This is a genomic window from Paenibacillus zeirhizosphaerae, from assembly GCF_030705605.1.
Classification (GTDB): Bacteria; Bacillota; Bacilli; order Paenibacillales; family Paenibacillaceae; genus Paenibacillus; species Paenibacillus zeirhizosphaerae.
The window spans coordinates 57,672-115,342 of the sequence record NZ_JAPCKK010000011.1; the positions used below are offsets into that span (position 1 = coordinate 57,672).

At 54.6% G+C, this 57,671-nt stretch carries 56 protein-coding genes and 1 riboswitch (2 of these 57 cut by a window edge); of the genes, 9 read left to right on the forward strand and 47 right to left on the reverse strand.

Features of this window, described 5'->3' with window-relative positions:
* From ychF to fni, 3 genes are all read right to left on the reverse strand, one after another.
* On the reverse strand, positions 1-570 hold the 5' portion of the coding sequence (ychF, locus tag OIN60_RS04930) for a redox-regulated ATPase YchF (RefSeq protein ID WP_305753742.1). 531 nt of this gene lie to the left of the window's left edge; the window shows 570 of its 1,101 coding nt (coding positions 1-570); the start codon lies at positions 568-570; its stop codon lies beyond the left edge, outside the window.
* A 122-nt stretch (positions 571-692) separates the two neighbouring features.
* Positions 693-1,169: a GNAT family N-acetyltransferase gene (locus OIN60_RS04935; RefSeq protein WP_305753743.1), complete on the reverse strand. Its 477-nt coding sequence runs from the start codon at positions 1,167-1,169 to the stop codon at positions 693-695.
* 1 nt (position 1,170) lies between these two features.
* On the reverse strand, positions 1,171-2,280 hold the full coding sequence (fni, locus tag OIN60_RS04940; RefSeq protein WP_305753744.1) for a type 2 isopentenyl-diphosphate Delta-isomerase: 1,110 nt from the start codon (positions 2,278-2,280) through the stop codon (positions 1,171-1,173).
* 213 nt (positions 2,281-2,493) lie between these two features.
* On the opposite strand from fni, the gene OIN60_RS04945 reads away from it, so the two are divergent.
* From OIN60_RS04945 to OIN60_RS04960, 4 genes are read left to right on the forward strand one after another with little or no spacing between them, the layout of a single operon-like run.
* Complete coding sequence (locus OIN60_RS04945; RefSeq protein ID WP_305753745.1) at positions 2,494-3,081, forward strand: TetR/AcrR family transcriptional regulator; 588 nt, start codon at positions 2,494-2,496, stop codon at positions 3,079-3,081.
* Positions 3,082-3,097: 16 nt separating this feature from the next.
* A complete protein-coding gene (locus OIN60_RS04950) occupies positions 3,098-3,439 on the forward strand; it encodes a DMT family transporter (RefSeq protein WP_305753746.1) in 342 nt (113 codons plus the stop codon).
* On the forward strand, positions 3,439-3,753 hold the full coding sequence (locus OIN60_RS04955) for a DMT family transporter (protein ID WP_305753747.1): 315 nt from the start codon (positions 3,439-3,441) through the stop codon (positions 3,751-3,753). Before OIN60_RS04950 ends, OIN60_RS04955 begins: the two co-directional genes overlap by 1 nt.
* Positions 3,754-3,788: 35 nt before the next feature.
* Positions 3,789-4,724 (forward strand): 1-phosphofructokinase family hexose kinase, encoded by a 936-nt coding sequence (locus OIN60_RS04960; protein WP_305753748.1) that lies wholly within the window; start codon positions 3,789-3,791, stop codon positions 4,722-4,724.
* Between the two features lie 73 nt (positions 4,725-4,797).
* Here OIN60_RS04960 and OIN60_RS04965 read toward each other — a convergent pair whose 3' ends face one another.
* Positions 4,798-5,406, reverse strand: coding sequence for a LysE/ArgO family amino acid transporter (locus tag OIN60_RS04965; RefSeq protein ID WP_305753749.1), 609 nt, complete (start codon positions 5,404-5,406; stop codon positions 4,798-4,800).
* 186 nt (positions 5,407-5,592) lie between these two features.
* Positions 5,593-6,048, reverse strand: coding sequence for an SRPBCC family protein (locus tag OIN60_RS04970; RefSeq protein WP_305754085.1), 456 nt, complete (start codon positions 6,046-6,048; stop codon positions 5,593-5,595).
* A 175-nt stretch (positions 6,049-6,223) separates the two neighbouring features.
* Between OIN60_RS04970 and OIN60_RS04975 the strand changes: the two genes are divergently transcribed.
* The gene (locus tag OIN60_RS04975) at positions 6,224-7,690 is read left to right on the forward strand and encodes an aminotransferase-like domain-containing protein (RefSeq protein ID WP_305753750.1); all 1,467 of its coding nucleotides are present in this window, start codon (positions 6,224-6,226) and stop codon (positions 7,688-7,690) included.
* On the opposite strand, the gene mobA is transcribed toward OIN60_RS04975, so the two are convergent.
* Positions 7,678-8,298 carry a molybdenum cofactor guanylyltransferase gene (gene mobA / locus OIN60_RS04980; protein WP_305753751.1) on the reverse strand — a complete coding sequence of 207 codons (621 nt, stop codon included), beginning with the start codon at positions 8,296-8,298 and terminating at the stop codon, positions 7,678-7,680. The two genes, OIN60_RS04975 and mobA, sit on opposite strands and share 13 nt — an antisense overlap.
* A 104-nt stretch (positions 8,299-8,402) precedes the next feature.
* Here mobA and OIN60_RS04985 point away from each other — a divergent pair, with 104 nt between their 5' ends.
* Positions 8,403-9,626 carry an MFS transporter gene (locus OIN60_RS04985; protein WP_305753752.1) on the forward strand — a complete coding sequence of 408 codons (1,224 nt, stop codon included), beginning with the start codon at positions 8,403-8,405 and terminating at the stop codon, positions 9,624-9,626.
* 51 nt (positions 9,627-9,677) lie between these two features.
* On the opposite strand, the gene OIN60_RS04990 is transcribed toward OIN60_RS04985, so the two are convergent.
* From OIN60_RS04990 to OIN60_RS05010, 5 genes are all read right to left on the reverse strand, one after another.
* Entirely contained in the window at positions 9,678-10,133 is a 456-nt protein-coding gene (locus OIN60_RS04990; protein WP_305753753.1) for a PTS sugar transporter subunit IIA, read from the reverse strand.
* Between the two features lie 22 nt (positions 10,134-10,155).
* Positions 10,156-11,589, reverse strand: coding sequence for a PTS fructose transporter subunit IIC (locus OIN60_RS04995; protein WP_305753754.1), 1,434 nt, complete (start codon positions 11,587-11,589; stop codon positions 10,156-10,158).
* 170 nt (positions 11,590-11,759) lie between these two features.
* Positions 11,760-13,040, reverse strand: coding sequence for an ArsB/NhaD family transporter (locus OIN60_RS05000; RefSeq protein WP_305753755.1), 1,281 nt, complete (start codon positions 13,038-13,040; stop codon positions 11,760-11,762).
* A gap of 20 nt (positions 13,041-13,060) precedes the next feature.
* Positions 13,061-14,995: a BglG family transcription antiterminator gene (locus tag OIN60_RS05005; RefSeq protein WP_305753756.1), complete on the reverse strand. Its 1,935-nt coding sequence runs from the start codon at positions 14,993-14,995 to the stop codon at positions 13,061-13,063.
* A 128-nt stretch (positions 14,996-15,123) separates the two neighbouring features.
* Complete coding sequence (locus tag OIN60_RS05010; RefSeq protein WP_305753757.1) at positions 15,124-16,806, reverse strand: glutamine--tRNA ligase/YqeY domain fusion protein; 1,683 nt, start codon at positions 16,804-16,806, stop codon at positions 15,124-15,126.
* A gap of 284 nt (positions 16,807-17,090) precedes the next feature.
* Here OIN60_RS05010 and OIN60_RS05015 point away from each other — a divergent pair, with 284 nt between their 5' ends.
* Together OIN60_RS05015 and OIN60_RS05020 are read left to right on the forward strand one after the other, a co-directional pair.
* The gene (locus OIN60_RS05015; protein WP_305753758.1) at positions 17,091-17,798 is read left to right on the forward strand and encodes a copper amine oxidase; all 708 of its coding nucleotides are present in this window, start codon (positions 17,091-17,093) and stop codon (positions 17,796-17,798) included.
* Positions 17,799-17,905: 107 nt separating this feature from the next.
* Positions 17,906-18,454 (forward strand): GNAT family N-acetyltransferase, encoded by a 549-nt coding sequence (locus OIN60_RS05020; RefSeq protein ID WP_305753759.1) that lies wholly within the window; start codon positions 17,906-17,908, stop codon positions 18,452-18,454.
* A gap of 102 nt (positions 18,455-18,556) precedes the next feature.
* On the opposite strand, the gene OIN60_RS05025 is transcribed toward OIN60_RS05020, so the two are convergent.
* The 16 genes from OIN60_RS05025 to OIN60_RS05100 form a co-directional block, all read right to left on the reverse strand.
* Positions 18,557-19,528: an iron-hydroxamate ABC transporter substrate-binding protein gene (locus OIN60_RS05025; protein ID WP_305753760.1), complete on the reverse strand. Its 972-nt coding sequence runs from the start codon at positions 19,526-19,528 to the stop codon at positions 18,557-18,559.
* An 87-nt stretch (positions 19,529-19,615) separates the two neighbouring features.
* The gene (locus OIN60_RS05030; protein WP_305753761.1) at positions 19,616-20,122 is read right to left on the reverse strand and encodes a GNAT family N-acetyltransferase; all 507 of its coding nucleotides are present in this window, start codon (positions 20,120-20,122) and stop codon (positions 19,616-19,618) included.
* Positions 20,123-20,275: 153 nt separating this feature from the next.
* Positions 20,276-21,508 (reverse strand): MFS transporter, encoded by a 1,233-nt coding sequence (locus OIN60_RS05035; protein ID WP_305753762.1) that lies wholly within the window; start codon positions 21,506-21,508, stop codon positions 20,276-20,278.
* A 77-nt stretch (positions 21,509-21,585) separates the two neighbouring features.
* A complete protein-coding gene (locus OIN60_RS05040; protein WP_305754086.1) occupies positions 21,586-23,652 on the reverse strand; it encodes a molybdopterin-containing oxidoreductase family protein in 2,067 nt (688 codons plus the stop codon).
* A gap of 311 nt (positions 23,653-23,963) precedes the next feature.
* Positions 23,964-24,815, reverse strand: coding sequence for a formate/nitrite transporter family protein (locus tag OIN60_RS05045; protein WP_305753763.1), 852 nt, complete (start codon positions 24,813-24,815; stop codon positions 23,964-23,966).
* A 398-nt stretch (positions 24,816-25,213) separates the two neighbouring features.
* The gene (locus OIN60_RS05050; RefSeq protein WP_305753764.1) at positions 25,214-26,575 is read right to left on the reverse strand and encodes an FAD-dependent oxidoreductase; all 1,362 of its coding nucleotides are present in this window, start codon (positions 26,573-26,575) and stop codon (positions 25,214-25,216) included.
* Between the two features lie 350 nt (positions 26,576-26,925).
* Entirely contained in the window at positions 26,926-27,402 is a 477-nt protein-coding gene (locus OIN60_RS05055; RefSeq protein ID WP_305753765.1) for a glutathione peroxidase, read from the reverse strand.
* A 169-nt stretch (positions 27,403-27,571) separates the two neighbouring features.
* The gene (locus tag OIN60_RS05060; RefSeq protein WP_305753766.1) at positions 27,572-28,450 is read right to left on the reverse strand and encodes an ABC transporter ATP-binding protein; all 879 of its coding nucleotides are present in this window, start codon (positions 28,448-28,450) and stop codon (positions 27,572-27,574) included.
* Positions 28,451-28,497: 47 nt separating this feature from the next.
* Entirely contained in the window at positions 28,498-29,526 is a 1,029-nt protein-coding gene (locus OIN60_RS05065; RefSeq protein ID WP_305753767.1) for a FecCD family ABC transporter permease, read from the reverse strand.
* On the reverse strand, positions 29,526-30,569 hold the full coding sequence (locus tag OIN60_RS05070; protein WP_305753768.1) for a FecCD family ABC transporter permease: 1,044 nt from the start codon (positions 30,567-30,569) through the stop codon (positions 29,526-29,528). Before OIN60_RS05070 ends, OIN60_RS05065 begins: the two co-directional genes overlap by 1 nt.
* A gap of 154 nt (positions 30,570-30,723) precedes the next feature.
* The gene (locus OIN60_RS05075; RefSeq protein ID WP_305753769.1) at positions 30,724-31,872 is read right to left on the reverse strand and encodes an AI-2E family transporter; all 1,149 of its coding nucleotides are present in this window, start codon (positions 31,870-31,872) and stop codon (positions 30,724-30,726) included.
* A gap of 151 nt (positions 31,873-32,023) precedes the next feature.
* Complete coding sequence (locus tag OIN60_RS05080; RefSeq protein WP_442417846.1) at positions 32,024-33,370, reverse strand: DEAD/DEAH box helicase; 1,347 nt, start codon at positions 33,368-33,370, stop codon at positions 32,024-32,026.
* Positions 33,371-33,538: 168 nt separating this feature from the next.
* Positions 33,539-34,981, reverse strand: a complete 1,443-nt coding sequence (locus tag OIN60_RS05085) for a SulP family inorganic anion transporter (RefSeq protein WP_305753771.1) — start codon at positions 34,979-34,981, stop codon at positions 33,539-33,541.
* Positions 34,982-35,574: 593 nt separating this feature from the next.
* On the reverse strand, positions 35,575-37,233 hold the full coding sequence (locus OIN60_RS05090) for an ABC1 kinase family protein (RefSeq protein ID WP_305753772.1): 1,659 nt from the start codon (positions 37,231-37,233) through the stop codon (positions 35,575-35,577).
* The gene (locus OIN60_RS05095) at positions 37,234-37,593 is read right to left on the reverse strand and encodes a phasin family protein (protein ID WP_305753773.1); all 360 of its coding nucleotides are present in this window, start codon (positions 37,591-37,593) and stop codon (positions 37,234-37,236) included.
* A gap of 111 nt (positions 37,594-37,704) precedes the next feature.
* The gene (locus OIN60_RS05100) at positions 37,705-38,343 is read right to left on the reverse strand and encodes a ThuA domain-containing protein (protein WP_305753774.1); all 639 of its coding nucleotides are present in this window, start codon (positions 38,341-38,343) and stop codon (positions 37,705-37,707) included.
* Positions 38,344-38,683: 340 nt separating this feature from the next.
* Here OIN60_RS05100 and OIN60_RS05105 point away from each other — a divergent pair, with 340 nt between their 5' ends.
* Positions 38,684-39,133 carry an AbrB/MazE/SpoVT family DNA-binding domain-containing protein gene (locus OIN60_RS05105; protein WP_305753775.1) on the forward strand — a complete coding sequence of 150 codons (450 nt, stop codon included), beginning with the start codon at positions 38,684-38,686 and terminating at the stop codon, positions 39,131-39,133.
* A 160-nt stretch (positions 39,134-39,293) separates the two neighbouring features.
* On the opposite strand, the gene OIN60_RS05110 is transcribed toward OIN60_RS05105, so the two are convergent.
* From OIN60_RS05110 to OIN60_RS05205, 20 genes are all read right to left on the reverse strand, one after another.
* A complete protein-coding gene (locus tag OIN60_RS05110; protein WP_305753776.1) occupies positions 39,294-40,766 on the reverse strand; it encodes a cobyrinic acid a,c-diamide synthase CobB in 1,473 nt (490 codons plus the stop codon).
* Positions 40,756-41,877, reverse strand: coding sequence for a cobalt-precorrin 5A hydrolase (locus OIN60_RS05115; RefSeq protein WP_305753777.1), 1,122 nt, complete (start codon positions 41,875-41,877; stop codon positions 40,756-40,758). Before OIN60_RS05115 ends, OIN60_RS05110 begins: the two co-directional genes overlap by 11 nt.
* Positions 41,870-42,694: a precorrin-4 C(11)-methyltransferase gene (cobM, locus tag OIN60_RS05120; protein WP_305753778.1), complete on the reverse strand. Its 825-nt coding sequence runs from the start codon at positions 42,692-42,694 to the stop codon at positions 41,870-41,872. The genes OIN60_RS05115 and cobM overlap by 8 nt, the downstream gene beginning before the upstream one ends.
* Positions 42,691-43,401, reverse strand: a complete 711-nt coding sequence (cobI, locus tag OIN60_RS05125; RefSeq protein WP_305753779.1) for a precorrin-2 C(20)-methyltransferase — start codon at positions 43,399-43,401, stop codon at positions 42,691-42,693. The genes cobM and cobI overlap by 4 nt, the downstream gene beginning before the upstream one ends.
* Positions 43,398-44,660 carry a precorrin-6y C5,15-methyltransferase (decarboxylating) subunit CbiE gene (cbiE, locus tag OIN60_RS05130; protein ID WP_305753780.1) on the reverse strand — a complete coding sequence of 421 codons (1,263 nt, stop codon included), beginning with the start codon at positions 44,658-44,660 and terminating at the stop codon, positions 43,398-43,400. The genes cobI and cbiE overlap by 4 nt, the downstream gene beginning before the upstream one ends.
* Positions 44,653-45,759 carry a cobalt-precorrin-5B (C(1))-methyltransferase gene (locus OIN60_RS05135; RefSeq protein ID WP_305754087.1) on the reverse strand — a complete coding sequence of 369 codons (1,107 nt, stop codon included), beginning with the start codon at positions 45,757-45,759 and terminating at the stop codon, positions 44,653-44,655. The genes cbiE and OIN60_RS05135 overlap by 8 nt, the downstream gene beginning before the upstream one ends.
* 84 nt (positions 45,760-45,843) lie before the next feature.
* The gene (locus OIN60_RS05140; RefSeq protein WP_305753781.1) at positions 45,844-46,494 is read right to left on the reverse strand and encodes a precorrin-8X methylmutase; all 651 of its coding nucleotides are present in this window, start codon (positions 46,492-46,494) and stop codon (positions 45,844-45,846) included.
* Between the two features lie 26 nt (positions 46,495-46,520).
* Positions 46,521-47,321: a precorrin-6A reductase gene (cobK, locus tag OIN60_RS05145; RefSeq protein WP_305753782.1), complete on the reverse strand. Its 801-nt coding sequence runs from the start codon at positions 47,319-47,321 to the stop codon at positions 46,521-46,523.
* On the reverse strand, positions 47,318-48,322 hold the full coding sequence (locus OIN60_RS05150; protein WP_305753783.1) for a sirohydrochlorin chelatase: 1,005 nt from the start codon (positions 48,320-48,322) through the stop codon (positions 47,318-47,320). The genes cobK and OIN60_RS05150 overlap by 4 nt, the downstream gene beginning before the upstream one ends.
* Positions 48,323-48,368: 46 nt before the next feature.
* Positions 48,369-50,096 carry a precorrin-3B C(17)-methyltransferase gene (gene cobJ, locus OIN60_RS05155; RefSeq protein ID WP_305753784.1) on the reverse strand — a complete coding sequence of 576 codons (1,728 nt, stop codon included), beginning with the start codon at positions 50,094-50,096 and terminating at the stop codon, positions 48,369-48,371.
* 15 nt (positions 50,097-50,111) lie between these two features.
* On the reverse strand, positions 50,112-50,948 hold the full coding sequence (locus OIN60_RS05160; protein WP_305753785.1) for an energy-coupling factor ABC transporter ATP-binding protein: 837 nt from the start codon (positions 50,946-50,948) through the stop codon (positions 50,112-50,114).
* Positions 50,949-50,973: 25 nt separating this feature from the next.
* Positions 50,974-51,756: a cobalt ECF transporter T component CbiQ gene (cbiQ, locus tag OIN60_RS05165; protein WP_305753786.1), complete on the reverse strand. Its 783-nt coding sequence runs from the start codon at positions 51,754-51,756 to the stop codon at positions 50,974-50,976.
* A complete protein-coding gene (locus OIN60_RS05170; RefSeq protein ID WP_305753787.1) occupies positions 51,740-52,036 on the reverse strand; it encodes an energy-coupling factor ABC transporter substrate-binding protein in 297 nt (98 codons plus the stop codon). The genes cbiQ and OIN60_RS05170 overlap by 17 nt, the downstream gene beginning before the upstream one ends.
* Complete coding sequence (locus OIN60_RS05175; RefSeq protein ID WP_370872378.1) at positions 52,033-52,860, reverse strand: energy-coupling factor ABC transporter permease; 828 nt, start codon at positions 52,858-52,860, stop codon at positions 52,033-52,035. Before OIN60_RS05175 ends, OIN60_RS05170 begins: the two co-directional genes overlap by 4 nt.
* Before the next feature lie 217 nt (positions 52,861-53,077).
* Positions 53,078-53,267: riboswitch (cobalamin riboswitch) on the reverse strand.
* 80 nt (positions 53,268-53,347) lie between these two features.
* Positions 53,348-53,929: an LOG family protein gene (locus OIN60_RS05180; protein ID WP_305753789.1), complete on the reverse strand. Its 582-nt coding sequence runs from the start codon at positions 53,927-53,929 to the stop codon at positions 53,348-53,350.
* A 144-nt stretch (positions 53,930-54,073) separates the two neighbouring features.
* The gene (locus OIN60_RS05185; protein WP_305753790.1) at positions 54,074-54,913 is read right to left on the reverse strand and encodes a uroporphyrinogen-III synthase; all 840 of its coding nucleotides are present in this window, start codon (positions 54,911-54,913) and stop codon (positions 54,074-54,076) included.
* Between the two features lie 74 nt (positions 54,914-54,987).
* A complete protein-coding gene (locus tag OIN60_RS05190; RefSeq protein ID WP_305753791.1) occupies positions 54,988-56,046 on the reverse strand; it encodes a GerAB/ArcD/ProY family transporter in 1,059 nt (352 codons plus the stop codon).
* Positions 56,047-56,091: 45 nt separating this feature from the next.
* Positions 56,092-56,316 (reverse strand): hypothetical protein, encoded by a 225-nt coding sequence (locus tag OIN60_RS05195; RefSeq protein WP_305753792.1) that lies wholly within the window; start codon positions 56,314-56,316, stop codon positions 56,092-56,094.
* Positions 56,309-57,493, reverse strand: coding sequence for a Ger(x)C family spore germination protein (locus OIN60_RS05200; protein WP_305753793.1), 1,185 nt, complete (start codon positions 57,491-57,493; stop codon positions 56,309-56,311). Before OIN60_RS05200 ends, OIN60_RS05195 begins: the two co-directional genes overlap by 8 nt.
* A gap of 3 nt (positions 57,494-57,496) precedes the next feature.
* A protein-coding gene (locus tag OIN60_RS05205; protein WP_370872379.1) for a spore germination protein crosses the window boundary here: on the reverse strand, positions 57,497-57,671 show its final stretch. Its footprint extends 1,424 nt past the window's final position; only the last 175 of its 1,599 coding nucleotides appear in the window; its start codon lies off the right edge, out of view; it ends in the stop codon at positions 57,497-57,499.

The window sequence follows — 57,671 nt, forward strand, 5'->3', positions numbered from 1 at the left end:
GAGCAGCTTCTCGTCATCGGTCAGCTCCAGACTGCGCGCCGGCTTGTCATTGTACAACGTTTCCTTAAGACGCTCCAGCACTTCCACTTCCTGCGCACCTGTCTTGTTACCGCCCTTCATGTTCTTACGGGCACGGTCAATTCGTTTGTCCACGCTCTCCAAGTCAGCCAAAATCAGCTCCAGATTAATGGTCTGGATATCGCTTACCGGGTCTACCTTGCCATCGACGTGCGTGATATTCTCATCCTCGAAGCAGCGAACGACGTGCACGATCGCATCCACCTCGCGGATATGAGCCAGAAACTTGTTGCCCAAGCCTTCGCCTTTGCTGGCACCACGCACAAGACCGGCAATATCTACGAATTCGAAGGCGGTTGGCACGGTTTTGTTCGGCACAACCATCTCCGTTAATTTATCCAGACGCTCATCCGGCACCTCAACCACGCCGACATTCGGATCTATCGTGCAGAAAGGATAGTTGGCGGATTCAGCGCCAGCCTGCGTAATCGCGTTGAACAACGTCGATTTGCCGACGTTCGGCAGCCCGACAATACCTGCTTTTAAAGCCATAGTAAGAACAACTCCCATTTATATGAAATAAAATAATGTAAACACTGCCCTTGATACACCATCCCACATTATATATGACAACCATCGCAGGGGGCAACCGGAGAAGCGGGCTCGTGCAAGCGTCAGAGCTCTTTCCTCATTTGTATATCCGTGATGGTGTACCCCATAGCCTTGTACAAATGCAGCGCCCTGTCATTGTGTCCGAACACATGCAGGCCGATTCGGGAGACGCCAACCCGGCGTGCTTCTTCATCCAGCGCAGCCATCGTTTGCCTGCCATAGCCCTTCCCCCGGTGCTCCTCAAAGATGACAATTTCCAGCAGAAAGGCTTCTGTTCCCCAGGTGTGCCTTGTGATATTAAACCAGATGTTCCCAATCTGCAGCTCTGTCCCGTCTTCATTGAGGACGATGGCGTACAAATAAGCATCCTTCGTTTCCAGGCCCGCAGGCAGATGTTGACGTATGCTTTCTTGGGAGCGCTGCAGCGCTTCCTCCGCCGTCCAGGCTCCTGCTTTTATTTTATCCTCGGCATAATCCTTGATCAGCCATTGTTCAAAGCTTACGTACTGCACAGCATTCATCGGTTTGAGTGAAATCATTTTACTGCTCCTTCCATGATTGAATTGCGGGAGGCCGCAACCGCGGAGTGTCCCGCAGCGCCTCCACAGTGGCGGCGCCGATCCCGAACATCACGGTCCGCAGCTCCAGCTCTACCTGTGCCAGCCTGTCGTGAAGCGCCTGCTCCGACGCAACGGCAGGGCCGAGCAAAGAACGGCCGAAACCGGCCAAATCCGCGCCAAGCGCAATCGCTTTGGCAGCATCCACACCGCTGTTAAGTCCGCCGCTGCCGATAATAGCGCCCTTGCTTGCAAGCGCACGCACCTCCACAATGCATTCTGCCGTCGGGTTGCCCCAATCCGCGAACGCCTCGGCTGCGGCTCGTTTCACCGGGTCCGGGTTCCGGTATTTCTCCACCTGGCTCCAGCTTGTACCGCCTGAGCCGGCCACGTCGATGAACGCCGCTCCGACCGCGAACAGCCTGGAAGCCGCTTCACCGTCAATGCCCCAACCCACCTCCTTGATGCCTACTGGAACCTCTAGCACACGGCACACCCGCTCAATCTGCTTCAGCAGCCCGGCAAAATTGGTATCCCCCTCAGGCTGGAATACCTCCTGGATTCCGTTCAGATGGAGAACCAGCATATCCGCTCCCGCAATGTCTACGGCACGGCGGCATAGCTCCTCATTGAATCCGTAATTAAGCTGAACCGCGCCAAGATTGGCAATCACCGTTATATTAGGGGCATGGCGCCTTACATTAAAGGTGGTGGCCAGCTCCTCTTTCTCCACGGCCGCCCGCACGGATCCGACACCGAGCGTCCAGCCCCTGGCTTCCGCCGTCGCAGCCAGCCGTTCGTTGATTTTTCCCGTTTCCACGCTGCCTCCGGTCATCGAGCTGATCAGCAACGGTGTCCGCACAGCCTTGCCAAGGAAGGTGCTGTCCAGGCGAATGGACGCGAAATCAAGCTCAGGCAGCGGATTATGCCTGAATGCGTAACGCTCCAGCCCGCTTGTGATGCCCCGCCCCGCCACGTCTTCTTCCAGGCATAAACGGACATGCTCAATCTTGCGTTCCCCGGTCCGTCCTGCGGGCAGCAGCGATTCATCTCCCTTTATTTCTTGCCGGTTTTCATTGGTTTGATCACTCATGTAAAGCTCCCTTGTCTGATTTATCGATACCATCATTATTTAGCTTATAGGCCTGTATCCATAGTATAACATCGTACCCGCTCTACAAATCAAAACTTGCACCCAACGGCTTTCACGAGGAACCCGGGTTCCTTAGGTCTTGACCGACGCAGCCGTGTTTTGACATATCACATGAAATGTGAGAATATTAACTAACGACCGTTAGGATGGTGAATGAATATTGTGCGTTTGGAACATATAAAGAACGTTGCTCTGTCCCATTTTGCCAAGCATGGTTATGAAGGAGCCTCGCTCAGCAGCATCGCCGGGGAGGTAGGCATCAGGAAACCTTCGCTGTATGCGCATTTCAAGAGCAAGGAGGATCTGTTTCTGCAGGTGGTAGCCCATGCCTTCCGCCTGGAGTCACGCAGAATCTTTGCTTACTTTGCCGCTCGCCGGGACACAGACATCGAGGCGCTGTTACGAGATTTTTTTGTATGGCTCGAACAAGAGTACGAGAGCAGCAGCACGGCGAAGCTGGTGCTGCGGATGTGTTTTTTTCCGCCGGCGGTGCTGTGCGATGAGGTGATGGATATCGTATATCCGTTTCTGGAGCGCATGGAGCGCATGCTGACACGATTGCTTCTGCGCCGTGCGGCATCCTGGGACAGGCCTGGCGGTGTAGAAGTGAAAAGCGCTGCACTGGCTTACATTACGCTCGTTGACGGCACGGCCGTGGAGCTGCTGTTCGTAGGACCGGACAAATACCGCAGGCGCGTCCAAGCCGCTTGGCCGATATTCTGGCGTGGTATGAATACTTAACGAAGAAGGAGATTAGATGAATCGCAGCTGGTTGTACGTTATTTTGGGAGGTATCATAGAAGTCATATGGGTGTCCGGTCTGAAGCATGCCGCCACACCATGGGAATGGATTGTCACACTGCTGGCCATCGGGGTCAGCTTTTATCTGATTATTCAGGCGGCAAACCGCCTACCGGTAGGCACGGTATATGCCGTCTTTACAGGGCTCGGCACAGCCGGAACCGTTGCGGCCGAAATGCTGCTGTTCGGCGAGCCTTTTAACTGGGCGAAGGTGCTGCTGACCGCGCTGCTGCTTGCCGGGGTAATCGGTCTGAAACTCGTGACCGATTCCGCAGCGCGTGAAAGGGGGAACGCCTGATGGCCTGGCTCGCATTGATTCTTGCCGGCAGCTCCGAGGTGCTCGGCGTCATTGGTATGAAGGGCATTACGATGAGGAAGGGATGGCGGTCTTACGCTCTGATGGGCGTCTCTTTTCTGCTCAGCTTTTCGCTGCTCAGCTATTCGATGCAGTACCTTCCCATGGGCACGGCTTATGCCGTATGGACCGGAATCGGGACCGTCGGCAGCACCGTGGCTGGCATGCTGCTGTTCGGTGAGGACAAGGATTGGAAAAGAATGCTGTTTATCGCGATGATTTTGGCGGCCGCCGCCGGCCTCAAGCTGATATCCTAGCATACAGCGTCCATAAGGAACAGGGGGGAAGAACGATGATCACAACCGTTACACTAAATGCCGCCGTCGATAAAATCTACAACATACCCGGCTTCCAGCCGGATCGGGTGCACCGGATAACAGAAAACGTGACCGTACCCGGAGGCAAAGGAGTTAATGCCGCCCGGGTCATCCATACGCTGGGCGTGCCTGTTCGGGCTACCGGCTTTGCGGCAGGGCATACTGGCCACATGCTCTTGGAGAGCCTGCAGCAAGAAGGGATAACGGCCGATTTCGTGACCGCCGCCCGTGGCGAAACCCGACTGGCCATCACAGTGCTGGACCCGGCAGCCGGCACGCAGACCGAGCTCATTGAGGGCGGCCCCTCTGTTGGGCCGGGCGAGCTGGCCGCGCTCCGGGACAAGCTCCGGCTCCTGGCGGCAGATTCCGCCTGGGTCTTGCTGTCCGGCAGCCTGCCTGCCGGCTGCCCGCAAGGGCTGTACGCCGAGCTCTGCGAGCTGGCGAAGGCGCAGGGTGCCCGGGTGGCACTCGACGCAAGCGGCGAGGCGCTCCGGGAAGGGCTGCGCGGGCGGCCCGACCTGGTGAAGCCGAACGAGGAGGAAGCCGCCCGCTTCGCCGGCATCGCGCCCGGTGGCGGACTGGCCGCGATGCGCGAGGCTGCCGCCAAGCTTGTGCAGGCCGGGGCTGGCTTGGCCGTCGTCTCGCTTGGCGCAGACGGCGTGCTGGCGGCCACCGCCGCCGCCAGCTACCGCGTGACGCTGCCCCACGCTGACATCGTCAGCCCGCTCGGCAGCGGAGACGCCATGGTCGCCGGGCTGGTCACAGGCGACCTGGCTGGCCTTGGCCTCCCCGCCATGCTGCGGCGCGGAGCGGCCTGCGGCACGGCAGCCGCGCTGCATGCGATGGCTGGCCGTATCACTCCTGCGGATGTCCTGCGCCTGGAGAAGGACATCCGAGTGGAGCGGCTGTAGCCTGCTTTACGGGTTCACAGCTCATGACAGCAAAAGCCGCCCCCCATATGTATAACGGAGGACGGCTTCTTTTTTACCTAAGCAAAGTGACTGCCATGTATATGGCCAATCCGAAAATCACAAGCGCTGACACCCTGTTCAGGTTCCTGCTGATTCCGCCTGCCGGATCAATTCGCCCCACTCCCCTGCCAGCCGCGGCCAGCCCTGCAAACCAGCACCAGGACACCAGAGCTGCGGTCAGCGTGAATACCCACCTGTCCCCTCCTTCATACTGCAGGGAGCTGGTTCCGATGACGCCAACCGTATCCAGAATGGCATGCGGGTTCAACAGCGACACCGAGGCCGCGAAAGCAACCTGGCGCGAAGCCCGAAGGGGGGAAGGCGCCCCCGCCTGAGACTGACCCGAACGCCAGATGCTCCAGGCCATATACAACAGGAACAGGCAGCCGGCCCCGTACAAAATATCCGTCAGCCAGCTCCATCGCAGCATGAGCAGTGACACGCCCCCTACAGCGAGGAAAATGAGCAGCGTATCACAAACGCCAGCCGTGATTACAGCAGGGAGCGCCTTCCTCAGACTAGGCTGGCTGGCCCCCTGATTGAATATGAATACGTTCTGTACGCCCAAGGGTAAAATGAGCCCCAGCGCGAGCAAGAACGCATGTACAGCAGCTTCCATCATCCGGGTACAAATCCTCTCTTCTGTCAGCTTGATTCATGTAAATCACTCTAATGCGTTGACAGAGACTTGTCGCCAGCCAAATTCTCATGATCCCACCAGCCAAATAATTCGGCAGACATAGTTCCTGTTTTCCGATGTTTCGGCGTATCTATGCGGGCTTGTCGGTTTGAAAAATGGAAAAGCAGTTTATGAAATCTCTTCCGCAAGTTTCTTCAATTCATTGGCCCGATCTATAATAAATCTCTGCATATATTTTTCAAGGAACAATCGATCAACTACTTTTCCAATAACTCCAAAAGGCGATCTATATTCAAATGTATCCTTCATAATAGTTCCTTGGCCATGCTCCAGAAATGCATGTGTGTGAGTGAAGGAACGAAAGGCTCCCTTGACCATCACATCCGTAAGCTTGTGGGGGATTTCCATTTCTACTACCTTAGCCGTTAACCTTTGTTTAATCCCAAAATGAATGGCTTCCCAGGTAACGGTGTCCCCTTCTTTGAGCAACCCCTTTGTCACCCCGCCAACTGCCTTTTCTTTCGTTTTTGACGTTGTTTTTGTGTGTATTTCTACATCTCTTACAAGGTCAAAACAGACATTTATCGGAGCTTCTATATAAGTATCATGTCTGATTAGTGGCACCATGCTCACACCCTCTCCTAAAAAGCATAAACTGGCTGTTAGGATACATTATTTTCTGTTCTGGATAATATGAAAAGGCTCCATTCGCATTCTTGCTCAGGAGGGAGTAATATTGAATCTGGTCAACCGTTATGACTAACTGGTCAGAATGCTCTCGGTGAAAGGAAGTCTCGTCATGCTGATTCCCGACTGGAGGCCAGATACCTCTTCCCCGCTTCCGGTATACAAACAGATCGAACACTATATTCGCTTGAAAATCCTTCATGGCGAATGGCCGTCCGGCACCCGTCTTCCTTCCCAGCGGACCTTGTCCACACTGTTCGGGGTCAACCGCAGCACAGTAACAACTGCTCTCGGCCTGTTGTCCGCATCCGGGCTGCTGGAAGGCAACCGCGGCGGCGGAACCGTGGTACGCTCAGGGCCTCAAGAGCCGTTCAATACCACAGCGGAGCCCATCTGGGTGGATGCGGCTGATGAAGGCATTCATTACCCCAACCTGCCTGTCATCCAAACGATTAACCGTATGGAAGCTGCATCCGGCATCATCCGGCTGGGAACCGGGGAACTGTCCTCCGAGCTGCTGCCTCACGATAGCTACAATCGGCTGCTGGCCGAGCTGTCACAGCACAGCCGAAGGCTGAGTTATCCGGAGCCGCAGGGCTGCCCCGAGCTGCGCGAGGCAATTGCCAACCAGGCCGCCGGATCGGGAATCCTGGCCAGCGCGGCTTCCGTACTGATTGTGTCCGGTTCGCTGCAGGCCCTTCATCTGATTTCCGTGGGGCTGCTTCCCAAGGGAACGGCCATCCTGACCGAAAAGCCGTCCTATCTATACTCCATTCATGCCTTCCAGTCGGCCGGTATGAAGCTCATCGGACTGCCGATGGACACGGAGGGACTGCAGACAGAGAAGCTTTCGGATACAGCAGCGGCTTATTCCGCAAGCCTTCTCTATACCAATCCTACCTTTCACAATCCAACAGGCCGAACCATGAGCCTGGAGAGAAGGGCAGAGCTGTTGGACCAGGCACGCTCCTGCGGATTGTCCATCATTGAGGACGGAGCGTACAGTGAGCTATGGATTGACCAAGAGCCCCCGCCCGCCCTGAAGTCCCTCGATACGGAAGGACGGGTTCTGTATACAGGCACGCTGTCCAAATCCTTTAGTCCGGGGCTGCGGATCGGCTGGGTTATCGGGCCTGAGCCGGTGATTGGACGGCTGGCGGACATTAAAATGCAGATGGATTACGGCTCCAGCGTGCTTGCCCAGGAAGCCGCCGCCTTATGGCTTTCCTCCGGACGCCATGAGGCGCATCTGCAGCATGTCCGTTCTCGGCTGCGCGAGCGGCGCGATCATCTGCTGGACCTGCTGCACCTTTTCTTCCGGGACCTCGCAGCATGGGACAAGCCGAGCGGCGGCTTTTACGTATGGCTCAAGCTAACCGTAACCGTGCCGCTGCGGACATTGTTTGAATCTGCTCTTGCCAGCGGCATTTTGCTGAATCCCGGGGATATCTATGACCGCCAGGACCGGCTTCATCTGCGGTTATCCTACGCTTACGCTTCTACGGCCGAGATGAACAACGCGGTTCCGGCCCTCGCCGGGATCGTACGCAAGCTGGCGGTTGGGCATCAGCAGTCATGATTCTTGAGGCTGGCTTCTTCCCGAAGCCAGCCGGTTACGCGACGGTAATCCTCCGGTTCGTTCATATTGAAGAATACCTTGTCCGCCGCCCTTGACCCGGAAGCGGCTAATTGTTCCCCGTCCACATATACTGCGCTGATCGTATCCAGCCAATCCTGCATCCGCAAACGACCGGCTTGCAGCCTTTCCTCCAAGCCTGGCAGTACCCGATGATGATAGGCAGCCAACAGCGGTTGTTTTCTGCCGCCAATGACCGGAATTACCGCATTCCATGGCTCATCCGCCAACGTGAGCAGAGCAAGCATCGTCTCCGCGTTCACCAGCGGCATATCGCAGGCGCATAGGATACTCCACTCCGTTCGTGTCTCCTTAAGCCCTGCATGCAGGCCCGCAAGAGGCCCTTGTCCGGGATACTGATCGGGCACCGCCTCCAGGCCGAACGGCAGGCTTCCCCCCTTGCTGCCCGTGACAATCACTCGATTTGCCGCCTTACGTACCTCACCCGCGATTCTTTCGAGGACAGTCATTCCATCCAGCCTTAGCTGTGATTTGTCCGTCCCCATGCGTGACGATGCTCCTCCCGCGAGTACAATGCCTGTTACCTTCAATCGCTGCGCCTCCCTCCGATGTTCCATGTCATAAGTTTGCCGCTTGGAATTGTTAACCTTTTGAAACAATGATACATTGTTGTTACTATCGGTCCAAGAAAGGAATGTATGCGTTGAGGAAGAGCAACCATTCACTCTATTCCCTGAAGCTGTACAATTTTTTCATCTACGGGGCTATCGCCATTTTCTCAAGCTTCTTCCCGCTGTATCTGCAGGAAATCGGGATGGACAAAATCGAAATCGGCAGCCTGATGGCCGTCGGCCCTTTTGTATCTGTATTTGCCAACCCCTTCTGGGGATATATGAGCGACCGGACACAGAACGTACGGCGTACGCTGTTTATTATGATGACAGGAACGCTGCTGCTGTTACAAGCTGTATTTCTTGTGAATACATATTCCTTAATTTATTCGACCATGATTTTGTTTTTCTTTTTCCAGAGTCCGCTCTTTGCTCAGACCAACAGCATGATTCTCAGTTACATCGAAGGCACTGGCCGGAAATTCGGGTCGTACCGGCTGTGGGGCTCTCTCGGTTGGGCTGTAATTGCGGCCGCTTCCGGTTCGATTATCGATTATTTTGGCATAAGCAGCATCGCGGCCGTTTTCAGTATCCTGCTGCTGGTTGCAGCGACAGCGGCCGCAACCCTTCCACCGCTCCACAGGGCACCAGACACCCCGTCAATCAGCCTGCGCGGCTTTGGAAGGGTTATTAATAACGGATATTTTATGAGCTTTATCCTTCTCGGCGTTCTGGTGTCAATTCCTAACGCCATGAACAGCGCCTTTGTCTCTCTATATATCACGGAGCTTGGCGGTACAAAAAGCATGGTTGGCCTGTCTGTATTTATGTCTTCCATATTTGAGGTGATCGTCTTCCTGCTGTTCGACCGCTGGCTCAAACGAAAAATGACGGTCCTAACCGCCTGTCTCGCCCTCGTCAGCCTGCTGTTCGCCCTGCGCTGGCAGCTTATGGCTGTCGCCTCGAACCCGCTGGATATCGTGCTCGTACAAGCGCTGCACTGCATCACCTTCGGCGGTTATTTCTACGTCGGCACACAACTGACCATGCTGTTCATTCCTGTGGAATATCGTTCTTCCGGCCAGTCGCTGTACACGCTCACGTGGAGCGGCATTTCCGGTATAGCGGCCGGCTTTGCAGGAGGCTGGCTCTTTCAAAGCTTCGGCGGCGAGATGATGTATAAAGTCGGAGTTATGCTTGCGCTGCTGGGAGCGGTAGGATTCGGCGTCATGTGGTATATGCTGTACAGCTACGGTTATCGTCCGCCACAGGCTGAGAAACAGCAGGCACCGCAGAACGGAATTTAATCCGAAAAGTCAAAACACCGGAGATCCCGAGGGGGACTTCCGGTGCCGTTTTCAGCTCTGGATTTGCGCTACCAGAGCCGCAATCGCCGCCTTATCCGGTGCTTGCTCAAGCGCGAGGCGGAATTCATCATCGACCAGCTTGCGCGATAGATTTTGCAGTATCTTCAAATGCTCGCTGCCGCCGTCTTCAGGGACCGCCAACATGAAGAACAATGTGGCATCCTCCGTGTCAATGCTGTCCCAGTCTATCCCGGGCAATTTACGGCCAAAGGCTACCGCAGGGCTAGCTACAGAATGGGTCTTCCCGTGGGGAATGGCGATGCCGAAGCCGATGCCAGTCGAGCTTTCTTGTTCACGCGCCATCACCGCCTCCCGATAGCTGGCTGCGTCCTTTAACGCCCCGCTCCGCTCCAGCAGAGCGATCAGCTCATCTATAATTTCTTCCTTGGTCGTGCCCTCCAGCTCAAGCCTCATCCGGTTCTCTGATAACAGCTCGGTTATATTCATACAGACCATTCTCCCTTCAAAGCTAGAGCGCCGCAGACGAAGCTTGCTTCTCCCTCGCCTGCTTCGCGGAGCGGCGCGCCTTCAGCAGATTAACCATCAGCGCGGTGATTCCGGTGCCCACGATAATGGCCAGAGCGAACATGCCGATGTTATCAATCGCTCCAACAACAGCGACAATGGGCCCGCCGTGCGGAACACTGTCGCCTACGCCGCCCATCATCGCCAGAGCAGAGGCGACCATGGCGCCTACAATCAGGCTGGGGATGACACGCAGCGGATCGCTGGCGGCAAACGGAATAGCTCCCTCCGTAATACCGAACAGGCCCATGGCCAGGGCCGCCTTGCCGGCTTCCTGCTCTTCCTTGCTGTACAGCTTCTTGGCCACCAGGGAAGCAATGCCCATGCCTAGCGGAGGTGTACAAATCGCAGCCGCAATCGCACCCATGATCGCTGTATTGCCTTCGCCAATCAGTGATGCCCCGAACAGGAACGCCACCTTGTTGAACGGGCCACCCATATCAAAAGCAATCATGGCTCCCAAAATCAAGGCAAGCAGAATCGCGCTGCCTCCCTGCATGCCATTCAGCATATCTGTAAGCCCGCCCATCATCGCGGCAATCGGTCGGCCCAGCAGCCAGATGAACGCGCTGGCCGTAACGAGCGAAGCGATAATCGGAATGACCAGAATCGGCATAATCGGTTGAATCATACGTGGAACCTTCCATTTTTTGACCCATAAAGCCACATAACCAGCCAGGAAACCGGCAACTATACCACCAATAAAGCCTGCGCCCGCTTCACTGTTGTAAAAGCTTCCGTTGGCCGCGATATAACCGGCAATCATACCTGGCGCAATCCCCGGACGGTCAGCGATGCTGTAAGCAATGTAAGCCGCCAAAATCGGCACCATGAACATAAAGCCGGTCGCACCGATATCTTGGATCTTCTGCCAGAAGGAGCCTTCGGGAATTGCCATGCCGGATGGCGTAGGCTCACCGCCAATCGCCAGCGCAATAGCAATCATCAGGCCACCGATGACCACAAAGGGAATCATGAACGACACGCCGCTCATGAGATGCCGGTAGATGGGATTCTGTCTGGATCTCTGCTCGCTCTTGGCTTCTTCAATCGTCTTCAGCCCGCCGGCAGATGCCACCTTTCCGTCCTGAAACAAGCGGATAATCGCGACCGGGTCCTTGATCGCCTCCCTCGTTCCGCATTCATACACCGGTTTTCCGGCAAAACGGGACTTATCCACCCCTTTGTCAGCGGCAATAATGACCCCGTCCGCCTCCATAATCTCCTGCGCTGTCAGCTCGTTTTCCGTGCCTGCGGAGCCCTGGGTCTCCACCTTGACCTCTACCCCCGTATCCAGGCCCGCTTTTGTCAGCTTCTCCGCTGCAATATACGTGTGGGCAATTCCGGTCGGACATGATGTAACCGCAACCAATTTCATTCATATATCCTCCCCTGTCAGATATCGCAAAATTGGATTCATCCTGCTTATCTGTATCTTACGGCCTGCCGCAGCTTCTAAATGCACAAAAAGTTCCGGAATATCCGGAACTTTTGACCGCGAACAGGCTCTCGAACAGGCTATAGAGGAGAAATGCGCATCGACATGTGCTACAGAAGATAACGCACGTAGATATAGATGGTGGATATCACGATGGTCAGCAGCATAAGCGGCAGGCCATATTTCAAATATTTCAGGAACGTAATCGGGTGACCCTCTTTAGCGGCAAGACCCGCCACGATCAGATTGGCGCTCGCGCCGATCAGGGTTCCGTTACCGCCCAGACAGGCTCCCAGGGACAGACTCCACCACAACGGCTCAAGGTTGGTCATTCCCATCGTCCCCATGCCTTGAATCAGCGGAATCATGGTTGCCACGAACGGAATATTATCCAGAAAAGCAGAAGCAATCGCGCTCATCCACAGGATCAGCATGGATGCCGCCGTCAGATTTCCACCTGTAAGCTCAACCGCCTTGGACGCCAGGGCTGCAATCACTCCGGTTTCCACCAGCCCGGATACCAGTACGAAGAGCCCGATGAAAAAAAAGAGGGTTGTCCATTCCACGCGTGTAAAGGCCTGCTCCATCATGGACTCACCGGTCAACAGCAGCAGAACGAACGCTCCGGCAAGCGCGACGGTCGCCGTCTCCAGATGGAGCAGCTGATGAAGAAAGAAGCCTGCAACCGTCAGCAGCAGCATGCTTGTGCTTTTCACCAGCATCTTGCGGTCACCCAGCATGTCTTCTTCGTTCATCTCCATGATGCCCCGCTTCAGCTCTTCCGTTGTACGGAGCTGCTTGCGGAAGATGAGCATGAACAACGGAATCAGCACCGCCATAATGATCACCACGGCAGGTGCCAGATTCTCAATAAAGGCCATGAAGGTCAGCTCCTTAACCGCACTGCCGATCATGATGTTCGGCGGGTCGCCGATCAGCGTTGCCGTGCCCCCGATGTTAGAGGCGAATATTTGTGTAAGCAGATACGGCATGGGATTCACCCGGAGCTGCCTTGTTATGCTGAATGTAACCGGTACGGTCAGCAGCACCGTTGTGACATTATCTAGAAAAGCCGAGCCGAAAGCCGTAATGACCGCCAGCACGGCCATAATGCGCAAAGGCTCGCCTTTGGCCCATTTGGCCGCTTTAATGGCCAAGTAATTAAACAGCCCCGTCTCCGCCGTCACACTGACGATAATCATCATGCCGACGAGCAGCCCCAAGGTGTTGAAATCAATGTGCTCAAGCGCTCTTTCCTGGTCTGTGATCCCTACGGCAATTAACAGAACCGCACCAAGCATCGCGAGAACCGTACGATGAATTTTTTCCGAAATAATTAATGCATACACGGCCAGAAAAATAACGATGGCCCATACCGCTTGCTGATCCATAATGCCTCCTTCGAACAAGCTTATTCTTGCTCCCGTATTCCAATTTGTGCTGCGATCTGTGCCCGGGTCGCTCCTTCCAACTGCTTCAGCAGCCGGTCATTTTCCGACAGGCGCACAATTTCCTCAATCAACTGCTGATGCTCCTTCACGCCCTCTTTGCCATGGTGAGCAAGCAGCAGGACCCAGCGGATCAGGCTGCCTCCCCAGGAGACGGGACGCTGCAATCTGGCGAGCGCCAGAGCGTTCTTGTACACAAGAGCCGGCTCACCGTGCGGAAGCATCATGCCGCCTCCAATGACTGTCGGAGAGCGGGTCTCCCGCTGGATAACGGTATCCGCATACTCCGGCGATATGCACTGCTGCTTTTCAAGCAAAGCGCACAAAGCCCTGATCGCTTCGAACGGATCGTCTGTATCCAGGTCCGCCACGATCCGTCCGCCTGTAAGCCGCTCACCCAGCAGGCTGAAGCGACCGTCCTCCTGCATCTTGGAAATGACCCGCCGGACCTGCCTTTCATCATCTCCGGTAAAAAGCGGATTTACCCGCACAACAGGCACAGGGACCTTGGAAATGTGAAGGTCCCTGACCATAAGAACAAAATCTATACCGGTAAAATCCTCCGGCTTGGCACACCTCAGCCACCGCTCGCTGCGGACGCCTGCAATTTCCAACAAATCAAACTTGCGGTCAAGCTTCGTCTTCAGGAGCATGCTAATGCCCACCCCCATGGAACAGACGATCATAGCCCGTGCATGCCGACCGTTATATTTATTCATCTTTTCGTAGGCTGCCTGAAAATGAAGAACAATGTAGCCCGCCTCATGCTCATCGAAATCGTATGCCGCGAAGCTTTCATCCTCCTGCAGAATGCCAACAATCATATCGAACAGATAGTAATATTGCCGCTTGATTTCATCAAGCAGCGGATTCCCCGCACTGATAGCCCCTTTCAGACGCGGCATCGACGTATACAAATGCAGGGACAAGCCCCTCAGCAGCTCCTGGTCGTTTTGAAAGGTGAGACCCGATTGGGTAGCCACCTTATCGATCATGTGCACCGTAAGCTCATAGACGTCATCCTTCTCTGACAGAGGAACCCCCTCCATCTGGCCGTTATCCAAATGCTTGCCCGCGCCGGCCAGCAATCTTCCAATATACACCACTTCCGTTTCGGGAATGGCTGCGGCAAAATATTTTTCCAGCCCATGTGCCAGTTCAGCGGCGGCACTCCGATAGGTGGCTCCTGCACCGGATGCCTGCTCTCCCATCATGTGCCCCAGCTTAATCCTGGCCAGCATGGTAAGGAGCGCGAGCACAAGATAATGAAAGGCGTGGGGGGTAAACATCACGGACAACCGTTCCTCCGCACCATGTACGAGATGCTTCATCTGTCTGGTCTCAGATATCCCGAATACCCCGGCTTCTTCCGGTTCGGGAAGCTGCCCGGATGTAAAGTCAGCCAGCGCAGACAGCAAAAACGCCCGGATCTGCTCTTCCATACCGTCTACCTCTATGCCCTGTCGTCCCGACACGAGCCGGAGCCGGAAAGGCTGCATTAGCTCTCCTAGCCTGCCCAAATCCTCGGTAATGACATTCCTGCTCACATAGAGCTTTTTTTTCAACTGATCGATGGTAGGCCTCGCAGATTGCAACAGCAGCAGCCGGAGCAGCTCCAGCCGTCTTCTGTCCCGTTCGCCAAGCCCACCTTCATATCGAAGAAGCTGCGCTTCAATCCTGTTCTTCTGTTCCTCGTCCAGTCGGATGATGATGCCCCGATTCGGCCTGCGTATGATCTCGCCTGTCTGCTGTTCAGCCAGCCAGCCGTCAATGATTTTGAAGTCCTTCCGGATGGTTTTCTCCGAGCAGCCCAGTCTTGCCGCAATCTGTTCCATGGAAAGCGGCGCTCCTTCATGCCGCAGACAGAGCTGCAGAATCTCCCGCTGCCTCTCATTCATTCAGAGCATCATCTCCAGTGCAATCATATACGATACAAAGAACAGACGCTTTCAGCCGGTATCGCAACTGTATTCCGATCCCGGCTGAAGCGCCTGATTTCTATGATGCTATGATGTCAGCCGCCTGTTTATCCCTTTTTCGGCAGCTGGAACGAGCTTTTGAGGGATACAACCCTATTAAACACCGGCCGCCCTGGCTCCGAAAACTTCGGGTCCACATTAAAATATCCATGTCGGAAAAATTGGAACTTGTCCTGCGGCTTCGCTTCTTTCATTTCCGGCTCCACAAAGCCTTCAGCAATCACAAGCGAGTTCGGATTCAGTTGATCCAGGAAGGTCTTCTCTTCCCCGTCCTCCTCATCTTCCAGCACCTTCTCTACGCTAATAAGGGGTTCGTAGAGACGGAATTCAGCAGGTACCGCTTGATTGGCCTCGACCCAGTGGATCGTTCCCTTCACCTTGCGGCCTGTAAACCCGGTTCCACTCTTGGTTTCCGGATCATAGGTGCAGTGAATCTCGACCACATTTCCTTCCGCGTCTTTAATGACCTCGTTGCATTTAATAAAATACGCATGCTTCAAGCGGACCTCATTGCCGGGGAACAGACGGAAATACTTGCTCGGCGGGTCCTCCATGAAGTCATCGCGCTCAATATAGATCTCCCGGGAAAACGGAATCTGCCGTGAGCCCATGTCCGGATTCTCGCTGTTATTCTCGGCTTCCAGCATTTCCACCTGGCCTTCCGGATAATTCGTGATGACCACCTTCAGCGGATCAATGACCGCCATCGTGCGCGGGGCCTTCAGCTTGAGATCCTCACGCACGAAGTGCTCCAGCACCGGCAGATCGATCTCTCCATACGCTTTGGAAATCCCGGTCTCATATACGAAATTGCGGATCGCTTCGGGTGTGAACCCACGGCGACGCATCCCCGAGATGGTAGGCATGCGCGGATCGTCCCAGCCATCGACATGCCGCTCATCAACGAGCAGCTTCAGCTTGCGCTTGCTGGTGACCGTCTGCGCCAGATTCAGGCGGCCAAATTCATATTGATGCGGCGTATGCTCCATTTCGCATTCAGCGACTACCCAGTCATACAATGGGCGCTGATCCTCAAACTCCAGTGAGCAAAGAGAGTGCGTCACACCTTCGATGGCATCCTCCAGCGGATGCGCATAGGCATACATCGGATAGATGCACCACGTGTCTCCCGTGTTGTGGTGGTGCGTATGCGAGATACGGTAGAGCACCGGGTCACGCAGGTTGATATTAGGGGAGGCCATGTCAATTTTGGCACGAAGCACCTTTTCCCCGTTTTGATATTTGCCTGCGCGCATGTCTTCAAACAGCTTCAGGTTCTCCTCCACACTGCGGTCGCGGTACGGGCTGTTGGTGCCAGGCTCTGTCAGGGTGCCACGGGTTTCGCGGATCTGCTCGGCGCTTTGATCATCCACATAAGCCTTGCCTTTCTTGATCAAAAGCACGGCCCTCTTGTACATCTCTTCAAAATAATCGGAGGCAAAACGAAGCTCCTCCCACTCGTAGCCCAGCCATTTAACATCTTCCTTAATAGAGTTGACGTATTCCGTCTCCTCCTTCGCAGGGTTCGTGTCGTCAAAACGCAAATTCGTCCGTCCGTGAAACTCGTCAGCCAGAGTAAAGTCAATCCAGATGGCTTTGGCATGACCGATATGCAAATAACCGTTCGGCTCCGGCGGGAAGCGGGTCACGACTTCCTTCACCTTGCCGCTACGGAGATCTTCTTCAATAATGTTCTTGATAAAATTCGGGGGAGTGCTTGGCTTCTCCACGCATATCAACCTTTCTTTGCGCATAATCGCTTGTCTCGAGTATTAACAGAAAACGCCTGTGTAAACATGTTTCACTTAAATATACCCCTTCGGCTCGAATTGTTCAATAAATTGACCCTGCGAATAACTCTTAAAAATAGGTAACGATTTCTATTGCGATTTACTCTATACTGGAGATAGTTGTATTTTTATGCGGCCAAATTCACTGTCCGTAAACCGGACCTACTATATAGAGCAAATACGTTCACCAGATGCACTCTTATTTTAAGAAAGGAGCCATTGTCATGCTGAGGCTGCTTGCCGCTCTCCTCCTGTCCGCCATACTGACGTCCTCCAGCCCGCTGCCCGCCGCCCCCGCCCTCGCACCGGAGCCCGATCAGCGAATTGCGACGGCTCCCGAGGACGCCTCTGTTCAGTTATACAGCGGTCCCCTAGAAGGCGGCCGCTTCCAGAAAGCCATTTTGCAGGTAGCCGGACGGTTTCAGGCTTACGATTGGACAGGCTCCGCAGCGGATGCTTCTCCTCCTCAACTGTACGTCCAGGACGTGAATCAGGATGGTGTCCATGAAGCCGTCGTTATTTTGACCGCAATGTCAGGTACGGGCACAGAGATTCAGAACATTCATGTGGTCAACCTGGAGTCGCTTGAAGAGTATTCGGTGGAGGATGCGGGAGCGTTCGTACAGAAACAGGTATCCTCAAAGGTGAGTGCCGAGGACGGACAGCATCCCGTCGAGATCGAAGTCACCTTCCGCGGGCAACGCAAGCTGCTCGAAATGAGCCCGGCAGATTTCTACGATAATCCGTCCAATTTTAATGCAGCGCTTGATTTCACTTCCTACATTGTTTATGACACCAGCCTTAATGAGCTGCGCGCCATTGTTTCCGGCAGTGTTTCGCCCTCTGAATTTGTAGGTGACCTTGAGCTGACCTACAAATTTGAAGATGGAAGGTTTCTGATTGATCAGGTGACCTTCGTCCCGTATGAGTAAAACGCATCTTTTGCCCTTTTGACGACTCTTGCGGAATCATGTAGCATGGAATATCATGGCCTCATATTACGGCTGTCAGCATTTACGAGAGGAAGAGGGGATCGCTTTTGTTTACATATGAACTGGATGAACGCACGGTTCTCAAGCCTATCGCGAGGGAACATGCACAGGCTTTATACGAGCTGACCGAGATGTCGCGCGACCGTCTACGAGAGTGGCTGCCCTGGGTCGATTCGGCAACCGACATCAGCCATACCGAGCAATTTGTAGAGAATGCACTTAAGCAGGCTGCTGAGAACGGAGCTTTTACGGCAGGTATTTGGATGGATAAAGAGCTTGCGGGGATCATCAGCTTCCTTCCCATCAACTGGAGCAGCCGCTCTGTGAGCATCGGCTACTGGCTCGGCCGGGGTTATGAGGGACAAGGCATCATGACAAGTGCCTGCCGCGCTTTTGTAGAGTATGCCTTGATTGACCTCGATCTGCACCGGGTTGAAATCCGCTGCGCTACAGGCAACCGCCGCAGTCGCGGCATTCCCGAGCGCTTGGGATTCGTGCTCGAAGGTATTATCCGTGAAGCGGAGAAGCTGCCCGCCGGGTATGTCAATCATGCCGTGTACGGCATGCTGCAAAAGGAATGGAAGCAGCTTAGATAGCCTTCGTCTACAGATGTGCTGTCAAAGAAAATAGACGCGCCCAACGAAAAGAACCTCCGGTCACGAATTCGTGAAACCGGAGGTTCTTTATCTTTGCTGAGATTACTTCACTATGGATTTCAATACATCATCAACCATGGCCTCGTTGGCAATCTTCCCGCTATACAGCCAACTGCCTTTGCTATCCATCGAGAAGACATGTCCATTTTGCACGGCAGGAAGAGACTTCCAGATTGGCCGCTCCAGCGTTTCCGAGCTCGCTCCCTGGTTGCTGTTGATGAGGAAGATATAATCCGCATCCAGTTCAGGCAGCTTCTCAAGCGAGATCGCGGTCCAGGATGCATCCGAATCGGCCTCTTGCGTTAGTGCAGGGGCCTTCAAGCCAAGATCGCCATATAATACGGCACCGCTCGATTTCTCAGGATCGACGACATAGAAATTTTTCTGGGTAAGCCACAATACGGCCGCAGATTGATCGCCTGCCACCCCTTGCAGTTCTTCCTTGGCAGCCGCTACTTTGGCATCGTAATCCGATGCAGCCTTCTCGGCCTCCGCTTGCTTGTTCAGCAGCTCGCCGATTTTCAGCAGCGATTGTCTCCAGTCGGAGGCGATTTCATCGCCCAGCACATAGGTAGGGGCAATGGCGGAATATTGTTCATACAGCCCTTTTTGCACCATGGATTCTGAGTTGATGATGATCAGATCAGGCTGGACTTCCAGGACTTGCTCAGGAGGCATATCGTACGGCATTAATGGCACGTCCTTCAGATATTGCTCCAGATAGTCCTGCTTCTTGCCGTTTTGGACCGACCACTGTGCAACCGGAGTCACACCCAGAGTCACCAGAGGGTCCTCCAGGTAAGGGGCCAGCACCCGCTGGGGATTCGCCGGAATCGTAACCTTATGTCCCATAGCATCTGTAACCGTACGGTCTGCCGCCGCCGGATTCGCTTCTGAGCCTTCCGGCTGGGCCGAGGGCTGTGCTTGTCCGCATGCGGACAAGGTCAATGCAAGCAAGATGATCCCCGCGAGGATGCTCATCGTTCTTTTACGTGAAAATATGATTTGTCTCAACACCAATTCCTCATTTCTGCATTCGATTCTGTTCTAATGATAATGATTATCAATTGTCGAGTCAAATGTATTTTTCCACCATCAGCTCTATGGTCGGTCATTCTTCAAGTGATGGGCCATTATAATATCGTCGATGAAGGTGCCGGAAATACAATATTCGGCCGCCAGCCGCCCCTCCTTCACAAATCCGTTCTTCCGGTAAAAGGCAATAGCTCCTGTATTGCAGGAGAGCACCCGCAGACTGAGCTTGCGAACGCCCCGGGAAGCCGCCAACTCCTTCATCGCATGCATGAGAAGGCTACCGACCCCCTCCCTCTGACAGGAAGGATGGACAGCAATATGAATGGACAGCACATGGCTGTTACTGACGAGAGAGGTAGGAGGTTGAAAGCCGATATATCCCCGTAGGATATTTTTTTGAACAGCAACCAGTTGCGAGCCTGGAGGCGCATGACGAAGAAACTCTCCTCTCGAACCCCAGCTTAGCGGTGCCGGTGCTGTCCGCTCGTTCCACACAAGCTCATCCAGCATCATGATTTCAGATGCATCCTTAAGCTCTGAAAGACGTACAGTCCACGCTTGACTTCCACTCATGTTGTTCAATCCTTCCATTCTTCGAGCGTTTAGATGATACCTATTGTAGCACAACGGGATACCAAAGAACCGCGCCCCCTTCACACTGCATAGCATGCAGAGCGAAAGAGACGCGGCCCTTGAATACGTAGCTTGACCGGTGGGGCCGTGCTGTTAGTAACCGCCGCGCACCGTCTCCAGCTCCTTCTGCACCCGACTGCGGTTCAACCCACTATGCAGCATGTAGAACAGAATGCAGAATACGGCTGTAACCGCCGCAAGCCAGACCGCCGGAGCCAAGCCTGCTTGATCATACAGCACACCCATCGCATAAGGCCCGAACACCCGCCCGGCTGCGCCGATCCCACCGACCAGCCCAATGTAAAATGGCGCGCCTTTGCCGCCGTGCTCCGATAGAAACGCCGGAATGGCAGGGGACATCAGCATTTCCCCGATGGTTGCCAGCACCATGGCCAGTACCATTCCCGGATAATTCGGGACCAGCACCATCAGGATATAGGCGGCCAAATAGAAGATGCCGCTGGCAATCAGTTGGGACGAGGTCGTGGCCGTCCAGCTCCGCCGAATCCAGGAGACCAAGGGCTGTGCGACAAAGATCAGAATGCCGTTCAAGGTCCAAAGCAAGCCGTACATGCTTTTGGGCATCCCCTCTTCAATAATGAACGGCGATACGCCCGTATTCCAGATCGAGTTGCCGAACCACAGAAACATCGTGCCCAGGCCGATATACAGGTAGATGCGCGTATCACGCAGCAGCACAGGCAGCGGAAGCTCCCCGGATGCGCTGCTGCGCTTGCTCAAGTGCACCTTTCCCTCCTCCATGTCGACCCGGGTCAGATAGACAAAGAAAAATAATGCGAACACGGCTGATGTCAAGCCGTTCAGGACGAAGCTCAAGTGATAGGACAAATCAGCCAGAACACCGCTCAAAGCCGTCCCCAGCGCAACACCGATATTGTTGGCTACGTAGATCACATTGAACAGTTCCCCGCGCCGGTCGGCAAACCGGAACCCGATAAAGGCCTGAATTGCCGGCATGGACATGGCATTACAAAATCCGATGAACCCCATCATGATGACGAATACAGGCCAGTAATTACTGGTGAAGGGCAGCGCACATAGTCCAAGCGCATTCAGGGCCAGAGAGCCTACGATAAGGTTCTTCACACCGACCCGGTGGTAGAGGGCTCCTCCGAGCAATTGTCCGAATATGCTGCCGAGCGACTGGATCAGAATCACAAAGCCGGCGTCACTCATGCTGTGGCCGAGCTCGTCGAAGACATACATCGTCACCAAGGGCCACATCAGCGAGCCGCCAGCCGAATTCACCAGACTTGCGATCAAAAATATTTTGACTTCTTTAGGGTAGGATTGCAGAAATCTCATGAATATACTCCTTCATCGCACATAAGCAAGACACATCCACCAGTATCGCTTACATACGCTTCATCCGGCAAGCACATTCATTGACGCTTTACATTAACAGCAGTTGAAAAGAACACCGCGCCTTTCCCCATGTCCGCCAGCCTATCCGGTGTCAGCGCATTGGCACGCTGCCGCTGCCCTTCCTTCTCCCACCAGAGGCCCTGACTGATGACGGTTCCCGGCAGCATCCTGTCAGCGACCTGCGCCCGTAGCTTGTAAACGCCACGCTCATTCCATACCGTGACTTGATCCCCATCGGAGATTCCCCGCGCCACCGCATCCTCGGGATGGATCTGGAGCAGAGGTTCTTTTTCCAGCTGCTGATGCTTGCCTACGTTCGCAAAGGTTGAATTTAGAAAATTATGGTTTGGCGACGAAATGAACATTAGCGGATACAAATCATCCTTAGCCGGTCTGCGCTCGCCATCATATCCTTCCTGCAATGGCATATAAGAAGGCAGTCCAGGCAGTCCCGCACGCTCCAGCGCTTCGGAATACAGCTCGATTTTACCGGAAGGGGTCGGCAGCTTCTCCAGGAGCCGCGCCTGCGGACTCATATCCAGCTTTACGTGCCGGTGCTCCTGCAGCGCCTCCAGCGTAACCCCGTTCAAATAAGGGTTGGAGGAAAGGTTCAGCGCTCCACGGATCATGCTCTCCTCACTCTCGGCAAATGCCTCGTCATCCAACCCCATCATTTGCCCCAGCAAAGAGAACAGCTCATAATTGCTCTTGCTCTCCCCAACCCGTTCAATCACCGGCTCCTGAAGCTGGATGTAATGATGCCAGTAAGAAGTGAACAGATCCGTGCTTTCGAAGGAAGAAGCAGCCGGAAGCACGATATCCGCATATTTTGCCGTATCCGTCAGAAATAAATCATGGACGACGGTGAACAGGTCCTCCCGCTCGAAGCCGCGTGTGACCCGCTCCGTGTCCGGGGCCACAACCAGCGGATTTGAGCAGTACACGAACAGTCCCTTCACAGGATGTTCCTGATCCAGCAGGGCCTCGCCAATCCGGTTCATATTGATATGGCGCGCCTGCGGATTTGCCCGCAGGTCCGGCCGCTCCAGGGCAGCGCTGTTCAGCTTCGCATAACCACTGTTCGATTTCGTCGCCCCTCCGCCGCGCCGCTGCCAGTGTCCCGTAACCGCCGGCAGGCAGGTTATAGCTCTTACATTCATGCCCCCATTGTCGTGGTGCTGCAGTCCGTTGCCGACATGGATATAGGCTGCCTGCGCGCGTCCGTACATTTCGGCCAAGCGGACAATATCTTCAGCAGGCACACCCGTTATGCGGGCCACCCGTTCGGGAGTGAAGTCTCGAACATGCTCTTCCAGAAGCTCATGCCCTACTGTATAGCGCTCCATAAAGGGCTTGTCGGTCAGACCCTGCGCGAACAGCACATTCATCATCCCGAGGGCAAGCGCCGTGTCTGTTCCCGGATATAATGGGATGAACCAGTCCGCCCATTGGGCAGTCCGGTTGCGGTGAACGTCGATCACGACCACCTTCGCCCCTTTCTTCCGCGCTTTCTCTGCCATCACGACCTGATGCATGTTGGTGCTGACAAGATTGCCTCCCCACACTATAATCAAATCTGCATGCTCGGTATCCTCCGGGCTTACTCCCCCGTAAAATCCCATGGTATACATCCATCCGACGCTGCCTGCCGAATTGCAGATGGTCTGCTCCAGCTTGCTGGCACCCAAAGCGTTAAAGAAACGGCGGTCCATTCCATCCACACTCAGCACACCCATATTGCCATAAAAGCTGTAAGGAAGAATCGACTCCGAGCCATAACGTGTAATAAGCTCCCGGAAGCGTTCCGTAATTTCAGCGAGAGCCTCCTCCCACGTGATCCGTTCAAACTGCCCCGCGCCCTTGGGTCCTACTCGTTTTAGCGGATGCAGCAGCCGCTCGGGGTGGTATATTCTCTCCGTCATATTACGGACCTTGTTGCAGATAGCGCCTTTCGTGACCGGATGATTCGGATCACCTGTGACTTTCACGATTCTGCCATTTTCCTTATGGAGCAGCAGCCCGCACGTATCTGGACAATCCAGCGGACACACGCCGGGGAACACACCATCAGCCGCATCCGTCATTCTTGGCCTGCCATTCCCGTCTTCTTCTCTCTTTATGCTGTAATCTTGAATCACGTCTGGCCCTCCCTTATCCGGCACTTCATTTGCCTGTAACATTTTCTCTATCATACTACATTTTTTTGATGAGTAAGCTGTTTCAGAGCTCTGCCTACAGGGTAAGAAATGATTAAGGCAAGGATGGAAGAGAACAGACTCTTCCTCATGCCGTATCATGGACCACTCCCAAAAAAATTCGCCATGACAGGTTACGTTCCCCCGAACCTGTCATGGCGAATTTACTTTTATTACATTGTAACAAAGCGTTCTGCGGATTATACAACACGTTCAGACGCTGCCTGCGGACGAACAGCCTCCTTCTCCCCTATGGCATGAGCGTGTGTCTTCGGGGTCGTCTGCTCCTTCTTCAAATAAGCTATCCAGTAGGCCCCCGCCACAAACACGGCTCCCCCTGTTAAATTCCCCAACCATACCGGCACAAAGTTACGTATATAATCGAGCCATGTAAAGTGGCCCTCGAAGATCGCCGCCGGGATCAAGAACATGTTAGCCACAACGTGCTGGAACCCAATGGCTACGAACGCCATGGTCGGAAACCAGATGCCCAAAATTTTCCCGCTCATGGAATCGCTGCCGTAGGATAGCCAAACCGCCAACGCGACAAGCCAGTTGCAGCCAATGCCGGACAGATAGGACTGCCAGAAGGAAGCCTGGATTTTATGGCCCGCCATCTCCACTACCTTCTCAAGATAAGGATCGCTGGCCGTCAATCCCACCACATGACCGAAAAAATAAGCGACAAACAGCGCTCCTGCAAAATTGCTCAGGGTGATCAGCACAAGGTTTCTTACAGCCTCGCCTGTCGTGATGCGTCCGGCTATGCGGGCCAAGGGAACCGCCATCATATTTCCGGTCAGCAGCTCGCCGCCGCCCAGCAATACGAGCACCAGCCCCACAGGGAACACAGCCGCGCCGATAAAGGTGGCAATGCTCCCCCATTCTTCAGGAGCGCTCGCAATCACCCGGATATCCAATAAAAAACCAAGAGCAATGAAAGCTCCCGCCAGAAAACCAAGGATCACCGCCGTTTGCCACGGATTATGGGCTTTATGGACTCCGGTTTCAACCGTCAGTTCCGCAATTTGCTTCGGTTTATAAGTTGCCATTCTCTTCTCTCCTTTCATTCGCTGCTTCTTCTGTCTCTTCCAGTTTAGAAGGTTACGAAGGCTATAGTAGTGAAATTAATCACATTAAAGTTGGAAAAATCGGGATCTGTCCATGCAAAAAAGCAGCCCTCCCAAGGAGAAGCTGCTTATATCACATGACACTTATTAGTTATATTCTTCTTTCTCGAGCTGTTTCATAAACCAGGCGATTGCCGCAAAACCGATTGCTCCGAGAACAATCATAAACGTAATCCAAAACAAGACGGTTCCTCCCCCTTTATCCATAACTCATCGTCTGAGTACTTGATTGTCCTTATTGTACAATACTCAGGGAGCAGGGAGAGACGAATTTCATGGCAAACCCGTGAACAAAATCACAGATTTTTGGGGTACATGGGTTACAGAACCACCGCTTCTTGGCGTTTCACTGCTGGAAGAGCCTGCAGTCCTGCCGTATTCAAGAAGTTCCAAGGCTTGTTGTAATGCGGCTGGAAGAAGAAGTCAACAAAGGCAAGCTGATCGACAGTCATCCGATTCTGAATGCAGACCGAGAGCGTGTTCATCGACTGTGTAAGATCAACTTTGGACATCAACTGCGCACCGACGATCCGGCGGGACTCACGTTCATACACAACCTTCAGCAGCACCTTTTCGGCTGTAGGCATAAACTCCGGACGATAGCTGTCCTCGATCGTAACCGCCTCGACCGCCATTCCTTCATCCTTAGCCGCTGTCTCTGTCAAACCTGTGCCTGCAATGTTTTGCTCATATATTTTGATACCCGATGTCCCCTGCGTTCCCATATAAGGGATGGTCGGCTCCATGATATTGCGTGCAATCAGGGTCCCCATTCGAACCGCATTCGTCGCCAGCGGGATGTATGCATGTTTGCCTGTAGGATTATAATGAATCGCACAGCTGTCACCGGCGGCATAAATATCAGGCTGGCTGGTCTGCATATAATCGTTGACGATAATCGCCCCGTTCGGCAGCATATCCACCTGCCCCTTCAGAAGCTCGGTATTCGGGCGGAAGCCGATGCAGAGAATGACCAGATCAGTCTCATACTCCCCATTGGAGGTGATGATCTTGGCAACTTTGCCGTCCTGACCTTCAAAACGGTTGACCGTTTGCCCCAAGGCAAGCTTAATACCGCGCTGCTGCAGGGAATCCTCAATTCTGTCTGTGAACTGCTCATCCAAATATTTATTCAAAATACGGTCCATACTGTCGATCAACGTAACTTCCTTGCCGCTCATTTGGAAGGCTTCTACCAGCTCAATGCCGATGTAACCGGCACCGACAACGGTAATCCGTTTAGCGCTTTTGGCCTTTTCAATAATGGTATTGGAATGATTATAGTTCTTCGAGAGCAAAATATTGTCAAGCTCAATGCCTTCCAGCTTCGGAATAATCGGCCATGAGCCTGTCGTCATAATCAGCTTGTCATACGTATCCGTGAATTCTTCCTTGGTTTCAAGATTGCGCACATGCAGCGTCTTGGTTTGGGTATCCACCGAGGTTACCTCGTGAAGCATTTTAGTGGTTACGCCCAAATCCGCAAGCTGCTGTGGAGACGAATAGAACAAGCCTTCGGGGTCCTTCACCACGCCGCCGACATACAGTGCAATCCCGCAGGAAAGAAATGAAATATTATCATTGCGCTCATATACGGTAATTTGTGCTTCAGGATATAATTTGGCGGTATTGACGATGGCGGCTGTCCCAGCGTGTGTGCATCCAATCACTGCGATTTTCATAGGTGTTGCCTCCTCGGGTTTATATTGTGAATAATTTCACTTTTCAACGACTGTTTATGTGATTCATTTCACTTTATGTCCTTAGTATAATGTGATCCATTTCACAATGCAACATCTTTTAGCCTTATTCATACATTGTTCACATTTCTTCCGATACAGAGATCTCCCTGCTGTTCATTAGCTTTCCCATGAGTCTTATGATTATGCCTGCTGTTTCGTGCAAGCTAACCGACAACCGAGCGATTTTACAACTGGGAATAACTTGAGCTGATCATAGGCACGCAAAAAATCTCCCGGCGTACTCATCCGGGAGATTTCGTCGTATTACCTCATGTTCTACCTGTTCGACGTTAGAGAAGCTGCTCAATAGCGGATTTCATCGTTTCTGGAGACTCCTTCGGCTCAAAACGGGCTACGGGTACTCCCTCACGATTGACAAGGAATTTGTTGAAATTCCAAGAAATATCGCCGCTCTCCTGTTCCCCAGGCAGTTTGTCCTTCAAGTATTGAAACAGCGGATGTGTGTCAGGACCATTGACTTCAATTTTGGAAAAAACGGGGAAGTTCACGCCGTAGTTGATCTTACAGAACTCCTCCGCCTCTTCACTGGTGCCCGGCTCCTGCTCGCCGAACTGGTTGCACGGGAAGGCCAGCACGACCAGTCCACGGTCTTTGTATTCATCATAGAGCTTTTGCAACTCCCCGTATTGGGGGGTCAAACCACACTTGCTCGCTGTGTTCGCAATCACAATCACCTTACCTGCATAGGTTTCCATGGAAAATACCTGATTCGCGGGCGTTATGGCTTGGAATGAATAAATGGACATGGGGCTTATCCTCCTCTAAAAAAACTGCGTTATTCTAATACAAGTTAGATGGAAACATCTGCTTCTATCATAACCAAACGAGAAGAAAAATCCAAATCCCGTATCGATACCGTAAAAAGCCGGCGTTTTCCGCCAGCTTGAGTGTAGAAAGGCTTGATGCACCATGGAGCTATCGGACAACAGCACCCACGAGCTTCTCTTTTCTTTCAGGGATGATCACAGCTTCTGTACCAGGGCCTGCCATAACGTTGGGCAGAGTAGGGTGTCCCGCCAGCGCGTAAGGCAGGCAGAGCGGAACTCCCGTACGTGGATCGGTCACAATATCCGCCTCGATTCCGAATACATCGCGCAGCACTTCAGGCTGCATCACCTCAACCGGAGAACCGACAGCTTGCGCCTTTCCCTTCTTAATAGCGATCATATGATTGGCGTAACGGGCCGCATGATTGAGATCATGCACAACCATCACAATCGTGCGGCCGGCTGTGGCGTTCAAATGCTCAAGGAGCTGCAGAACTTCGAGCTGATGGGCCATGTCAAGGAACGTAGTCGGTTCGTCAAGGAACAGAATATCCGTATCCTGTGCTAACGCCATAGCAATCCATGCACGCTGGCGCTGCCCACCCGAAAGCTGATCAATTGGACGATCATGGAAATCCTGCATTCCAGTCACGCCGATTGCCCACTCCACCATTTTCCGGTCCTCCGCCTTGAGCGAGCCAAAGCCCTTCTGGTAGGGAAAACGTCCGTAGGATACAAGTTCCGTCACAGTCAAGCCTTCCGGAGCAGTTGGATTCTGCGGCAGAATCGCAAGCTGCTTCGCCACATCACGCGTGGATTGCTTATGAATGGATTTGCCGTCCAGCAGCACGGTTCCACCCTTAGGCTGCATGATGCGGGCCATCGTTTTCAATATTGTCGATTTGCCGGAGCCGTTCGCTCCAACAAGTGCCGTAATTTGACCTTGCGGAATCTCTATGTTCAAATCCTCGACAATCAAACGATCCTCATAGGCAATATTCAGACCGACTGTATTTAAACGAAACATGTGATCATCCCTTTCATTAATCTAAAGACGGTTTGTTTGCGACGATATCAGCCCCTTGATCTGGAGAGCAGATATAAAAAATACGGAGCGCCGATCACGGCCACGACAATACCGGTCGGAATGCCGGAAGGCTGAATAATCGTGCGAGCGATGCTGTCTCCGGCCAGCATAATCAATGCGCCGACCAGTGCCGATACCGGCACGAAATGCTTGTGCCGCGGCCCAACTAAACTGCGGGCTAGATGGGGGCCAATCAGCCCCAGGAAGCTTATGCCTCCACTGACGGAGACACAGGCACCGCTGAGGGCTACCGCTGCTGCTACGAGCAGCAAGCGCTCCCGGTTCAGCACGCTTCCGAGACCCGCCGCGGTTTGATCTCCCAGCATCAGCACATCCATCTGCCGGGATTTAGAGATCACAAACGGAATCAAAATAACAATCCAAGGCAGCAGCGCCAGTACGAAATCCCAGTTCGTTCCCCAGATACTGCCTGCCAGCCAATTGGCCACAAAATTATAGTTCCGCTCGTCCAGCCGGATGACCAGCACCAGCATCAGAGACTGAATCCCGGCCGCCATCGCAATACCTGCGAGCAGCAAACGTGCAGTCGACAAGCCCTTATGCCTGCGGTAGGCCAGCCAATAGATCGCCGCCGCAGCACCAAACGAACCGAGTATGGCCAGAACGGGTAAAGTAAACGGCGAAGCATCGGTTCGCAGCGGATTCAGCGATACATACAGGATGACCGCCAGACCCGCTCCTGAGTTGATCCCGAGAATGCCCGGGTCGGCCAACGGATTGCGGGACACCCCTTGCAGCACCGCCCCTGCCACAGCAAGCCCCGCTCCCACGAGCAGGGAAATAACGATACGGGGCAGACGAAATTCGAATAATATGAGCGATTCCGTTCTGCTTCCCATCCCCATAAAGGTTCTCAGCACCTGCATCGGACTAAGGGAAGTATGCCCTGAGTTAACGCTGATAACCAGCACAATAACGATAAGTGCAATCAACACCGCCGACACGGTAAAGGTTCTAGCCCCTCTTTGCGAATACCAGATTCCCTGAGGCTTCATCAGTCCCTCACCTCTTTCCGGATAAGGTAGAGGAAGTAAGGGACCCCGATCAGGGCAATCATGGCCGCAGCTGGCGTCTCCTGTGGAGGATTCACCAGTCTTGCCGCAATGTCAGCACCCACCACCAAGAGCGAGCCGATCACGGCCGAGGTGGGAATGATCCAGCGATAATCCTTGCCTACCAGGAAACGGGCGACATGCGGTACCACCAATCCTATAAAACCGATGGTCCCTACCATAGCGACCGACGCTCCCGCCAGGATCATAACCACTACCGAAGCAGCGAGTTTGATGAGTCCCGTCTGTAGCCCAAGGCCAAGCGCCACATCTTCACCGAGGCTGAGAATCGAGATATACCGCGAAAGCAGGAGCGAAACAATGAGTCCGCCACCGATCCATGGAGCCGTCAGTGCGAGCTGGTCCCATTGAGTGCCGGCGACACCGCCTGCAATCCAAAAATCCATATCCTGTGCAACATCGTTCACCAGAGCAATGCCCTGACTGAGACTGGAGAGCAGAATGGAAACAGCGGAGCCTGCGAGCGCCAGCCGAACAGGTGTGAGCCCGCCCCTGGAAAATCGGCCAAGGCCGAATACCAGGATAACGCCGAGTCCAGCCCCGACAAACGATACAAGTATCATGCTATTAAAAGAAAGGTGCGGTAGATATGCGAAACAAATCGCCAACGCAAAGGCGGCTCCCGCGTTAATGCCCAGCAGGCCGGGATCTGCCAGCGGATTGCGCGTCATTCCCTGCATAATCGAGCCGGACGCGGCGAATGCCGCTCCGACCAGCGCTCCCGCAATCACACGCGGAAACCGCAAATCCCAAATGATCTGATGATTCGTATTATCTGGATGAAATGAGAAGAGCGCTTCGTACACAGTCCGCAGCGGAATCCTCACCGCCCCTACAGCAATCCCGAGAGCCATGATGAACAGGAGAGCGGCCAGCCCGATCACGATAATGCCCATTGCCGCTCCTGGACGCGCCCAGAGCTGTTCCCGCAACTGTTCTTCCTTCCCGTTTGTAGAGCTATCCATGCTGCAAAGCCTCTTTCTCGACAAAATTCATATAATCTTCATTTAATCCTCTCTTATAAAGATACTGATAATCATTATCAATTGTCAATAGCCTCCGCCCAACTTATTTCGGAATGTGACAAAAAAAATGGATCCTTTCGGATCCATGACGGCATCAGGACTGCTGCTGTTCCGGCTCGTACATCCGGGAACGATATTTGAACCACCGGAATATATGCGTCACAATAACTTTCAGCACAGCATAACCGGGAACCGCCAGCACGATACCTACCACGCCGAACATTTTACCTGCCGTTAGAATAACAAAAATAATCGTGACCGGATGTATTTTCAGCGTCTTGCCCATAATTTGCGGCGAGATAAGCTTGCCTTCGACCAGTTGCACGACGGTCCACACGACAATCATTTTGACCAGCATCACCGGAGAGGTAACGAGGGCGACAATGAGCGCCGGTGTAATGGCGATCGCCGGCCCCAGGTACGGCACCACGCTGGTGAATGAAGCAATGACCGCGAGTGTCAGCGAATAATCGAGACCTATAATCAGGTACCCGATATACAACAGTGCGCCGATACAGAAGCTGACGATAATCTGGCCGCGGATATAGGAGCTGACCTGATGGTTTATCTCGCTCATGATCCGGTGAGTCTGCGGCCGCAGACCCGTCGGAAGCAGCCCCAGAATGAATTTCGGCAGCTTGCCTTTGTCCTTCAGCAAATAAAACAGGATGAACGGAACAGTGATGATGGCAACAACCGTTTCGGTCACCGCCCCCACAATGGAGCCGATGCTATTCCATGCGTTGTTCAACACGGATGTGCTCCATTCTGAGACTTTGTTCGCCAACTCCGCCGGATTATAGTTAATGGTGTCACGGAATTGATTCACGAAATCGCTGCCGATCAGCTTCTCGAATTGGGCCTGCGCCTGAGCGCTGTATACGGGAGCATTGGTGATGAGCCTGGACACCTGATCGCGGATGACCGGAACGACAGAGGTAATAATGATGGTCATAACGCCAATCACCAACAGGTATAACACAACAATGGAGTATACACGTTTTACCTTTTTACGCTCCAAATAATCGACAATCGGATTTAGCAAATAAAATGCGATGCCTGTTAAAATCAGCGGTAAAACGACGGTTTTAACGAGCACCGCAAGTGGCTGAAATATATAGGATATTCGGGTGAACACCATGATATTCAGGCCAATCAGCAGCGCAATCAGCAGGAATAACACAAATCTGTTGTTCAAGAAAAAGATTTTGAAGCGTTCTTTCCAGTCATTCCTCGGTTCCATGGCAGTTCCTCTCGGCAGAATGAATTCTCTAACGGTCTTGCTAAGCTATTACAAAATTATACACGGACCGTACTTGGAAAACAAAATCACGGACCAGCTTCTGTCCGCGATACAAACAGCCCCCGGGAGCTTGGCCCGGGGGCTGTACTGGTTAGCGGCCGCGGCCTCGTCGGCCGCCCTGAGAGCCGCCGCTGCGGCTAGAGCGTGCGTCGCGGCGCTCGCCGCCCGCGCCTGGGCGTCCCTGGCGCGGCTTGTCCCGGCCCGAACCGCGGCGTCCACCGCCGGAGCCTTCCGTGCGGCCGCGGGAAGGGCCCCCGGCCGTGCGAGCAGGCCGGGTTCTTTCGTCGCGCTCCGCAGACGGTGCGGCGGATGAGCCCTGCTGGCCCGACCACTCGGCACGGGCCATCTTCAGACCTGCGGATTTCTGAATCCGCCGCAGGTCCTCCACATCCTTGGGCGCGGCGAACGTAATCGCCACGCCCTTGCCGCCGGCCCGGCCCGTACGGCCGATGCGGTGGATGTAGCTTTCGGCGTCATGCGGCATATCGTAGTTGAATACGTGCGTGACGCCTTCCACATCCAGACCGCGGGCCGCCACATCGGTGGCCACCAGCAGTTGCAGCCTCGCGTCGCGGAACGCCTTCATTACCTGCTCCCGCTTGTTCTGGGACAGGTCCCCGTGCAGCTCGCCGCTCTTGTAGCCAAGCGTCTGCAGCTCCTCATTCAGCTTCGCAGCGCGAAGCTTCGTTCTGCAGAAGATCACTGCGAGATACGGGCGGTGCGTGTCGATCATTTCAATCAAAGCCTTCTGCCTCGTCCGGTCGGTACACTCGACGACAAGCTGGCGGATCTGATCCACCGGCACCGGTGAAGCGGACTGCACTTTCACGTCTGTCGGGGAGTGCATGTAAGCCCGGGCCAGCTTACGTACGGCCGCCGGCATCGTTGCCGAGAAGAGCATCGTCTGCCGCCGGTACGGAACAGCCTTAATGATGGTTTCCACCTCGTTCAGGAAACCCATATGCAGCATCTGGTCGGCTTCATCCAGCACAAGCATGCTCACCCCGCCAAGCTGCAGTGTCTCCCTGCGCATATGGTCCAGCAGCCGCCCAGGCGTGCCGATAATCAACTGCGCTCCACCCTTCAGCTTGCGCAGCTGTCGTTCCACGTCCTGCCCTCCATACACGGCCAGCAGCGAGATGCCTTCAGTCGTGGCCGCTAGCCGCGCGGCTTCCTCAGTGATCTGCAAGGCCAGCTCTCTCGTAGGCGCAATGACGAGCGCCTGGGGATATTTTTTGCTTCTATTGATTTTGTGCAGAATCGGCAGCAGAAAGGCTAGGGTTTTCCCCGTTCCGGTATGCGCCTCGGCAATCACGTCCTGGCCGTTCATCAGCAGCGGTACAGCTTCATGCTGAACCGGCGTCGGTACAGCAATGCCCTGTGTCTTTAATGCTTCCACCCAATGGGGCTCTATTCCGAGTGATGCAAAATTTTTCAATGGATTGTCACTTCCCTGTTCTTGTAATGGTTCATATTTCATATCGTTCCCCAACAATTGATCTTCCCAGTATACGCGAAGTCCCCCTTGTCCGCCAGCAACTCCCCATGTTCACACCAAAAAGCGCAAATCACAGCGATGCCGCACTGTGATTTGCGCGCCCACACTTTAATGTCCGGAAACAGAGGACAGGCCAATTTTCTCCACAATCAGTCGGCTTTCCTCATTCAGTCCCTTCAGCCTTACTTCTTTGCCGGCCTTCTTGTACTTCTCCGTCACCTTGGCGATGGCGGTTACAGCCGACTGATCCCAAATATGCGAGTCGGAGAAATCTATGCTGATTTGATCCGGGTCCTGCGCCGGGTGGAATTGGTCTACAAAATGCGCGGTAGAAGCAAAAAACATCGGACCGGATATACGGTATAGCTTTTCCCCGTTCTGCTCGGCAGTATGAATTTGGATCTTCGCCATTTTCCAGCCGAAATGCAGAGCACTCAAGAGCACACCCACCAGAACACCCTTCGACAGATCATCGGTGGCCACCACAATTACCACGGTGATGACCATGATGAACGCCTCGGCACGCGGCACCTTGGGTAGATGTACAAGCGATTTCCAATCAAAAGTACCAATCGACACCATGAACATGACACCGACCAGAGCTCCCATCGGCACCTGCTTGACGATATTGCCCAGCACCAGCAGCAGGAAAGCAAGGAACGCCCCCGCCGTAAGCGTGGACAGACGACCTCGTCCGCCGGATTTCACATTAATGACAGACTGTCCGATCATCGCACAGCCGGCCATGCCGCCGAAAAAGCCGTTGATAAAATTCGCAATGCCCTGACCACGTACCTCGCGGTTCTTATTGCTCTTTGTTTCGGTCATTTCATCGACGATTGTAGCGGTCAACAGGGACTCCAGCAAACCTACCAGGGCCAGGGTAAACGAATAAGGGAAAATGATCTGCAGCGTTTGCAGCGACCATTCAATCTCAGGCAGATGGAATATCGGCAGCGTATTGGACAGTTCCCCCATATCGCCCACCGTCTTCACGTCCAGCCCAAAAGCCACGGTAATGATCGTCATGAAAATAATCGCAGCTAACGGTGCGGGAATGACCTTCACAAACCTCGGCAAAATGTAGATCATAGCAAGCGTTCCGGCCACCATCGCATACATGATCCAGTTAGCGCCTTGGAAGTGGACAAGCTGCGCCATAAAGATCAGGATCGCCAGCGCGTTTACAAACCCGGTAATGACCGGCTGCGGCACAAACGTAATGAAACGTCCTATCTTAAAGATCCCGAGCACAAACTGAATGATACCTGTCAAGATGGTCGCGGCAAACAAATACTCGATGCCATGGTCCTTTACCAGCCCGACCATCAGCACCGCCATGGCACCAGTGGCCGCCGAAATCATGGCCGGACGCCCGCCTGCAATAGAAATAACGATCGCAATGGTGATAGAGGCGTACAAGCCCACCATCGGATCCACTCCCGCGATAATCGAAAAGGCGATCGCTTCCGGAATCAGCGCCAGTGCCACGGTGATGCCAGCCAATACATCAGCCCGGACATTGCCAAACCATTGTTGTCTAACATTCATTTGAACCTTGATTCCCCCTCATGACCGGAGCCGATCCGACCCGCACCCTTGCATCAGGGCTTCCGTTCCGCGGCCGACAGGCTGTATCCGGTAAAAAAAATCGGCTTGTCTCTCTCAGACTCACCCTCCCGTTCTGCTCAGTCCATCATTATAACGCAGCAGACAGCACAAAGTAAAAGCCCCAACCCCTATGTAAACGCCATCATTATTATAATTCTTTTAATTTTAACCTTTTGCTCACCAATGCTGATTATTATGCTATACAGCCAAAATGGGCTGTAGCCGGACCTCGTTTAGCAGTAGTTTCTCTTGCGATTCCATGAAGGTTATACCACGAAGCGTATGCCTTCTAAAATCCAAAAAAAGGTCGAGAACAGAGGCACATCGCCTGCTCCCGACCCTTTACCTAACCAGAAATCACAGACGTGGCGATTTCTTCGCTTGGTTTAAGTCGAAGGATGCCACGTTGCAGCGGAGAGAACGAAGCAATTCCGGAAAAGCGGAGCGTTCGCCTTTGGCCCGGAGGGTCAACAGCGATTGCAGGAATGCTTCGTTCTCGGAGCGCCTTTACAGCTCAGCTCAGACCAGACCATCTAGAACCGCCCTGACTTGAAAATGGAGTACAGCAGAAACGCCACCATCAGCAACGCGACCACAAAGCCGATTTCAACGGCCGGCACATTCCACAGCAAAGTCGCCCTGTTCGTCAGTGACGAGCCAATAATCAGGCCTACCATGATGATACAAAAAGCCAGCAGCACGATGCTGAAGGACAGCCGATTGCTGATTTGATCCAGCCTGCGCAGCAGCATTTCCAGCTCCGGCACAGTGACCTCCAGCTTGAGCTTGCCTTTGCTAATCACGGAGGCGAGCTGACGGGCTTGTCCTGGCAGCTCAACCAGCGCTTCCGCCAGCTCGGCCGCTCCCCCAAGCAGCTTGCCGCGGATGCGGCGTGTGCTGAACCTTTCCTTGAGCAGCCTCCGTCCAAAAGGCTCGGCCATTTTAATTATGCTGAGCTCCGGATCGAGGTTCTCAATCACCCCTTCCATCGTCAGCAGGGCTTTGCCAAGCATGACAATGTCGGACGGAATACTTACCTGGTGCTTTTGCGCCACTCCGAACAGGTCGTTCAAGGCCTGCCCCAGACTGATTTGTGAAAAGGGAACATTCACGTACTCCTCACGCAGACGATTAAGGTCGTTGCGCAGTCCTCGCACGTCCATATCCGGATCGATCAGCCCCAGACGATGAATGGCACGCATCATGCCATCTGTATTTTGCCGCATTAAAGCAATGATCAATGAGGCAAGCGGTGTTTTCATTCCTTCCTCCAGATGTCCCACCATGCCAAAATCCAGAAAAACAAGCCGACCATTCTTCATCATAAGCAGATTGCCGGGATGAGGATCCGCATGAAAAAATCCATCCATAAATATTTGCTGAAGCATCGCATTCACGAGCTTCTGGGAAATTTCCTTCAGATCAAAGCCTTTCTGTATCAGCTCTTCACGGCGGCTCAGGGTAATTCCCTCCACAAACTCCATCGTCAACACCCGCGCGGCTGTATGCTCCCAATAAATTTTAGGAATATAGATATCCCGGCTATCTGCAAACTGCAGCGCAATCCGCTCGTTGTTCCTCGCCTCATGCGTATAATCCAGCTCACGGATCAGCGATTTGCCCAGCTCGTCCACCATTTGCGGAAGCTGATAACGTTCGGCCCATTCCCAGCGTTTGGCCGCCAATACTGTCAGATCCCGCAGAATTTCCAGATCACGCCGGATGATGCGATCCACGCCAGGGCGCTGAATTTTGATCGCGACATCCTCCCCGGTGTGCAGCCTGCCCAGATGGACCTGGCCGATAGACGCGGCGGCCAACGGGGTATCCTCGAACCGGGATAAGATACTGTGCAGCGGCATATCCAGTTCCTGTTCCAAAATTCCACGGGCAGTCTCCGCCGAGAAGGGCGGCACCTGGTCCTGCAGCTTGACCAGCTCGCGGATAATCGAGTCCGGAAGCAGGTCCGCCCGCGTGCTGGCCATTTGTCCCAGCTTGATGAAGGCCGGCCCCAGCTCCTCCAGCACCAGCCGAATCCGCTCTGCGGTCGTCCTGGTCCCGTGCGCCTCGCGTGAAAGCCATCTCTGCGGCATGGACAAACCGATTTCTTCCACTATGTAACCAAAGCCATGACGTGCGAACGCCATGGCGATTTCCCTGTAACGGCCGGCATGCCTCATATGAACAGCCATTTATCCTGGAAGGTTCCCTTCATCGGATGAAGGCTGCACGGAGGCTGCCGCCTTTTCTTTTTCCAATTCCGCGACCTGCTTCTCAAGCAACGCAATCCGCTGCTCAAGGGCCGCCATATCATTTTCATTCGGTACATCGAGCTCTTTCAGCATCTTGGCTACCTGCTCGCGAATCATCGTCTTGAACTGGGCCTGCTCTTCCTCCCCGCGTCCAATCAGCCGGTCAACCAGCGCCTTGGACTCTGTAGGTGCCAGTTCGCCCCTCTTTACCAAATCATCCACGGCTCGCTCCACTTTTTCCTTACTGACAACGGTGAGGCCCCAACCTAATGAGATTGCTTTTTTGAACAAATCGCTCACGATCATTCCTCCCCTTGCTGTTAGACCGGAATTCGTGTCCGGATACTCTTAGTATAACGACGAATTTCGATTAAATCCAAGATGAGGGGGATCTCTTGAGCACTCTGCCGATTACCCGGGCAGACGCGCCGCCCACTTGGCCGCCTGCACAATAAGACGCTGGAAGCTCACATTCTGGAAGGTAGGCTGATGATGCCCTGGCATAAGATAGACGACTCGCCCAAGACCATAGGAATGCGCCCAGGCAGCCGGGTAGACCTCTCCGTCCAGCTCATACTCCAGCAGCACTGTCTTTGGGGTAAACGGATCGAACTCAAAACGATAGGGCTCCTCCTCCATTGCGAATGAGACAATGCCCTCCATGACCGGGTGGTCCGGGGCAGCCGATTTGAACTGCAGTGGGGCATAGGCCGGATGCCTGGTAAACTTGGCTCCAATGAGCTGGGCAATCTCATAGTTGTTATGCATCGATATGCCATTATGCAGCACGAGCAGCCCTCCTCCTCCACTGACATAGGCAAGCAGGCCTGCGGTTTGCTGCGGAGACATGAGCTCCTTCCAATTATCCCCATAGGAGATGCACAGATCGAAGCTGCTGATGTTCTCTTTTAACAGCAGCTTGCGGTTCTCGCTGCACTGCACCGTCATCCAATCGTGTAGGATGTGCGTCACTTCCTTGTCGATCTCCTGCAGCGGGTGAAACTCAGGGTATGTATAATCACCAAGCAAAAGCGCTTTTCGTTTTTCCATCGTAAAGTCCTCCTACCTATATACTTTGTCCAACGTTTCTACGGTAACGACGGACAGGCCTTGTCCTTAGACTGTGCCTCCTATTCCATTCCACATTTTTACGCCAATTCCTTTTCCATTTGTGGATTTCATATACATCAAATTACATTATGTTACATAAATATATAGCTTTTAATTCTCTTGAAATATAAAGTAACATAAAACATTATACTGCAGCTTGGATTTTTGCCTATTTTATATATATTTTTCTTTCCTTGATGGTGTAAAATTAGAATTAGTTAAAGCGGTTTAATATGGTATACTCGAAAAAAAAATAAGTTGAATGAGGAGGTTGAATGGATTGAAAAGGACGGGTATGACCAGGCCTTTGGACAGCTTGGGACGGATTGTCCTCCCTAAAGAGATGCGTATGACTATGGAAATTGAAATTGGTGATCCGCTGGAATTTTTTATTGAAGACAAGACACTGATGCTCCGCAAATACAAGTCCACCAACTGCACGTTCTGTGGCTCGCTTGACACCAACACCTATTATAAAGATCAGTTTATTTGTAATGACTGCGCGGGTGAACTCAAGACAGCAGAACCTCAGCCTGTACCGATCCCGGGACCTGTCGCAGTACCATCACCTCAAAATGTTCCGCCTAAAAAATCCTATCGCCGGACAGATGACATTCTGGCCAAGATGAGGGAACTTATGCAGGAGCATCCTCAATCTTCACAAAAACAACTGGCCTCCATGCTTGGCATCAGCCAAGGCAGGGTATCTCAATTAAAGAAGTTAATGTAACACCGTAGTTTAGAAATCCGCTTTGAGAAATCTTTAAGAAAAATCATTACGTTAATTATTCTATGAAGGTCAGGCGAATTAAGTCCTACTTAAATAACTTTAAATCCTAAAAAAAGTAAAAGAACCGGTATCCGCCAGTTCTTTTGCTTTTTTTATTAATTCATCGCGTCTGCGCTGCGTTGTACTGGGCACAAGCCCTTACCCAACGTTCCGCCGCTTTGGGCTGTGAAGCCAAATGAACGTGGGTGTATCCCGCCAGCACACTGCCGCGTGTATATCCTTCTGCTGTTACACCCCGCATCCCCTTGGTCTCATATGCATAAGGGATAGGGACACCCTCATCGAAGGACATCACAGAGTAATGGAACTCATGCCCCCGAATCGTCTCGCCCTGCTCAAGCAGCAGGCAATCACAGGTTGCTGTGGCCTCCCTGTATCCAAGCGCAGCCCGTTTCTCCTGCATCCGGACATGGGCCGGAATGATGCCAGCCATGGTGTGAACCTCTCCCGCACGATCAGTCAACGTTCGCGCCAGCACCATGTAACCGCCGCACTCAGCAAAGAGCGGCATATCACTGGCCGCTGCTTGTCTGATTCCGTTAAGGAATGACTCATTCCGGGCGATTGTAGCCGCAAATTCCTCGGGGAATCCCCCTCCCAGGTAGAGGCCCGATGCTCCCTCCGGAATGCCTTCGCCTGCGAGCGGACTGAAGAACACAAGCGCTGCGCCCGCCTGGCGCAGCAGCTCCATATTATCCTCATAGTAAAAATTAAAGGCCGCATCCTTGGCCACGGCGATTACAGGTCTGTCACGGACAGGGAGGGAAGGAAGCTTCATTTCTGACCTCTGAGACGCTGCGGGTGAAGAAGCTAAATGTTCAGCGGGAGCGGAATTCGGCAGTACCATGGAACCCGCGAGCTCCCACAGGCCGTCCAGATCCGTGCCCTCACGAATCCGCTGCGCCGCACGAATGAATAAGGGCTCCAGCTCGCCACGCTCGATGGCAGGCACCAGACCGAGGTGGCGCTCCGGAATATCGAGCTCTTCGTCCCGGGGCAGCCAGCCGAAGACGGGAATGCCGCACTCCTGTTCAATGGCCGCTTTGACGATTTCATAGTGCCCCCGGCTCCCGCAGCGGTTCACGATAACTCCGATGATGCGAAGCGCCGGCTCAAGCCGCTGATAACCGAGCACGATAGCCGCCGCGCTGCGCGCCATGCTGCGGACATCCACGACAAGGACCACGGGGCTCCCGGTAATCATGGCGATTTCAGCCGTGGACCCGATATTGCTGCGCGGGTCCTTACCGTCGTATAAGCCCATAACCCCTTCAATGATGGAAATATCCGCATCGGCCGAGGCATGGCTGAACATCTTCAGGACATAGTCCCCGGAGGTCATCCAGGAATCCAGATTGTGGGAAGGAACGCCCGTTACGGCCGTATGGTAGGTCGGATCAATATAGTCCGGTCCGCACTTGAAGCCCTGTACCTTCAATCCCTTCTCTGCAAAGATCTTCATCAGCCCGAGCGTAATCGTCGTTTTGCCTGCCCCGCTGCCTGTGCCAGCAATAACCAGCCTGCGGCGGAGCTGATTCTCCACGCCTGAAGCTCTTATCGTTTCATTGTGCATTAGCCGTCTCCTTTACCGGCAACTGCGGGAACGCCACCCGCGCCACCGAAAGTGTCAGGTTACCTGTTTTTTTCTTCTCCAGCAGCCAATCCTCCGCTCCTGCGGACAGCAGCGCCGCGGGTTCGCATACGCCGTAGGCACCAGTGTATTTAAATACGGTTGCCGACGGATTCGGCAGCCGCACCGTGTTCAGTTGCTCAGGTGTGTAGGTGACCAGCTCCCAGCCATACTTGCCGCATAGCGCAAGCAATCCTTCCTCATCCTTTTTCAGGTCAATCGTCGCTACATTCCGGACGCTTTTCACGGACAGCCGAAGCTCCTCCAGCGTATCAAGCACCGCCGTTTCAAGCTCCTCCAGTCCGGTACCACGGTTACAGCCGATGCCCAGCACCAGGCTTTTCGGACGGTACAGCACTCCGTTGCCCAGCAGGTTCTCCTTCTCCCCGTCACTCAGCAGGCGGTCGCTGATCACGAGGGCAGCATTAAAGGGCTCCTGCAGCGCCGCTACCGAGTCCGGGTATACCCGAATGTGTCCCGGCAGCGGTTTATCATATTTCCACCAGCTCTGTTCACCCGTCTCCTGAATGATCGCTACCGGCTCCTCATTCACGACGGCCGCGCTCACGGGTGTGGCTTTATCGAAGCTGTCCACGATCCAGCCAAATTCCCGCCCGAACAAATCAACAGGAATCGTACCCTGCACATCGGAGGCCGTCGTGATGATGGCTCTGGCCCCTAGCACTGCAGCTACCTGTCGCGTCAGTTCGTTCGCCCCGCCGAGATGGCCGGACAGCACACTGATGACATGCTCGCCCCGGTCGTCGATGACCAGCACGGCAGGGTCGATTTTTTTGTCAACAAGCAGCGGTGCAATCATGCGCACAACCGCGCCGAGGGAAATAATCAGAATGATGCCGTTATACCGCTGGAACAGGTCGGGCAGAATCAGCTTGACCGATCCGTCGAACAAATGGATATCCTGGGTGCCTTCATCGCCGCGCGCAAATTTGGACATATAATAAATATCCGTACCCTGGAAGCGCCCGCCCAGATCGCGCGCCATCTCAACCCCATGCTTCGTAATGGCGACGACCGCGTACGGATTACTCACTGGCCTTCACTCCTTTCCGGTACCCGTGGGTGAAGGTTTTATCATACAGCTTGGAACGGTGGGCATCCTTGTTCACCAGCTCCGGGTCCAGTGCCCAGCCGGCCAGGATCATGGCATGCATCGTAATCCCGGCAGCGCGCAGGTCGGCAGGCAAGTTGTCCAGCGTTGTGCGCACTACTTTCTGATCAGGCCAGGTTGCGCGCTGAACGACAGCCACCGGCGTATCTCCGCTCCACCCTGCCGCCATAAATTCGGCCACCACCTTCTTAGCCAGCGTCGCGCTCAGAAAGAGGGCGACCGTGCAGTGGTGGGATGCCAAATCACGCAGCTTCTCACGTTCAGGTACCAGTGTTCTGCCTTCCGCCCGGGTCAGAATGACGGTCTGGGTGAGGTCCGGCACGGTAAGCTCTGCCCCGAGCACCGCAGCGGAAGCAAACACCGAGCTGACACCCGGTATAATTTCATAGGCGACGCCGCGCTGCTTAAGCAGCACCATCTGCTCCAGAATCGCGCCATACATAGCAGGATCGCCTGTATGAACCCTGGCCACGCTCCGTCCCTCTTCCACCGCCGTAGCCATAATCTCCACCTGCTGATCCAGATCCATGCCGGAGCTTTGCAGCACCTGGGCTGACGGCTTGGCCGTAGCGATCAGTTCATCATTAACCAGTGAATCGGTATACAGCACCAGGTCGGCGCTGCGCAAAATGTTGGAGCCCTTCACCGTAATTAGCTCCGGGTCGCCCGGGCCAGCACCGACAATATAGACTTTGGGCTCCAAACCTGACTGCTGCTTTAGCTCGAAATGTCCGCTCATTTGCTCACCACCATCAGACTCAGATATTCCAATTCCTGCCCGCGCAGAGTGCGGGCATCCTGCCACACCATTTCATAAGGGGATGTCACTTTAGTAATGACGGAAGCCCTGCCGCCCAGCTCCATCTCATCCAGCACATCCAGAATGAGGTCAAGCACCTTTGCCACTTTAATGAACACAATCGTGTCGTGGTTCTCAATCGCGCGTCGCATGGCTTCCCGGTCGTCTGTCGCCGGGATAATACCGACCTGCTGATCCCCATCCGCCAGCGGCAGCTCCAGCGCCGCCGCCGCGCCGAGCACGGAGGAAATGCCAGGCACCGATACGATCGGCACCTCAGGGTGAAGCTCCCTCATTAACCGGGCCAGATGAATAAAGGTGCTGTACAGGTTCGGATCACCTTCCGTAACAAAGGCGACATCCTTGCCCTGGCTTAGCGCCTCCCAGCAGGCCGCCACCGTTTTATTCCATTCGCGTTCCAGCACGGCCGGGTCCTTGGTCATCGGAAATACCAGGCCCAGCATTTCCTTTTCAGCCGGATCGATATACAGCTCTACGATTTCGTGGGCATACGATTTGCCCCCCATCCGCTTCTTGGGATAAGCGACGACCGCACATTCCCGGATCAAGCGATAGGCTTTGACCGTAATCAATTCAGGATCCCCCGGACCTATCCCAACACCATAAAGCGTTCCTGCTGTACTCATGAGCTCTCACCTTCCCTCAGATCAGGCTTTTCTGCCAGTGCTACCGGCCGACCTGTAATGACATAGACGGGATTCAGCCCGTCAAAGCGCGTCATTCCCAGAATCGGTTTGCTGCGCGCTGTCTGCAGCAGTGTTACCGACGCTTCCAGTCCGGCCTCCTTCAGCGCGCCCAGGGCATCATGCAGCGTCTCAATGGTGGCTGCATTGACAACGATCCGGCCCCCTGCACGAAGGCGTGATGCACACAGCGCGATCAACCCTGGCAGTTCTCCGCCGCTGCCGCCGATGAACACGGCATCCGGATCAGGCAGATCCTCCAGACCGGCCGGTGCCTTCGCGTGAATAACGGGAAAGTCTGTGCGGAATTTGATTTTGTTCGCTTCAATATTCGCCAGATCGCCCTCGTTCTTCTCTATGGCAAACACCTTGCCGTACCTGGCCAGCCGCGCGCATTCCACCGCTACCGAACCGGAACCGGCGCCAATGTCCCACACGGTGCTCCGCTCAGACAAGCACAGCTCAGACAGGCTGAAGACCCGCACCTCGCGCTTGGTAATCAACCCTTTCTCCGGCTTGCGCTGATGGAATTCCTCATCGGCAAAGCCGAAGCCATGACGCGGCTCAGGAGCATCTGCTTGCCGCAGCAATAGGACCACATTCAGCGGCGAGCATTCAATCCCGGCCATCTCTTCAAGGCTACAGCGTTGGTATCTCTCTTCAGGTCCGCCCAGGTTCTCACCAATAAATGCATTGTACTCTGTCATGCCAAAGCGCAGCAGGTAGGCTGCCACGGCAGCGGGAGTGTTCACCTCATCCGTCAGCAGCGCCACCTTGCGGTGTCCGTCAATTCGTTGGATCAGGCCCGTAATGGGACGTCCGTGAACGCTGTCCACAACTGCATCCTGCCAGCCGACTCCAAGCTTGGCAAAGGCAAGCTGTACAGAGCTGAGATGAGGGATAATCTCCAGGCTGCCCGGCTCGAGCTTACCCGCGAGGTAACCCGCAATTCCGAAGAACAGGGGATCACCGGAGGCGATGACGACAATTTTCTCCTGCGCTCGCCGCTCGTCCAGCTCTGTGGCTAGTCCTGCTAAACCGTTCTTGAGGACCCGCTTCTCCCCTTTGAAATCCTGGAAAAACGCAAGCTGGCGCTCTCCGCCAACCAGCAGGCCAGCATTATGTATGTGCCGGAGGGACTCTGCCGTCAGACCGTCCGCTCCATCTTCTCCTATGCCGATGATATAAATTTTATTATCCACTGATGACCGCCTTTCCGAGTACTTGCCCTTTCATCGTCACAAGCACCATCTCCACCGTAATACCGCCTTCCGCATATTCCAGGCAATGGCGGCATGCATAACCGCACAAAAGCTCAAAAAACTTCAGGCACTGTGCTTCTGTCATCATATCCGCCACCTGTGAGGCCGTATTCGCCCCGGTCACAGCCTCTACCAGCTCGGGATCGGCCTCCGCCTCCCGTGCAATTCCGGCCAAAAAGCCAAAGTCCACCGGGGCGCTCTTGGAATGCACCATCATAACCCCCTGCGCAACCTTGGACAGCTTGCCCGGCATGCCGACCAGTATGATCTTCTTCATGTTCAGCCTCTTGCCATGCTTGACGGCAAAACCGACAAAATCCCCCATCTGGATAAATGCCTCCTCAGGGAGATGACCGTACATCTGCATGGCGTATTTCTCACTGCTGCCGCCGGTCGTCAGCACGATCTCCTCACAGCCGGTAGCGCTCGCCACTGAGATCGCCTGCACAACACTCGCCCTGTACGCTGATGTGGAGAACGGCACGACCACACCGCGTGTTCCCAGGATAGATATGCCGCCCATGATGCCAAGCCGTGAGTTTAATGTTTTCTTGGCAATTTCCTCACCATCAGGCACGCTGATGACAACCCGCACGCCGCGTGCCGCTCCATGCTCTTCCAGCACCTGGGAGACGGCCTCCGTAATCATGCGGCGCGGCACGGGATTGATCGCCGCTTCGCCGACAGGAACAGGCAGGCCCGGCTTGGTGACACGGCCGACCCCAATCCCGCCGTCAAGCTCAATGCCTGCTTCTTCCCGCCAACTTGCTGTGGCCACAATCTTGGCCTGATGCGTCGCGTCAGGATCATCTCCGCCGTCCTTGATGGTGGCGCAGGAGGCGGTATCCGCTTCCTGACGCTGCTCAATCAGCTCGAACGCATGATCAAATCCGGCGGGCAGTGAAATGACCGCCTGCTGCGGAGCAATTCCGGTCAGCAGCAGTTGGACCGCTCCCTTGGCCGTTGCGGCGGCACACGCGCCGGTCGTAAAGCCCGACCGCATCAGCTTGTCGGACGCAGGCGCCTCGCTGCTCTTCATGCGACGGGGCTGCCCCGCGCCTGCCGCTTCCTTCTCCATCCGTCATCCTCCTTCGGCTGTAGTTCACGCCTGGCTGCGCCCCGGCTACTCTTCGCGCACCGCCATCAGCGACAGCGCATTGATCGCCGCCACGACGATAGTGCTGCCGCCCTTGCGTCCGATATTCGTGATGAACGGAATATCCAGCTTGCGCAGCTCGTCCTTCGATTCGGCAGCCGACACGAAGCCGACAGGCATGCCGATAATCAGCCCCGGCTTAGCCTCACCGTTCTTCACGAGCCGGATCAGCTCCAGCAATGCGGTCGGGGCGTTCCCGATGGCGTAAATGCCGCCATCCGTCTGCTGGATCGCCTTGCGCATGGAGATGATGGCGCGTGTCGTATTTAACCGCTTCGCTTCCTCCATGACGTCAGGATCGGATATATATACGTTCACATCCATACCGAACCGCTTCAGCCGATCCTTGCTGACGCCCGCCTGAATCATTTGCACGTCGGCCACAAGTGGCTGTCCTGCCCGAATGGCCTTTATTCCAGCCTCGATGGCCTGTGGGTGAAACACCATGCTGCGGCCAAGCTCGAAATCGGCGGATGCGTGAATGACCCGCTGCACGACAGGATACTCTTTATCCGAGAAGGGATGCTCTCCCAGCTCCTCCGTAATCATCTCAAAGCTTTTGCCCTCAATTTCCTGGGGCTGCACTGTGAGCGGTTTAAAATCGGTTTTAAAATCCATAACCCATCCACTCCCTTATTATCAGTCTAATTCCATCCACCGTGCGGCTCCTGACGCTGCAGGCTCAAAACACGCCCAAGCTCCTCCAATATGCCGTCAAAATGGTCATACACCGTACCGAAGTTCACCTCAGGCCGGGAAATCAGCACGACACGGATACCCGCGTCCAGAGCGGCCTGCACCTTTTCGTCAACCGCGCCAATACGCCCGCTTTCTTTAGTCACCATGACGGTAGTGCCGAAATGCTGGTATAACGCCTCGTTGAGCTCTCGTGAGAAAGGACCCTGCATGGCGATAATGTTCTTCTGTTCCATGCCAAGCCGGCTGCACTTCTCCATATTGTCCAGACGCGGAAGCATGCGCGCCACCAGCCGGATATCCGGCTCGCCAAGCAGCCGTTCGGTGAAAATCTCCAGCGTCTTGCTGCCCGTCGTCAGCATAATGGACCCTTTCAGAGAGCGGGCAGTGTCAGCCGCCTCCTCATAGGAAGAAACGACATGCAGCAGCGGATGATCATCATAAGCCAGTCCCGCCCGTTCAAAACGGATATAGGGAAGGCCGCATTCCTTGGCGGCCTCCATGGCGTTCGCATGCGCCTCCTCGGCAAACGGATGGCTGGCGTCCACAATTACCCGGACAGCCTTCTCCGCCATTTGTGCCTTCATATCTGCCGCGGTCAAACGTCCGGTTCTGGCCTCCAGTCCGGCAGCGCGCAGGCTGGCTGCCGCGCTGTCCGTCACGACGGAGGTGAGCACACGGTAGCCGCCGCTCTGAATTCGCAGCGCCAGCTCTCTGGCATCACTTGTTCCGCACAACATGAAGATCATAGGCCGTTCACCTTTTTCGCAGCCTGGTCTGCGGTGTTATGCGTATGCTCATGATCATGGTGGTGATCATGGTGGTGATCATGGTGATGGTCATGATGGTGATCGTGATCATGGTCGTGATGGTGATCATGTCCATGGTCGTGATCATGATGGTGATGATGATGCTCCTGGGCCACCAGACGGTACTGGCAGTTGTCGCAGTTGGCAAATACCCGTCCGTGCAGTCCCTCGTGAACACGCTCCAGCACCAGCTCCACCAGACGCGGATGGAACCCGAAGTAGCCGCCGATTTCCACCTGCACCTCCGGATGCGCCTCCGCAAATTCCAGAGTCATATCGTTGATTTTTTTGATTAGGACGCCTGTAAAAAGAAAATAAGGAAGGACGATAATTTTTTTGGCGCCAAGCCGCAGACAGCGTTCCAGTCCCTCCGGATAGGAAGGCCGGGTTACACCGATAAAGCAGCTCTCCGCCCAAGCATACGGCAGCTTTTCCCACAGCATTCGTGTCATTTTGAAGAAATCGCTGTTGGCATCCGGATCGCTGCTGCCCCGGCCCAGAACCAGCACCGCTGTATCCTGATCCGACACCTCGGCTTCAGACACCGCCCCTCGGCCCGCTCCCGCCACTGCTGCCACGGGCTGCGCTTCAGCAAGCCTGCTCTGCAGAATTTCTATAATTTTCTCGTGCACCCCAATGGGACGCCCGTATACAAACTCGATTTCCGGGTACTTGGCCTTGGCACGGTCAATAGCCATCGGGATGTCGATCTTGGCATGCCCTGCCGCAAATAAAATAATCGGAACAAGCACGATACGGCTCGCCCCCCGGGCCGCACAGGCTGCGATACCCTCGGAAATCGTCGGGCCCGTCAGTTCCAGAAAACAAGTCTCCACCAGCGTATCCGGTGACTTGGCCGCCACGCTCCGTGCGAATTCCAGTAGCTCCTGGTTCCCCTCTGGGTCCCGGCTTCCATGTCCGATCAGCAAGATTGCATTCATTATTACACTTCTCTCCCTTCAATCTGTATATCAATTATCCTGTATATCAATCACCGCATACCGGATTAACCTCGACGGTAACGGGAGCATCCTCATGACGGAACCCGCCTACAACACCCACCCGCTTGAAAAATTTGTGGAAGCGCTCGTTCGGATGTCCCTTTTCTTTGAACTCCGCCACGATGCCTTCCACGATGTCCGCAATTTGATCTACGGGAATCCCTTCCGCGACAGGCTGTGCCGGATGGGCGTTCCTGCCGAATTTTTTGCCTCCCAGGAACAGGTCGTATCCACCTTTGCGGTACACGATGCCGATGTCCTCCAGCACTGCGCCGTAACAGGCCATAGCGCAGCCGTTCAGCGCAATACTCGTTTCCTTCGGGGCAGACAGGCCGCCGAGAGCAACCTGCAGCCGCTCAGCCACCGGCACAGCGTCGTCCTTCTCCAGGTTGCAGAAATCACACGCCTTCACCTTGATGACATCGCCTACCGGCATAATGATCAGCTTCGCCTCCTGCAGGCGTGCGACCAGCGCATCCGGGTCGGCACACGGCACGCGCAGGATAATCTGGTGATCTGTCGTATACTCCAGTTCACCTTCCTCGCCTGCGGCGTCCGCGAGCAGCGCCATCTGACGGGCGCTGAATTTCTTGTTGCCCACGCCTGGGGCAACGCCGATCTCGAACAGCGCCGGCTTGCCGTGGCTAGGCGCTGTCCCTGACGCCGCCGCAGATACCGGCGGCGCCTGGCCGCTCCAGCGGACGGCTGCGTCCTCCGGCAGCCGCCCGCCGGCGGCCAGACGGCCGAGCGCCTCTGCGGCCAGCTCGGCCGGGCCGGGTGCAGCCGCAGGTGCAAGCGGCTGCTCCGGCCGTTCCAGCACGGCTGTGCTCTGCGCCTGCCGTGCTGCCGCCGGTGCGGCGGCTGCCTCGCCAGCTCCGCCCGCGCTCAGCGACCACGGCTCCGCTTCCGGCCGCAGCCGCTCGTGCGGCTTGAGCGGCTGCTCCGCCGAGCCCAGCGTATACTTGCGCTGGTAGCCGCGCGGCGTGACGATCAATCCGTCATACACCATAGTTGACGAATTACCGATAATGACGGTTGTCAACATACCGATATCATGATTGAGCATGTCTTCCAGCGTAGTGACGATAACCTGCTGGCGATCCCGATAGGCGCTTTTTACCAGTCCGACCGGTGTCTTGGGGTCACGGTACCGGAGGAGAACCGCCTGGGTCTCCACGATCTGCCGAGTACGCCGGCCGCTACGCGGATTGTACAAAGCGATGACGAAATCCGCAGACGCCGCCGCCTCCACACGTCGGATAATGGTCTCCCATGGTGTAAGATGATCGCTGAGACTGATCGTGCACGCATCATGCATGACAGGCGCTCCCAGCAGCGATGCGCAGGATTGAATGGCGGAGATACCCGGAACGACCTCAACCTCAACCCCGTCACTCCGCCGCCAGCCTTTTTCCATTAGCACTTCATAGATCAAGCCTGCCATGCCGTAGACGCCCGCATCTCCGCTGGAGATAACGGCCACCTTCCGTCCGGCCTCCGCCTGCCGTACAGCTTCCTGGGCGCGGCTTACTTCTTCTGTCATGCCTGTACGGACGATCTCCTGTCCGTTCAGTAGCGGACGGATCAAATCAACGTAGGTGTTATAACCGATAATGACTTCGCTCTCGGCGAGCGCATCCAGCGCGCGCTTCGTAATATGCTCCATATCTCCCGGTCCGAAACCGATCACCAGTAGCTTGCCAAGCTTATTCATATGACTCCTCCTCCATCACACAAGATCGTTGGCCAGATAGGCCTTGAATTGCTCCGTATTGCGCGGAACGGGACGTCCTTCCCGCAGACCAACAGGCAGACTGTCCCACAAATCCGCAAGCAGGGGCATTTCCAGCCCAAGCTCTTCTATAAGCTCCTTGTGCGCAAATATCGTATCTGGCGGGCCTTGCATCCGGCAGGCTCCCCGGTCGAGAACGACAATCCAATCCGCCCAGCTATATGCCGTATCCATATCATGGGTAGCCATGACGACCGTCACCCCGGCACGGTGGATCTCACCAATGCTCTGCAGCAGGAGCCTCTCGGAGACCGGGTCCAGATAAGAAGCTGGTTCATCCAACAAAATCACCTCAGGCTCCATCGCGAACACGCCCGCAAGCGCCGTTCTCTTCTTCTGCCCCAGACTCAGGTGGTGGATGGGCCTGTCGGCCAGCTCCAGCAAGCCGAGCCGCGCAAGTGCCGATTCCGTGCGATGCCGGATGGTCCCTTCATCCATGCCGGCGTTGCGGAGACCGAAGGCCACGTCCTCACGGGGCGTATTCAGAATCAACTGCTGCTCCGGGTCCTGCAGCACCAGTCCGACGGCCCGGCGCAGCTCCTGAAGCCCCTTGCGCCCATAATCCAAAGCTTTTCCACCGCAGAATACCCTGCCGCCCTGCGGCTTCAGGATGCCGACCGCATGCAAAAACAGCGTCGATTTCCCCGATCCGTTATGTCCGAGCACCGCTGTCTTCATCCCCTTCGGAATGCGCAGCGACATGCCGGCCAGCGCGGCCGCTTTAGCATCCGGGTAGGTGTAGCTTACGTCCTGCCATTCCAATACCAGCTCCACCGCGTTCACCTTCCTGTATTTCAATTCAGTTCCACACGCGGAAAAGAAGCTCGGCACCCGCCAACAGCGCTGTACCGATCCAACCTTCCGCTCTGTAACGCGTCGGCATCGGCGTCGAAGCATCCGGCCCCATACGGATCGTACCTTCATACCCCCGCACGGCGAATCCGATAGCGGCCCCGCGGTACCTCTCCATCGTTTTTGCAAATAATCTGCCCGCAAGAGCGGCGGTATCCGCAACAGCAGCCCGGAAGCCTCTGCTTCCGCCACGGACACTGCGGGCCAGCATCATGCCTGAGGCCGTATCCCCCAGCAGAAACAGAAATCTGTACATAATCAGCGTCAATTCAATCACCACAGCCGGCAGCCGCAGCTTTTCCATCACCTTCAGCAGACCTGCAAAGGGCGTCGTGAGGATCAGGAAGAGAAAACAGGATAGGCAGGCTCCTACCCGCAGCAGCAAGTGTTCCGCCCGCACAACCGCTTCAGGAGTAACCAGCAGCACCTGCTCTCCCCAGCCCAGCAGCACCATCCCCTGTGCGGAGCTCGGCGCAGCCTCAATCAGCAGCGCCGGCAGACTCAGCATGTAGAAGAGCAGTGAGGCGGCCGTCAGGGAAGCATAAGGCTTCCATGGAATCCCGCCATACCTTATCGTCCATAGTGCAAGCCACATCCATACGGCCACCTGCACAAGAGGATGGCCGATATAGGCCGTCACAAACATGACTGCAGCAAAGCCGCTTTTCCAGAACGGTGAGCGTCCGCTGAACGTTCCGCGGTAAGATAGTGAATCAATCCTTCTGAGCATCCGTCCGGCGGGTATCCTTTCTACCCTTGAACAGCCCGATGACATAACCGATCATTCCCGCGCCGAGTGCGGCCTGCAGGGCAAACAGCATACTTTCCGTTTCCGGCGGCGGCTCCAGCAGCGGCTGGAACCACGGGATGTATTGGGGATTGATCTGTGTGATCGCCTCTTCGGCAGCGCCGTCCGCGCCCCCGAAGTCGCCATTAACCAGCAGCAGCGGCAGAGCTGCCAGCAGGATGACGGCCAGCAGCGCAAAGCCTGTGATCATTCGTGTCTTCATGACGGTTCAGCCTCCTTCATACCGCGCCGAAGCACGGATAGTTCATTCGGACTGTGTGCTTTAAGCCATTTCCACAGCAAAACCGTCAGCAGACCCTCACTAACCGCAAGCGGAAGCTGCGTAACGGCGAATATGCCGCCGAACTTCAGGAACGACGCCCAGATTCCACCGTGTACGGAAGGAAAAGCAACGGAAAGCTGCACGGAAGTAACCAGATAAGTCGTCATATCGGCAATAGCAGCAGCGGCAAAGACGGCGAGCCACTCTTTGCGCGCTGTTTTCATCAGCAATCTGTAAGCCGCATAACCCGCAAACGGGCCAGCCACCGCCATGGAGAACGCATTCGCTCCCAGGGTCGTAATCCCTCCGTGCGCCAGCAGAACCGCTTGAAACATCAGCACGATGGAGCCGATTACACTCATCGGCAAGGGACCGAGCATAACAGCGCCCAGGCCTGTGCCTGTCGGATGAGAGCTGCTTCCCGTTACAGACGGCAGCTTCAGCGCGGACAATACGAACGTAAATGCCCCCGCCAATCCAAGCATCAGCTTCAGCTCAGGAGCCTCCCTGGTCAGCCGGGTCACGCTGCGAACCCCAAAAGCAAAAAACGGGATAAATACAGCCCACCAGAACAACGCCCAACCGATAGGCAAAAACCCCTCCATGATATGCATGGCATAAACCTGCTGCGGGCTCGCTGCCAGAAAATAAAGCGTGAACACTGCAGTCAGCAGCGCAAGCCCGAGGCCTTTTCTTCGTTTAAGCAACAGAACCCCTCCATTCTCAAAATTCGTTTTATTCAAGGCCAGCCAAAAAAGCCCCATCCTGTCCGGATGGGGCTGTATGTACGCAATTCAGTTTCAGGTCGCCCGGGTAGCCTTAAATAAGGCTCCTTACGCATAGCTTGCCCGTAACCCGGCAGGAAGGAGATAAAAATCATATTCTTCCTCATCACCCGCAGGGTAAAATATTCATAGAACATCGGGAGCTTGCGCTGGCTCGTCTAACTGATCCGTACACCACTCCTTTCCGCGAAGGATTACGGTGCATACAGGCAAGGTAGGTCTCCTGGCTTCGGTTCATCGGCTTTCTTCGTCTTCCCCGGGTGTCGTTCGAGTGACATGTTGAAGAAATACCTCCCCATTACAGTGGCGGGACCGCTCGGGACTTGCACCCGATTCCCTGTTACCCTTTGCTCCTCAGCAAAGGCACCCTGCCTGGTCGCTTTTCTATTGTGAGTCCATCATAACCCTGCCTTTGCGGAAAGCGCAAGCATGAAAACAGTGCTTTCCTTGATCCATTTCACATCCGTCAGACGTTTTCCGCATCACCGGTCCGCTGGAGAGACAGGGCGTCATGCGAGCTCATTTTCTTGACCAGCTCTTCGGCATCTTCCTCAAGCATGATCAGATTCAGATGCGTCCGGCCCGCAAACCCTTCCTGCACGCTATGGCGAATGAGCTCCATCAACGGGTTATAGTAGCCGTTTACATTTAAAAGTCCGACAGGCTTGCTGTGCAGACCGATCTGCGCCCAGCACAGCACCTCGAACAATTCTTCAAAGGTGCCAATCCCTCCCGGAAGCGCTATAAAACCGTCGGCCATCCGATGCATCGTCGCCTTGCGTTCATGCATGTCCTTGACCCCGATAAACTCCGTCAGCCCCTCGTGCACGATCTCCCGCCGAAACAATGCTGTAGGCATGATGCCCGTCACCTCTCCGCCGCTTGCCAGCGCGGCATTGGCTGCCGTGCCCATAAGCCCGAAGCTGGAGCCTCCGTATATAAGGCGCAGCCCGCGGCGCGCGATGTGCTCCCCGAGCCTGGCAGCCTGCTCCCTGTACTCCGGGGCTACCCCGTCGTTGGAGCCTGCAAACACACAAATCGACTTCATGATTCAGCACCTCTCTATATATATTCAGCAGCAGCATCCATTAGTCATCTAATTTCAGCTTTCTCGTTGTATCATATCATAATTCAAAAGGGGTGCCGCAGATCAACAGACCTTCTGGCACCCCTTTTTTTGGAAAGTATAGAATTATTCATTTCCCAACCCATATCCGTTGGCAATACCGGACTCGAAGTATCTTCCCAGCTCGACCATCATGCTGCCCATACGCTCTTCGGCAGGCACGACAATACGATCAATTCCTTCCTCCAGCATCGCCTGTGCCGTAACTTTCCCGACCGAGACTGCGACAATATCGTCGCGGAAGGCGGTCAATACCTCGTCCATGACGCCGCGGCTGTGCGCATATTCGGCCAGAAAACGGATTTGCGGGCCACTGGTAAACGCAACAGCATCCACCTGCCGCTGCAGAATATCCTGGACAAGGTCTTCCAAATCCTTCGTTTCCGGCGGAATATGCTTGTAAGGAAGCACCTGGCGGACATGGGCTCCCTGCTCCTGCAGCCATTCGACCAGACGCGGGGCGGGGTCCCCATGCAGCTGTAGGATCACTTGCTTATCCTTCAGATTATAGGGGGCAAAAGCACGGATCAGCCCGGTTGTGCTTCCGTCATCGTCTCGTACCACCGGAATCAATCCGCGTTTTTTTAATGCGTTCACCGTTTTATAGCCGCGCGCCGCAAGCTGCGATGCTGCCAGCAGCTCCTGCAGCCGTTCGGTAGCTCCCATTTCATCAGCCATATTATAGAGAGCGTCCAGACCCATGCCTGTCGTCAGCAGAGTCCAATCCGGCGGAGAGGCCAGCCACGATTCAATGCCAGCGCGGAGCTCGGCATCATCCAGGAACACGGTCCCCTGCGCCGGACGCAGCAGCGCCGTTCCCCCCATTTTCTCCACCAACAACTTCATTTCCTCCGATTTACGCGGTCCTGCCAAGGCTACGGTCTTGCCTGCCATACGCAATGCCATAAAGCTCCTCCTTGCTGCTCGTACGTTTGGGTACAAGTATACAGTTCGGCGCAAAAAAGGCAACAGCAAATTGCTCACACTTTCTTCGGATGCAGTATAACGAGGAACACAACGGGCAGCACCACATAGAAGATCAGGACGTATACTGTCCATTCCCTGCTGAAAGCAAAAACCTGCGGCAGATTTTCGAAAAACCAAAAGGTGCACACAAATCCCAGGATTCCTATCGGTAGAACCGTAAGCTCACCCTTGACAGCAGGCAGCAGCCGCCTTGAAGCACTGCACAGCACATACAGGTCAAAACCCACTTTGATGATGACCGTTGGCAGTGTCGCTGCTGCAATCAGCAGATCGAACCTATCCAGAAAATCCGTAACTTGCAGTTGCCGGGCAATTTCGTAGGACGGGAAGGTCAGGCGAGCCGTAATCAGCGGGCCGAGCACGGTCTGCTGCAGTATCAGCAGAATCATGAGCAGCAGCGTGCCGCCCAGGACCCCGCCAAGCCCGCTGCGGAGCCGGTAATTTTTCCCGGACAGTACATAGGGAAGCACTGCCAGATCAGCCATGTAAGCCAGCATGTGCCAGCTTCCACGGACAAAGCCTTCGGGATTGAAATCAAACATAGGCCGCAGAAGCGACAGATCCATCGCTTTTCCCAAAGCAATCGGCAGAACCAGCGCCGTAGCTATAAGGAAAGGAATAAACATTTCCGCCATGCCAACCAACGTGCCGATCCCCCCCCGAACCATAAAGATGATCGTAATCAGCAGAAAAAAAGCGGTCGCAATAATTGGTGTCAAAGGCAGCAGCGTAATCGTTACATGATCCGTCAACATTCTCAAGTCTCTTGCCATTACAACCAGGTTGAATACGAAGTACAAAAGCACCAGCAGCCGTCCAAAGGCGGGAAACCGGGAAATCAGGGCCGCAAACAAATCCTGATCAGAAAACCGTCTCTGCACCCTGCGCAATACCCAAACAGAAAACGCCAGCACCAGAGCGGCGGGCAGAGGGGTTAGGAACATGTGCTGCTCAGCCTCAGCCGCCTGTGCCGGCGCATGAAACGACGTGACCGTTATACTCATCAGAATGCCAAGAAAAACAATCTGTCTTGTTGTGAAATGCTTCGTCATCTTCATTCCTCCTTCCCGGCCGAAAATCTTTCCAGAAGCTCTCCCTTAGGGCAGAGGAACCAGCGCATCAATCACATGGGCTAGCAGCACCGAAGGGTGAAGCAGGGACGATGAGTTACTTGTTTCACAAAGCCAGATGACAAAGCTGACCGCATAGATACTATAAGCAAACCAGCAATTTGCTGGGGATGAATTTTTCAGCTTTTTCCGGTCCATCACATACATGAGCACAATAATCAACAGCATCGGAATGACAAGCTTGTCAATCATGAGTTTGATCCTCCATTAACCCAAAGGGCTTCGTAATTGCGCCTATGTTCTCAATATGCACATTCGTCCGGACCTCAACTTCAACGTCCGGATACAGCGTAGACCAGCGTTCCCTTACTCGATCCCAAACTTTCGGAAGATTCGTTTTAAGTACCCTGCCAAAGCCCAAAGCATCAGATTGGTAATCCCGTTGTACAACCCGGATGCTTTCCTCGACATTTTGGCGGATCAGATCCTCCGCTTCGTGCTCAAGCCATTTGATGCTCCGGGGCAGTTCCATATTGTAAGTGGACTCATTCTCGCTCAGCTCCCCCTTGACGCGCAGGTTAAGGATCATCTTGATCTCATCACCTTGTACAGAAGGCTTGATCTTAACGTCGGTTTCGTTTAACAGCAGCGTGAGCTCACCTTCTCCCTCAGGCGGCTCTATGATGAATTCCGTCGAATTGGTCTGATCCATAGCAAGCAGCAGCCCCCTCGCCAGTCCATGGCTTACCGTACCGGTCATCCTGTCTCCCTGGAACACGGCCAGGCCTTTGATTTTGATATTTTTTTTATTATCCTTCCAGCCTTTCGGCAAACTATCTACAAGCCCGACAACAGGCACTACAGGATCGACACCCTCGCTCAGCATGGTGTGCATTAGAAGCTTCAGGTTGCGCGGTTCCTTCATATAAGTATAGGCCAGCTCACGTACCATCTCTGCAGGATACTGCTCAATCGGCGCCTGAGCCCTAAAAATATCGGATCCGCGTCCCTCGGCAACTACGATAAGGGCAGAAAGCCTGTTCTCCGGGCTACGGGCCAGTACATCGGTCAGGCGGGCAATTCCCTCCCTGGCCATATCCGCTCCTATAATGAGCGTCCGTCGGTGTGAATAGTTAAGCTCCCTTGACACATTCTCCTGTTCCTTGTCATGCACCTCCCGCATCGTCTTTCCCGTCTTCGATTCCAGGTAATAGGATTTATCCCCGCTCGTGCCTCCCCCTCCTCCCGAAGTGCCTGCAGTGCTGAGCTGGCTGGGCAAGGCAATTTGCAGTGTAGCCCTATATTCCTCTCCTTCTTTATCCACAGCGGTTCCCAGGACAAATGCGACATCATTGATCTCCTTGCGGTCCCAACAGCCCCCTAGCAGGCATGAACATATCAGCAGAAGCAGTACTTTTCCCGCCCACATGGATTACCACTCCTTATCCTTGGGTTGTTCCCCGTTCATGCCCCTTTTTTGCCGTTGCTGATTGTTCGGCACAAGCCAGGCAGGGCGGCTGATCATGTTCCACCATGGTGTCCGGACCAGAATGTCCTTCTGATCGGAGTGACTGTAAGGGCTGAATCCAGCCAGATAAGGCATCCCG

Bases quoted from the DNA above. Each gene is read 5' to 3' on its own strand.
- OIN60_RS04935 (WP_305753743.1), bottom strand. From the start codon at position 1,169: ATGATTTCACTCAAACCGATGAATGCTGTGCAGTACGTAAGCTTTGAA.
- fni (WP_305753744.1), bottom strand. From the start codon at position 2,280: ATGAGTGATCAAACCAATGAAAACCGGCAAGAAATAAAGGGAGATGAA.
- OIN60_RS04945 (WP_305753745.1), top strand. From the start codon at position 2,494: ATGAATATTGTGCGTTTGGAACATATAAAGAACGTTGCTCTGTCCCAT.
- OIN60_RS04950 (WP_305753746.1), top strand. From the start codon at position 3,098: ATGAATCGCAGCTGGTTGTACGTTATTTTGGGAGGTATCATAGAAGTC.
- OIN60_RS04955 (WP_305753747.1), top strand. From the start codon at position 3,439: ATGGCCTGGCTCGCATTGATTCTTGCCGGCAGCTCCGAGGTGCTCGGC.
- OIN60_RS04960 (WP_305753748.1), top strand. From the start codon at position 3,789: ATGATCACAACCGTTACACTAAATGCCGCCGTCGATAAAATCTACAAC.
- OIN60_RS04965 (WP_305753749.1), bottom strand. From the start codon at position 5,406: ATGATGGAAGCTGCTGTACATGCGTTCTTGCTCGCGCTGGGGCTCATT.
- OIN60_RS04975 (WP_305753750.1), top strand. From the start codon at position 6,224: ATGCTGATTCCCGACTGGAGGCCAGATACCTCTTCCCCGCTTCCGGTA.
- OIN60_RS04985 (WP_305753752.1), top strand. From the start codon at position 8,403: ATGTATGCGTTGAGGAAGAGCAACCATTCACTCTATTCCCTGAAGCTG.
- OIN60_RS04990 (WP_305753753.1), bottom strand. From the start codon at position 10,133: ATGAATATAACCGAGCTGTTATCAGAGAACCGGATGAGGCTTGAGCTG.
- OIN60_RS04995 (WP_305753754.1), bottom strand. From the start codon at position 11,589: ATGAAATTGGTTGCGGTTACATCATGTCCGACCGGAATTGCCCACACG.
- OIN60_RS05000 (WP_305753755.1), bottom strand. From the start codon at position 13,040: ATGGATCAGCAAGCGGTATGGGCCATCGTTATTTTTCTGGCCGTGTAT.
- OIN60_RS05005 (WP_305753756.1), bottom strand. From the start codon at position 14,995: ATGAATGAGAGGCAGCGGGAGATTCTGCAGCTCTGTCTGCGGCATGAA.
- OIN60_RS05015 (WP_305753758.1), top strand. From the start codon at position 17,091: ATGCTGAGGCTGCTTGCCGCTCTCCTCCTGTCCGCCATACTGACGTCC.
- OIN60_RS05030 (WP_305753761.1), bottom strand. From the start codon at position 20,122: ATGAGTGGAAGTCAAGCGTGGACTGTACGTCTTTCAGAGCTTAAGGAT.
- OIN60_RS05035 (WP_305753762.1), bottom strand. From the start codon at position 21,508: ATGAGATTTCTGCAATCCTACCCTAAAGAAGTCAAAATATTTTTGATC.
- OIN60_RS05040 (WP_305754086.1), bottom strand. From the start codon at position 23,652: ATGACGGATGCGGCTGATGGTGTGTTCCCCGGCGTGTGTCCGCTGGAT.
- OIN60_RS05045 (WP_305753763.1), bottom strand. From the start codon at position 24,815: ATGGCAACTTATAAACCGAAGCAAATTGCGGAACTGACGGTTGAAACC.
- OIN60_RS05050 (WP_305753764.1), bottom strand. From the start codon at position 26,575: ATGAAAATCGCAGTGATTGGATGCACACACGCTGGGACAGCCGCCATC.
- OIN60_RS05055 (WP_305753765.1), bottom strand. From the start codon at position 27,402: ATGTCCATTTATTCATTCCAAGCCATAACGCCCGCGAATCAGGTATTT.
- OIN60_RS05060 (WP_305753766.1), bottom strand. From the start codon at position 28,450: ATGTTTCGTTTAAATACAGTCGGTCTGAATATTGCCTATGAGGATCGT.
- OIN60_RS05065 (WP_305753767.1), bottom strand. From the start codon at position 29,526: ATGAAGCCTCAGGGAATCTGGTATTCGCAAAGAGGGGCTAGAACCTTT.
- OIN60_RS05070 (WP_305753768.1), bottom strand. From the start codon at position 30,569: ATGGATAGCTCTACAAACGGGAAGGAAGAACAGTTGCGGGAACAGCTC.
- OIN60_RS05075 (WP_305753769.1), bottom strand. From the start codon at position 31,872: ATGGAACCGAGGAATGACTGGAAAGAACGCTTCAAAATCTTTTTCTTG.
- OIN60_RS05085 (WP_305753771.1), bottom strand. From the start codon at position 34,981: ATGAATGTTAGACAACAATGGTTTGGCAATGTCCGGGCTGATGTATTG.
- OIN60_RS05090 (WP_305753772.1), bottom strand. From the start codon at position 37,233: ATGGCTGTTCATATGAGGCATGCCGGCCGTTACAGGGAAATCGCCATG.
- OIN60_RS05100 (WP_305753774.1), bottom strand. From the start codon at position 38,343: ATGGAAAAACGAAAAGCGCTTTTGCTTGGTGATTATACATACCCTGAG.
- OIN60_RS05110 (WP_305753776.1), bottom strand. From the start codon at position 40,766: ATGCACAATGAAACGATAAGAGCTTCAGGCGTGGAGAATCAGCTCCGC.
- cobM (WP_305753778.1), bottom strand. From the start codon at position 42,694: ATGAGCGGACATTTCGAGCTAAAGCAGCAGTCAGGTTTGGAGCCCAAA.
- cobI (WP_305753779.1), bottom strand. From the start codon at position 43,401: ATGAGTACAGCAGGAACGCTTTATGGTGTTGGGATAGGTCCGGGGGAT.
- OIN60_RS05135 (WP_305754087.1), bottom strand. From the start codon at position 45,759: ATGAAGAGCAGCGAGGCGCCTGCGTCCGACAAGCTGATGCGGTCGGGC.
- OIN60_RS05140 (WP_305753781.1), bottom strand. From the start codon at position 46,494: ATGGATTTTAAAACCGATTTTAAACCGCTCACAGTGCAGCCCCAGGAA.
- cobK (WP_305753782.1), bottom strand. From the start codon at position 47,321: ATGATCTTCATGTTGTGCGGAACAAGTGATGCCAGAGAGCTGGCGCTG.
- OIN60_RS05150 (WP_305753783.1), bottom strand. From the start codon at position 48,322: ATGAATGCAATCTTGCTGATCGGACATGGAAGCCGGGACCCAGAGGGG.
- cobJ (WP_305753784.1), bottom strand. From the start codon at position 50,096: ATGAATAAGCTTGGCAAGCTACTGGTGATCGGTTTCGGACCGGGAGAT.
- cbiQ (WP_305753786.1), bottom strand. From the start codon at position 51,756: ATGCTCAGAAGGATTGATTCACTATCTTACCGCGGAACGTTCAGCGGA.
- OIN60_RS05170 (WP_305753787.1), bottom strand. From the start codon at position 52,036: ATGAAGACACGAATGATCACAGGCTTTGCGCTGCTGGCCGTCATCCTG.
- OIN60_RS05175 (WP_370872378.1), bottom strand. From the start codon at position 52,860: ATGGGGCTTTTTTGGCTGGCCTTGAATAAAACGAATTTTGAGAATGGA.
- OIN60_RS05180 (WP_305753789.1), bottom strand. From the start codon at position 53,929: ATGAAGTCGATTTGTGTGTTTGCAGGCTCCAACGACGGGGTAGCCCCG.
- OIN60_RS05185 (WP_305753790.1), bottom strand. From the start codon at position 54,913: ATGGCATTGCGTATGGCAGGCAAGACCGTAGCCTTGGCAGGACCGCGT.
- OIN60_RS05190 (WP_305753791.1), bottom strand. From the start codon at position 56,046: ATGACGAAGCATTTCACAACAAGACAGATTGTTTTTCTTGGCATTCTG.
- OIN60_RS05195 (WP_305753792.1), bottom strand. From the start codon at position 56,316: ATGATTGACAAGCTTGTCATTCCGATGCTGTTGATTATTGTGCTCATG.
- OIN60_RS05200 (WP_305753793.1), bottom strand. From the start codon at position 57,493: ATGTGGGCGGGAAAAGTACTGCTTCTGCTGATATGTTCATGCCTGCTA.